Annotated in this window: 40 protein-coding genes; 32 read left to right on the top strand and 8 right to left on the bottom strand. The window is 71.8% G+C overall.

Going from position 1 to position 41,528, the window contains the following annotated elements:
- Positions 1–93: 93 nt before the first annotated feature.
- Positions 94–675 carry a DUF3515 domain-containing protein gene (locus M8C13_RS42650; RefSeq protein ID WP_252486544.1) on the bottom strand — a complete coding sequence of 194 codons (582 nt, stop codon included), beginning with the start codon at positions 673–675 and terminating at the stop codon, positions 94–96.
- Between the two features lie 81 nt (positions 676–756).
- Entirely contained in the window at positions 757–993 is a 237-nt protein-coding gene (locus tag M8C13_RS42645; RefSeq protein WP_185009185.1) for an Lrp/AsnC family transcriptional regulator, read from the bottom strand.
- Positions 994–1,089: 96 nt separating this feature from the next.
- Here M8C13_RS42645 and M8C13_RS42640 point away from each other — a divergent pair, with 96 nt between their 5' ends.
- From M8C13_RS42640 to M8C13_RS42620, 5 genes are all read left to right on the top strand, one after another.
- Positions 1,090–2,061: a thiamine-phosphate kinase gene (locus tag M8C13_RS42640; protein WP_252486547.1), complete on the top strand. Its 972-nt coding sequence runs from the start codon at positions 1,090–1,092 to the stop codon at positions 2,059–2,061.
- A gap of 19 nt (positions 2,062–2,080) precedes the next feature.
- The gene (locus M8C13_RS42635) at positions 2,081–2,578 is read left to right on the top strand and encodes a GNAT family N-acetyltransferase (RefSeq protein WP_252486543.1); all 498 of its coding nucleotides are present in this window, start codon (positions 2,081–2,083) and stop codon (positions 2,576–2,578) included.
- Positions 2,579–2,587: 9 nt separating this feature from the next.
- On the top strand, positions 2,588–3,109 hold the full coding sequence (locus M8C13_RS42630) for a gamma carbonic anhydrase family protein (RefSeq protein ID WP_252486542.1): 522 nt from the start codon (positions 2,588–2,590) through the stop codon (positions 3,107–3,109).
- A gap of 126 nt (positions 3,110–3,235) precedes the next feature.
- Positions 3,236–3,880 carry a hypothetical protein gene (locus M8C13_RS42625; protein ID WP_252486541.1) on the top strand — a complete coding sequence of 215 codons (645 nt, stop codon included), beginning with the start codon at positions 3,236–3,238 and terminating at the stop codon, positions 3,878–3,880.
- A 58-nt stretch (positions 3,881–3,938) separates the two neighbouring features.
- Positions 3,939–4,613, top strand: coding sequence for a uracil-DNA glycosylase (locus tag M8C13_RS42620; protein ID WP_252486540.1), 675 nt, complete (start codon positions 3,939–3,941; stop codon positions 4,611–4,613).
- A 73-nt stretch (positions 4,614–4,686) separates the two neighbouring features.
- Here the strand turns inward: M8C13_RS42620 and rpmB are convergent, their stop codons facing one another.
- Complete coding sequence (gene rpmB, locus M8C13_RS42615) at positions 4,687–4,878, bottom strand: 50S ribosomal protein L28 (RefSeq protein WP_185009173.1); 192 nt, start codon at positions 4,876–4,878, stop codon at positions 4,687–4,689.
- A gap of 194 nt (positions 4,879–5,072) precedes the next feature.
- Here rpmB and M8C13_RS42610 point away from each other — a divergent pair, with 194 nt between their 5' ends.
- Together M8C13_RS42610 and recG are read left to right on the top strand one after the other, a co-directional pair.
- Positions 5,073–6,671: a DAK2 domain-containing protein gene (locus tag M8C13_RS42610; protein WP_252486546.1), complete on the top strand. Its 1,599-nt coding sequence runs from the start codon at positions 5,073–5,075 to the stop codon at positions 6,669–6,671.
- 28 nt (positions 6,672–6,699) lie between these two features.
- Entirely contained in the window at positions 6,700–8,910 is a 2,211-nt protein-coding gene (recG, locus tag M8C13_RS42605; RefSeq protein ID WP_252486539.1) for an ATP-dependent DNA helicase RecG, read from the top strand.
- Here the strand turns inward: recG and M8C13_RS42600 are convergent.
- Positions 8,907–9,356 (bottom strand): hypothetical protein, encoded by a 450-nt coding sequence (locus M8C13_RS42600; protein WP_252486538.1) that lies wholly within the window; start codon positions 9,354–9,356, stop codon positions 8,907–8,909. The genes recG and M8C13_RS42600 overlap by 4 nt on opposite strands.
- 408 nt (positions 9,357–9,764) lie before the next feature.
- Here M8C13_RS42600 and M8C13_RS42595 point away from each other — a divergent pair, with 408 nt between their 5' ends.
- From M8C13_RS42595 to coaD, 4 genes are all read left to right on the top strand, one after another.
- A complete protein-coding gene (locus M8C13_RS42595) occupies positions 9,765–13,142 on the top strand; it encodes a pyruvate carboxylase (protein WP_252486537.1) in 3,378 nt (1,125 codons plus the stop codon).
- Between the two features lie 122 nt (positions 13,143–13,264).
- Positions 13,265–13,819, top strand: a complete 555-nt coding sequence (rsmD, locus tag M8C13_RS42590; RefSeq protein ID WP_252486536.1) for a 16S rRNA (guanine(966)-N(2))-methyltransferase RsmD — start codon at positions 13,265–13,267, stop codon at positions 13,817–13,819.
- 240 nt (positions 13,820–14,059) lie between these two features.
- Positions 14,060–15,430 (top strand): RNA polymerase sigma factor, encoded by a 1,371-nt coding sequence (locus M8C13_RS42585; RefSeq protein ID WP_252486535.1) that lies wholly within the window; start codon positions 14,060–14,062, stop codon positions 15,428–15,430.
- 120 nt (positions 15,431–15,550) lie between these two features.
- The gene (coaD, locus tag M8C13_RS42580) at positions 15,551–16,051 is read left to right on the top strand and encodes a pantetheine-phosphate adenylyltransferase (RefSeq protein ID WP_252486534.1); all 501 of its coding nucleotides are present in this window, start codon (positions 15,551–15,553) and stop codon (positions 16,049–16,051) included.
- A 129-nt stretch (positions 16,052–16,180) separates the two neighbouring features.
- Here coaD and M8C13_RS42575 read toward each other — a convergent pair whose 3' ends face one another.
- A complete protein-coding gene (locus M8C13_RS42575; RefSeq protein WP_252486533.1) occupies positions 16,181–16,639 on the bottom strand; it encodes a GNAT family N-acetyltransferase in 459 nt (152 codons plus the stop codon).
- 74 nt (positions 16,640–16,713) lie between these two features.
- Between M8C13_RS42575 and M8C13_RS42570 the strand changes: the two genes are divergently transcribed.
- The 6 genes from M8C13_RS42570 (at position 16,714) to mutM (ending at position 20,757) form a co-directional block, all read left to right on the top strand.
- Positions 16,714–17,133 carry a ribonuclease domain-containing protein gene (locus M8C13_RS42570; RefSeq protein WP_252486532.1) on the top strand — a complete coding sequence of 140 codons (420 nt, stop codon included), beginning with the start codon at positions 16,714–16,716 and terminating at the stop codon, positions 17,131–17,133.
- 96 nt (positions 17,134–17,229) lie between these two features.
- A complete protein-coding gene (locus M8C13_RS42565; RefSeq protein ID WP_252486531.1) occupies positions 17,230–17,985 on the top strand; it encodes a DivIVA domain-containing protein in 756 nt (251 codons plus the stop codon).
- Between the two features lie 83 nt (positions 17,986–18,068).
- The gene (locus M8C13_RS42560; RefSeq protein WP_252486530.1) at positions 18,069–18,647 is read left to right on the top strand and encodes a DUF177 domain-containing protein; all 579 of its coding nucleotides are present in this window, start codon (positions 18,069–18,071) and stop codon (positions 18,645–18,647) included.
- Between the two features lie 2 nt (positions 18,648–18,649).
- Positions 18,650–18,832 (top strand): 50S ribosomal protein L32, encoded by a 183-nt coding sequence (gene rpmF / locus M8C13_RS42555; RefSeq protein WP_185009150.1) that lies wholly within the window; start codon positions 18,650–18,652, stop codon positions 18,830–18,832.
- Between the two features lie 14 nt (positions 18,833–18,846).
- A complete protein-coding gene (rnc, locus tag M8C13_RS42550) occupies positions 18,847–19,650 on the top strand; it encodes a ribonuclease III (RefSeq protein ID WP_252486529.1) in 804 nt (267 codons plus the stop codon).
- 237 nt (positions 19,651–19,887) lie between these two features.
- A complete protein-coding gene (mutM, locus tag M8C13_RS42545) occupies positions 19,888–20,757 on the top strand; it encodes a bifunctional DNA-formamidopyrimidine glycosylase/DNA-(apurinic or apyrimidinic site) lyase (protein WP_252486528.1) in 870 nt (289 codons plus the stop codon).
- 156 nt (positions 20,758–20,913) lie between these two features.
- Here mutM and M8C13_RS45220 read toward each other — a convergent pair whose 3' ends face one another.
- Complete coding sequence (locus M8C13_RS45220; RefSeq protein WP_086787003.1) at positions 20,914–21,240, bottom strand: LysR family transcriptional regulator; 327 nt, start codon at positions 21,238–21,240, stop codon at positions 20,914–20,916.
- A 262-nt stretch (positions 21,241–21,502) separates the two neighbouring features.
- Positions 21,503–23,341, bottom strand: coding sequence for an asparagine synthase (glutamine-hydrolyzing) (gene asnB / locus M8C13_RS42535; RefSeq protein ID WP_252486527.1), 1,839 nt, complete (start codon positions 23,339–23,341; stop codon positions 21,503–21,505).
- A gap of 267 nt (positions 23,342–23,608) precedes the next feature.
- Between asnB and M8C13_RS44950 the strand changes: the two genes are divergently transcribed.
- The 7 genes from M8C13_RS44950 to M8C13_RS42505 are packed head-to-tail and all read left to right on the top strand — an operon-like array spanning position 23,609 to position 31,504.
- Positions 23,609–23,743: a hypothetical protein gene (locus tag M8C13_RS44950; RefSeq protein WP_256510665.1), complete on the top strand. Its 135-nt coding sequence runs from the start codon at positions 23,609–23,611 to the stop codon at positions 23,741–23,743.
- Positions 23,740–23,838 (top strand): K(+)-transporting ATPase subunit F, encoded by a 99-nt coding sequence (kdpF, locus tag M8C13_RS42530; RefSeq protein ID WP_252486526.1) that lies wholly within the window; start codon positions 23,740–23,742, stop codon positions 23,836–23,838. The genes M8C13_RS44950 and kdpF overlap by 4 nt, the downstream gene beginning before the upstream one ends.
- The gene (kdpA, locus tag M8C13_RS42525; RefSeq protein WP_252486525.1) at positions 23,838–25,496 is read left to right on the top strand and encodes a potassium-transporting ATPase subunit KdpA; all 1,659 of its coding nucleotides are present in this window, start codon (positions 23,838–23,840) and stop codon (positions 25,494–25,496) included. The genes kdpF and kdpA overlap by 1 nt, the downstream gene beginning before the upstream one ends.
- On the top strand, positions 25,493–27,634 hold the full coding sequence (kdpB, locus tag M8C13_RS42520) for a potassium-transporting ATPase subunit KdpB (protein ID WP_252486524.1): 2,142 nt from the start codon (positions 25,493–25,495) through the stop codon (positions 27,632–27,634). The genes kdpA and kdpB overlap by 4 nt, the downstream gene beginning before the upstream one ends.
- Before the next feature lie 11 nt (positions 27,635–27,645).
- Positions 27,646–28,236: a potassium-transporting ATPase subunit C gene (locus tag M8C13_RS42515; protein WP_252486545.1), complete on the top strand. Its 591-nt coding sequence runs from the start codon at positions 27,646–27,648 to the stop codon at positions 28,234–28,236.
- A gap of 38 nt (positions 28,237–28,274) precedes the next feature.
- Positions 28,275–30,827 (top strand): sensor histidine kinase KdpD, encoded by a 2,553-nt coding sequence (locus M8C13_RS42510; protein ID WP_252486523.1) that lies wholly within the window; start codon positions 28,275–28,277, stop codon positions 30,825–30,827.
- Positions 30,824–31,504 (top strand): response regulator, encoded by a 681-nt coding sequence (locus M8C13_RS42505; RefSeq protein ID WP_252486522.1) that lies wholly within the window; start codon positions 30,824–30,826, stop codon positions 31,502–31,504. The genes M8C13_RS42510 and M8C13_RS42505 overlap by 4 nt, the downstream gene beginning before the upstream one ends.
- A gap of 50 nt (positions 31,505–31,554) precedes the next feature.
- Here M8C13_RS42505 and M8C13_RS42500 read toward each other — a convergent pair whose 3' ends face one another.
- Positions 31,555–32,013, bottom strand: a complete 459-nt coding sequence (locus tag M8C13_RS42500; RefSeq protein WP_252486521.1) for a helix-turn-helix domain-containing protein — start codon at positions 32,011–32,013, stop codon at positions 31,555–31,557.
- Positions 32,014–32,489: 476 nt separating this feature from the next.
- Here M8C13_RS42500 and M8C13_RS42495 point away from each other — a divergent pair, with 476 nt between their 5' ends.
- The 8 genes from M8C13_RS42495 to M8C13_RS42460 all read left to right on the top strand — a co-directional run.
- Entirely contained in the window at positions 32,490–34,382 is a 1,893-nt protein-coding gene (locus tag M8C13_RS42495; RefSeq protein WP_252486520.1) for a phage tail sheath C-terminal domain-containing protein, read from the top strand.
- 2 nt (positions 34,383–34,384) lie between these two features.
- Complete coding sequence (locus M8C13_RS42490) at positions 34,385–34,909, top strand: phage tail protein (RefSeq protein ID WP_252486519.1); 525 nt, start codon at positions 34,385–34,387, stop codon at positions 34,907–34,909.
- A gap of 4 nt (positions 34,910–34,913) precedes the next feature.
- Complete coding sequence (locus M8C13_RS42485) at positions 34,914–35,633, top strand: hypothetical protein (protein WP_252486518.1); 720 nt, start codon at positions 34,914–34,916, stop codon at positions 35,631–35,633.
- Positions 35,626–36,309 (top strand): hypothetical protein, encoded by a 684-nt coding sequence (locus M8C13_RS42480; RefSeq protein ID WP_252486517.1) that lies wholly within the window; start codon positions 35,626–35,628, stop codon positions 36,307–36,309. The genes M8C13_RS42485 and M8C13_RS42480 overlap by 8 nt, the downstream gene beginning before the upstream one ends.
- Complete coding sequence (locus M8C13_RS42475) at positions 36,306–37,520, top strand: Pvc16 family protein (RefSeq protein ID WP_252486516.1); 1,215 nt, start codon at positions 36,306–36,308, stop codon at positions 37,518–37,520. The genes M8C13_RS42480 and M8C13_RS42475 overlap by 4 nt, the downstream gene beginning before the upstream one ends.
- A 17-nt stretch (positions 37,521–37,537) precedes the next feature.
- Positions 37,538–39,427, top strand: coding sequence for an ATP-binding protein (locus M8C13_RS42470; RefSeq protein WP_252486515.1), 1,890 nt, complete (start codon positions 37,538–37,540; stop codon positions 39,425–39,427).
- Entirely contained in the window at positions 39,418–39,666 is a 249-nt protein-coding gene (locus M8C13_RS42465; RefSeq protein WP_252486514.1) for a hypothetical protein, read from the top strand. The genes M8C13_RS42470 and M8C13_RS42465 overlap by 10 nt, the downstream gene beginning before the upstream one ends.
- Positions 39,663–41,528, top strand: a 1,866-nt coding sequence (locus M8C13_RS42460) for a DUF4157 domain-containing protein (protein ID WP_252486513.1), incomplete at its 3' end; no start/stop codon positions are given. The genes M8C13_RS42465 and M8C13_RS42460, both read left to right, overlap by 4 nt.

Below are 41,528 nucleotides of genomic sequence, written 5' to 3'. Positions count from 1 at the left end.
CGCCCGAATCCGCCCGGTTTGGGGGCGTCCCGGCCGCACCGCCAGCGGCCAAACCGATCACGACTCCCGCAGACGGGGCTGTGACGACACGGCCTAGCGCGGGGCGGTGCCGGTGTCGACCTTCTGCTCCGGCAGTGTGGCGCGGATCGACTCCGACACCCCCTGCAGCGGCCCGGTGCCCGACCCGCCGGGCACCGTGAGCACCACGTAGACCTCGCGGTCCACCGCCACCCAGCTGCTCGCGCCCTGGCCCGGCAGCTCCAGCCAGCGCACGCCGGAGATCTCGGAGAGGCGGCTGTCCGGCTTCAGCTCATCCGGCTTGCCCAGTCCGCAGCGCAGCACCACCGGGTCGCGTTTCTCGTTGCCCCACACCATGGTGCCCTCCGGCGCGGGCGCGACGATCTCCCGGCGGCCCAGCTGTTCGCCGTTGGAGGTCAGCTCCTTGGGCAGCGCCTGCACGAGCTTGCCGCAGGCGGGCGAGCCTGCCTGCTCGGCGGGGATGGGCGGCAGCGCGACCGGGCCGGTGCGGATCGGCGTGGGTGTGCTGCCGGCCGGCGCGGAGCCGGTGGAGCCGTAGAGCAGGCCGAGCGTGCCGACCCCGGCCACCAGCAGCAGCGGCAGCGCGATCAGCGCGATCAACAGCGGACGCGGGAGGGAGCGGTCGTTCGGTGCCACGCCCGCAACCCAACCACGACACACCACCGCGCCCGTCTCCCGGGGTCGGGTGACGGGCGCGGCGGCGGGCTGCGCAAGCGCTTACTTGATGTGCACCACGGGACAGGTCAGCGTCCTGGTGATGCCGTCGACGGCCTGCACCTGGGCGACCACCAGCTGGCCGAGGTCGTCCACGGTGTCCGCCTCCGCGCGCACGATCACGTCGTAGGGCCCGGTCACGTCCTCGGAAGTGATCACCCCGGGTATCCCGCCGATGCGTTCGGCCACGGCGGCGGCTTTGCCGACCTCGGTCTGGATGAGGATGTAAGCCTGGACCACGGCGTGCCCCTTCGTCTCGACCGCTGTGCTCGGGGTAGGAATCGTGGGCAGAACTTACCCCAGAGGGGGAAGCAAAGCGTGGATCTGGAGGTCCCTTTGTGCCCGGAGCCGCCGCAGAGTGCGGACACCGTCGCCGATCTGGGTGAGTTCGGGCTTATCCGCCGGGTGACTGATGGCCGTGTGCAACCACCCAGCACACTGCTCGGCCCGGGAGACGACGCGGCGGTGGTCGCCGCGCCCGACGGACGGGTGGTCGCCTCCACGGACGTGTTGGTGGAGGGCGTGCACTTCCGATTGGACTGGTCCACTCCGGAGCAGGTCGGACGCAAGTCGGTGGCGGTGAACCTGGCCGATGTGGTGGCCATGGGCGCGGTGCCGACCGCGGTGCTGGTCGGCCTGGCCTGCCCGCCAGGGACACCGGTCGCGGTGGCCGAGGGGCTGATGGCCGGGATGTGGGAGGAGGCCCGGCTGGCCGGGGCCGGGGTGGTGGGCGGGGACATGGTCACCGCGAAGGAGTTGGTGATCTCCATCACGGCGCTCGGGCACCTGGACGGACTGGACCCGGTGACCCGCTCCGGGGCCCGCCAGGGCGACCTGCTCGCGGTGTGCGGACGGCTCGGCTGGGCGGCCGCCGGACTGGCCGTGCTGGGCCGCGGCTTCCGCTCCCCGGTGGCGGTGGTCGGCGCCCAGCGGGTGCCGGAGCCGCCGTATGAGGCAGGCGCGCAGGCCGCCCGCGCCGGGGCCACCTCGATGATCGACATCTCGGACGGGCTGCTGGCCGACCTGGCGCACGTGGCGGCGGCCTCCGGGGTCGGCGTCGACGTGCGCACCAACGCGCTGGAGGTGCACCAGCGGCTGCTGGACGTGGCCTCCGCGCTGGGCGCCGACCCGCTGCACTGGATGCTCACCGGCGGCGAGGACCACGCGCTGGCGGCCACCTTCCCCAGCGCCGAGGCGGTGCCCGCGGACTGGACGGTGATCGGCTCGGTGACCGCCGGACCAGGGGTGACCGTGGACGGGCGGCCGTACGAAGGGCCTGCTGGCTGGGAGCACTGGCGCCGGGAGTGAGCTCACGTAAATTGCACGGGTGGAATTGCGGATCCTTGCCTACGACCACCCCGACGCCACCGCGCTGATCGCCGAGGTGCAGCAGGAGTACATCCTCCGCTACGGCGAGGAGGACATCACCCCGGTCGACCCGGCCGAGTTCGCCCCGCCGCGCGGGTTGTTCCTGGTCGGCTACCTCGACGGCGTGCCCGCGGTGTGCGGCGGCTGGCGCGCGCACGACTCGGACGAGCCGGGTTTCACCGACGGCGACGCCGAGCTGAAGCGGATGTACGTGGTCGCCGCCGCCCGCGGCCGTGGCCTGGCCCGGCAGCTGCTGGCCGAGCTGGAACGCCTCGCGCTGGCCGCCGGCCGCCGCCGGATGGTGCTGGAGACCGGCACCGAGCAGCCGGAGGCGATCGCGCTGTACACCTCCAGCGGCTACGCGCCGATCGCCAAGTTCGGGGTGTACGCCTGCCACGAGAGCAGCCGCTGCTTCGGCAAGGAGATCGCCGTTCCGGCGGTGCCGAGTGAACGTTAGAGTTCCGTTATGGCCGTCTACGCGCTTGGTGACCTGGAACCGGTAATCCACGAGACCGCCTACGTGCATCCCGACGCGGTCGTGATCGGGAACGTGACCCTCGGCCCGCAGGTCTCGGTCTGGCCCACCGCGGTGCTCCGCGGCGACTACGGCCGGATCGAGGTGGGTGAGCGGTCGAACGTGCAGGACGGCACGATCATCCACTGCACCCAGATCCACCCCACCCTGATCGGCGCCGGCTGCGTGGTCGGGCACAACGTACACATCGAGGGCGCCACCATCGGCGACGGCTGCCTGATCGGCTCCGGCTCGGTGGTGCTCAACGGCGCGGTGGTCGAAGACGGCGCGATCGTCGGCGCGGGCGCGGTGGTCTCGCACAACGGCCACGTGCCGGCCCGCAGGCTCGCCGTGGGCGTGCCCGCCAAGGTCAAGCCCGACTTCGAGGTGCCGGAGAACGCCGTGCAGCCCGGGGTGGACATGTACGTGGCCAACATCAAGGTCTACCGGGATGGTCTGCGCCGGTTGGACTGACAGCCGTACGGGTGACGCCCTTCCGGCTGCTCCCGGCCGCCCGCCCACGGGCGTAGGGTTGATCGTGGGCGGGCATTGGCCTGCTCGGCACTGTTCGATGTTTCTGGGGGCAGGAACATGTTGTCGATGTACGCGCGCATGGGCGCGCAACCGGGTAACACCGAGTCCAGACCGGCACTGGCCTTGCAGCGCTTCACCATGCGCGGTGACCAGGTGCTGGCCGATGTCGTGCTGGCCGATCCGGCCACCGCCGCGCCGCTGGTGGCACTGCCGATCGGCGCGGTCAACGAACACCTGCCGGTGCACCGGGCGGTCCCGGTGACCGTGCACGGCGTGCCCGCGGTCGGCGAGCGGCTCAGCGTCCGGCTGGGCAACGGGGACGGGCTGCCCGCCTGCGTGGCCACCCGGCCGAGGCGGATCCAGCCGAGGCTGGTCGAGCTGAACCCCGGCTATCCGCCGCGGCCACCGGCCGACGGCAGGCACTGGCAGGCCGCCTACGCGGTGCCGGTGATCGGCAGCCACGGCCGCTGCCTGGTGCTGGGCGATCCGGCCACCGGCGGCCCGGTCGCCGCGGCCGCGCTGCGCGATGTGGCCGCCAGGCAGCTGGTGGCCGCCGAGGCGGTGCTGGTGGGCTACGACCCGGCCGAGCACACCGGCCTGGCCGCCGCGGTGGCCGGGGACGCCGCCGCACTGCTGCTGCGGGCCTGGCCGGGGCCGTTGCCGTTGCGGCACCGGCAGCTCCGGCTGCGGCGAAGCACGGTGAGCGCCTGACCCACAGCGCCTGACCCACTGGGCCACGCCTGGCGGCTCGTCGCTAGGGTCACGTTCCGTGGTTGGACGTCCGCTGCACGAGATCATGGAAGCCGGTTGGGCCAAGGCGCTCGACCCGGTGGCCGACCGGATCGGCTCGATGGGGGAGTTCCTCCGGGAGGAGATCGCCGCAGGCCGGAAGTACCTACCGGCCGGGGAGAACGTGCTACGCGCGTTCAAGCAGCCCTTCGCCGACGTGCGGGTGCTCATCGTCGGGCAGGACCCCTACCCGACGCCGGGGCACGCCATCGGCCTGTCCTTCTCGGTGGCCGCCGACGTGCGCCCGCTGCCCAAGAGCCTGATCAACATCTACCGCGAGTACGGCGAGGACCTCGGCTTCCCGCCGCCGCCCAACGGGGACCTGTCCCCGTGGACCGAGCGCGGCGTGCTGCTGCTCAACCGGTCGCTGACGGTGGCGCCGGGCAGGCCGGCCTCGCACCGCGGCAAGGGCTGGGAGCAGGTCACCGAGGAGGCGATCAAGGCGCTGGCGGCCAGGGGCACCCCGCTGGTGGCCATCCTCTGGGGCCGGGACGCCCGCGAGCTGAAGCCGCTGCTGGACGGCGTGCCCTGCATCGAGTCGGCGCACCCGTCGCCGATGTCGGCCGACCGCGGCTTCTTCGGCTCGCGTCCCTTCAGCCGCGCCAACCAGCTCCTGACCGAGCAGGGCGCGGACCCCGTCGACTGGCAGCTCTGACCCCCTGACAACAGCATGAGGCCCGGATCACGAGCTGTGATCCGGGCCTCATGGCCAAGCTTGCGGCGGTGAGTCAGCCGCGGGCGACCTTGCCAGCCTTGAGGCAGGAGGTACACACATTCAGGCGCTTGCGCTGCGACAGGCCGATCTTCGCGCGCACGGTCTGAATGTTCGGGTTCCACCGGCGGTTGGTACGCCGGTGGGAGTGCGAGACCGACTTGCCGAAGCCCGGCCCCTTGCTACAGACGTCGCAAACGGCAGCCACGTCGACACTCCTTACACGTTGTTCTACAGAAGTCCGCGATGCCAGCTGGCACAGACGGCAGTGAGCCCAAGCCGAGCCGGGCAACCCCGACAGCGTATCTGGTCGGCATCCGCGCGACCAAACCGGGCTACCGACCGCACCGGAACCAGGCGCTAGTCTCGCTGCCAACATCCAGAGGGAGGCGGCCGCAGGTGTTGCAGGTGCTGGACGCGGTCGCTGTGCGTGGTTGGGCCGTTGCCTGTGTCGAGGCGCTGGCCGCCGACCGCGAGGCGATCGACCGGATCAACGTCTTCCCGGTGCCCGACGGCGACACCGGCAGCAACCTGCTGCACACGATGCGCGCCGCGCTGGACACGCTGACCGACTCGGCCGCGGCCGACGGCGGGGCGGCGCTGGCCGCGCTGGCCAAGGGCGCGCTGGCCGGGGCGCGCGGGAACTCCGGGGTGATCCTGTCCCAGGTGCTGCGCGGGCTGGCCGAGGCGCTGCGCCAGGACGGCACGCTCACCGGGCCCGCGCTCAAGGACGGGCTGCGGCTGGCCGACCGGCTGGCCACCGCCGCGGTCAGCGAACCGGCCCCGGGCACCGTGCTCAGCGTCATGCACGCCGCGGCCGAGGCCGCCACCGCCGCGGGCGAGAGCCTGGAGCAGGTCGCCTTCGCGGCCAGCACCGCCGCGGCCGAGGCGCTGGCCCGCACACCCAGCCAGCTGCCCGCGCTGGCCCGCGCCGGGGTGGTCGACGCCGGTGGCCGCGGCCTGCTGGTGCTGCTGGAGACGCTGACCGCGGTGGTCACCGGCCTGCCGCTGCCCCCGTCCACCCGGTTCGACGCGCTGGTCCGCCGGGGCAAGGACGAGCTGCAGGCCACCCGCGAGGCCGGGTCGGCCGAGTTCGACTACGAGGTCATGTACCTGCTCGACGGCACCGACGAGGCGCGCACCGCCGCGCTGCGCGCCCGGCTCAGTGAGCTGGGCGACTGCGTCTCGGTGGTCTCCGACGGCGCCGGGCTGTGGACGGTACACGTGCACTGCCAGGACGTCGGCGCCGCCATCGAGGCCGGGGTGGAGGCGGGCCGCCCGCACCGGATCACCGTGATCCGCTTCGCCGACCAGCTGCCCACCGAGCCCACCGGCCTGCTCCGCGACCGCGCGGTGGTGGTGCTGGCCGACGGCGAGGGGCTGGCCGAGCTTTTCCGCGGCGAGGGCGCGGTGGTCTGCCAGTGGACCGGGCAGCGGCCGACCGCGGCCGAGCTGCTGGCCACGCTCACCGGCGCGGGCGCCAAGCACATCGTGGTGCTGCCCAACGACGCCGAGCTGACCGTGATCGCCGAGGAGGCCGCCGAGCACGCCATGCCCTCCGGCTACGACGTGGTCGTGGTGCCCACCGCCTCCCCGGTGCAGGGCCTGGCCGCGCTGGCCGTGCACGACCCGCAGCGGCGGCACGGCGACGACGTGGTGGCCATGGCCGAGGCGGCCGCGGCCACCCGGCGCGGCGAGCTGGCGGTGGCCGAGGAGGACGCGATCACCTGGGCCGGTCGCTGCCGGCCGGGCGACCTGCTCGGCATGATCGACCGCGAGGTGGTGCTGATCGGCTCCCGGCCCGCCGAGGCGGTGTGCGAGCTGCTGGACCGGATGCTCTCGGCGGGCGGCGAGCTGGTCACCCTGCTGCTCGGCGAGTCCGCGCCGCCGGAGCTGCTCGACGAGGTCGAGGAGCACCTGCGCCGGGCGCACCCCGAGGTCGACCTGGCCTCGTACCCGGGTGGCTCGCGCGGCGCGATGGTGTTGCTGGGCATCGAATAGTCGGACCCACGCGGTTGAATGGACGGCGATGACCACCTTCGACGACCGGCTGGACCACGTGCTCGGCGCGAAGACCGCCGAGGCCCTGGACAAAGGCCTGAACCTGCGCACCGTCGGCGACCTGCTCCGGCACTACCCGCGCCGCTACGCCGAGCGCGGCGAGCTGACCAGCATCGCCGGGCTGGAGATCGGCGAGCACGCCACCGTGCTGGCCGAGGTCCGCTCGACCACGGTGCGCCGGATGAAGACCAAGTACGGCTCGATCGTGGAGTCCACGATCACCGACGGCCAGCGCGCGATGACCATCGCCTTCTTCAACCAGCCGCACCGGGCCAAGGACCTCGTGGCCGGCAAGCGCGGCCTGTTCGCGGGCAAGGTCACCTCCTTCAACGGCGCGTTGCAGCTGGCCCACCCTGACTACAAGCTGCTGGCCGAGAACGAGGACGACTCGGTGGCCGACGAGTTCGCCCGCGGCCTGATCCCGGTCTACCCGGCCAGCAAGGGCATCGAGTCCTGGGTGGTGGAGAAGTGCGTGCGCCAGGTCCTGGACCAGTGGGACGGCGCGGAGGACCCGCTGCCGGAGGCGGTGCGCGCCCGGCACGGCCTCGGCGACCTGTCCGCCTCGCTGCGCAAGGTGCACCGCCCTGCCGACTGGGGCGAGGTGACCAGCGCGCGCAACCGGCTCAAGTGGGACGAGGCGCTGGCGGTGCAGCTGGTGCTGGCCCAGCGCCGGATCGTCTCCGGCGCCCGCCCGGCCCCGCGCTGCCCGGCCAAGCCCGGCGGGGTGCTGGCCGAGTTCGACACCCGGCTGCCGTTCCAGCTCACCGCGGGCCAGCAGGAGGTCGGCGAGGCGGTGGCCCGCGACCTCTCCGGCGAGCACCCGATGAACCGGCTGCTGCAGGGCGAGGTCGGCTCCGGCAAGACCATCGTCGCGCTGCGGGCCATGCTCCAGGTGGTGGACGCGGGCAGGCAGGCCGCCATGCTCGCGCCGACCGAGGTGCTGGCCGCCCAGCACGCCCGCTCGCTGGCCGAGATGCTGGGCGAGCTCGCCCGCGCCGGTGAGCTGGGCGCGCCGGAGCACGCCACCAGGGTCACCCTGCTCACCGGCTCGATGAGCACCAAGGAGCGCAAGCAGGCGATGCTGGACATCGCCTCCGGCGCGGCCGGGATCGTGGTCGGCACGCACGCGCTGATCCAGGACAAGGTCTCCTTCGCCGACCTGGGCCTGGTCGTGGTGGACGAGCAGCACCGCTTCGGCGTGGAGCAGCGGGACGCGCTGCGCACCAGGGCGGGCGAGGGCGTCAGCCCGCACGTGCTGGTGATGACCGCCACCCCGATCCCGCGCACGGTGGCCATGACCGTCTACGGCGACCTGGAGGTCTCGGCGCTGCGCGAGCTGCCAAGGGGACGTTCGCCGATCAGCACCACGGTGGTGCCGGTGGCGGAGAAACCGGCCTGGCTGGACCGGGTGTGGCAGCGCATCACCGAGGAGGTCCGCGCCGGTCACCAGGCCTACGTGGTCTGCCCTCGGATCGGTGAGGCCGAGGCGGAGGAGGACCTCGACGGCGCGGACGACCCGACCCCGGAGCCGCCCAAGGAGGACAAGGGCGGCAAGAGCGACCGCCGCCCGCCGCTGGCGGTGCTGGACGTGGCCCCCGCACTGGCTGCCGGGCCGCTGGCCGGACTGAACGTCGGCATCCTGCACGGCCGCCTCGCGCCGGAGGACAAGGACGCGGTGATGCGCGGTTTCGCCGACGGCAAGGTGCAGGTGCTGGTGGCCACCACCGTGGTCGAGGTCGGCGTGAACGTGCCCAACGCCACCGTGATGGCGATCATGGACGCGGACCGCTTCGGCGTCAGCCAGCTGCACCAGCTGCGCGGCCGGGTCGGCCGGGGCAGCGCGCCCGGGCTGTGCCTGCTGGTCTCCGAGGCGCTGGGCGGCACCGCGACCAGGGAACGGCTGGACGCGGTCGCGGCCACCACCGACGGTTTCGAGCTGGCCCAGATGGACCTGGAGCTGCGCCGCGAGGGCGACATCCTGGGCGCGGCCCAGTCCGGGGCCAAGTCCACGCTGAAGATGCTCTCGCTGCTGCGCGACGAGGAGGTCATCGCGACCGCGCGCACCGAGGCGGTGCAGCTGCTGACCGAGGACCCCGAGCTCACCGGCTACCCGGGGCTGGCCTCGCTGCTCAAGTCGGTGGTGGACGCGGACAAAGCGGAGTACCTGGAAAAGGCCTAGCGCACCGGCCAGATCCGGATCACCCAGGACTCGATGCCGTGCGCGTAGGAGCCGGGCCCGAGCGCCCGCACCTCGGCCCGCCCGCGCGCGGTCGCGTCGATCCGGTAGCGGCCCGGCGCGGGCAGGGCCAGCCGCGCCGGTTCACTGACCGTGAGCACCGGCCCGAGCACCAGCTCCGCGCTGCCGGCCAGGATGTCCACCCGGCCCTGGGCGTCGAAGCCGTCCTCCGGGGTGCCGGGCTCGGCGTCCCAGAGCTCGGCCCGCACCGCCGCGTAGTGGCCGGACTCCGCGCTGCGGAACACCGCGTGCCCCAGGTCGGCGTGCACCAGCTGCTCGTCCACCGGCTCCGGTGGCGCCAGCGGCGCCGGGCCGCGGGCGTCGTGCAGGGTGAAGTACCGCTGCTCCACCAGCACGGACTGGGCGATGCTGGACACGACCTTCGCCATCTCGACCCTCTGCTCGTCCGGACTCGGCGTTACTCGGGTGGCCACTGTGCGCGACCGGCACTGGCGGGTCAACGTCACGGCGCCGTGACCGGAGGTTTTGCGCGCAGGAACGACCAAGGACCGGTTCGCGGTTGACCACCCGGCTCGTGGGAGCGCGTCCACGCCCGCATCCCTTGGCCCGGTGCTGTCACGGGCAGGTCCGGAGCGTGGTGTTTCGGGCAGGCCCCCAGCTGGGCAATATCGGCGAAACATGCTGTGAACAGCGCAAACGCTGGCGGTCGAGCCAGGCTTGAGCCGGTTTGCGCACATCGGGGGAGACGCCCGTCACCTGAGATGGTTCTCCCGACTGGCGGGAGTGCCGCGATACGGTGCTCCGGCTGGCCTGTCCGCCACCAGGAGGAGCTGGTTATGTTCCGGAAGGTCCTTGTCGCCAACCGCGGCGAGATCGCTATCCGCGCGTTCCGCGCGGCGTACGAGCTCGGCGCAGGCACCGTGGCCGTCTTCCCGCATGAGGACCGCAACTCCCTGCACCGGCTCAAGGCCGACGAGGCCTATGAGATCGGAGACCCAGGGCACCCGGTGCGGGCCTACCTGTCCGTGGACGAGGTGATCAAGGCAGCGCGCAAGGCAGGCGCGGACGCGATCTACCCCGGCTACGGCTTCCTCTCCGAGAACCCCGAGCTGGCCCAGGCCTGCCGGGAAGCGGGGATCACCTTCGTCGGGCCCACGCCCGAGGTGCTCCAGCTGACCGGCAACAAGGCCCGCGCCATCGCCGCCGCCCGCGAGGCCGGACTGCCCGTGCTGGGCTCCTCCGCGCCCTCCTCCGATGTGGACGAACTGCTGGCCGCCGCGGCGGAGGTCGGGTTCCCGGTCTTCGTCAAGGCCGTCGCCGGCGGCGGCGGGCGCGGTATGCGCAGGGTCGAGCAGCCGGAGGCGCTGCGCGAGGCCCTGGAGGCCGCGATGCGGGAGGCCGAGTCGGCCTTCGGCGACGCCACGGTGTTCCTGGAGCAGGCCGTGGTCGAGCCGCGGCACATCGAGGTGCAGATCCTCGCCGACGGCGCCGGCAACGTGATCCACCTGTTCGAGCGCGACTGCTCGGTGCAGCGACGGCACCAGAAGGTCATCGAGATCGCGCCGGCGCCCAACCTCGATCCCGCGCTGCGCGAGAGGATCTGCGCGGACGCGGTGGCCTTCGCCCGCCAGATCGGCTACGTCAACGCAGGCACCGTGGAGTTCCTGCTGGACCGGCAGGGCAAGCACGTCTTCATCGAGATGAACCCGCGCATCCAGGTCGAGCACACGGTGACCGAGGAGGTCACCGACGTCGACCTGGTGCAGGCGCAGCTCCGGATCGCCTCCGGGGAGACGCTGGCCGACCTGGGCCTGTCCCAGGAGAACGTGGTGCTGCACGGCGCCGCGCTGCAGTGCCGGATCACCACCGAGGACCCGGCCAACGGCTTCCGCCCGGACACCGGCCGGATCACCGCCTACCGCTCGCCGGGCGGCTCCGGGGTGCGGCTGGACGGCGGCACCACCTTCGCAGGCACCGCGATCTCGGCGCACTTCGACTCGATGCTGGTCAAGCTGAGCTGCCGGGGCCGCGACTTCGGCGTCGCGGTGGCCAAGGCACGCCGCGCGGTGGCCGAGTTCCGCATCCGCGGCGTGTCCACCAACATCCCGTTCCTGCAGGCGGTGCTGGACGACGTCGACTTCCAGGAAGGCCGGGTCACCACCTCCTTCATCGAGCAGCGCCCGCACCTGCTCACCGCGCGGCACTCCGCCGACCGCGGCACCCGGCTGCTCACCTACCTGGCCGACGTCACGGTCAACAAGCCCAACGGCCCACGTCCGTCCACAGTGGACCCGGCGCAGAAGCTGCCGTTCGCCGACCTCAACGCCACCCCGCCCGCGGGCACCCGGCAGAAGCTGCTGGAGCTGGGCCCGCGCGGCTTCGCGGACTGGCTGCGCGCCAGCTCCGCGGTCGGCGTCACCGACACCACCTTCCGCGACGCGCACCAGTCGCTGCTGGCCACCAGGGTGCGCTCCAAGGACCTGCTCGCGGTCGCCCCGCACGTGGCGCGGCTGACCCCCGAGCTGTTCTCCCTGGAGTGCTGGGGCGGCGCGACCTACGACGTGGCGCTGCGCTTCCTGGCCGAGGACCCGTGGGAGCGGCTGGCCGCGCTGCGCGAGACCGTGCCCAACATCTGCCTGCAGATGCTGCTGCGCGGCCGCAACACCGTCGGCTACACGCCCTACCCGGAGGCGGTCACCCAGGCCTTCGTGGAGGAGGCCACCGCCACCGGCATCGACATCTTCCGGATCTTCGACGCGCTCAACGACGTCGAGCAGATGATCCCGGCGATCCGCGCGGTGGCCGACACCGGCACCGCGGTGGCCGAGGTCGCGCTCTGCTACACCGCCGACCTGTCCGACCCGAACGAGAAGCTCTACACCCTGGACTACTACCTGCGGCTGGCCGAGCAGATGGTCACCGCGGGCGCGCACATCCTGTGCATCAAGGACATGGCCGGACTGCTCCGCCCGCCCGCCGCGACCACCCTGGTCTCCGCGCTGCGCAAGGAGTTCGACCTGCCGGTGCACCTGCACACCCACGACACCCCAGGCGGCCAGCTGGCCACCTACACCGCCGCGATCGCGGCCGGGGTGGACGCGGTGGACGGCGCGGCCGCGTCCATGGCGGGCACCACCTCCCAGCCCGCGCTGTCCGCGATCGTCGCGGCCACCGACCACACCGAGCGCGCGACCGGCCTGGACCTGCGCGCGGTGTGCGACCTGGAGCCGTACTGGGAGGCGGTCCGGCGGATCTACACCCCGTTCGAGTCCGGCCTGCCCTCGCCGACCGGCCGGGTGTACAGCCACGAGATCCCCGGCGGCCAGCTGTCCAACCTGCGCCAGCAGGCCATCGCGCTGGGCCTCGGCGAGAAGTTCGAGGCCATCGAGGCCACCTACGCCGCCGCGGACCGGATGCTGGGCCGCCTGGTCAAGGTGACCCCGTCCTCCAAGGTCGTCGGCGACCTGGCCCTGCACCTGGTGGGCGCCGGGGTCTCGCCGGAGGAGTTCGAGGAGGACCCCGGACGCTTCGACATCCCGGACTCGGTGATCGGCTTCCTCTCCGGCGAGCTGGGCGACCCGCCCGGCGGCTGGCCGGAACCCTTCCGCACCAAGGCGCTGGCCGGCCGCACCGCCCCGCGCCGGGTCGCCGAGCTCACCGACGACGACCGCCGCGGCCTGGAGTCCGACCGCCGCCAGACCCTGAACCGCCTGCTCTTCCCCGCCCCCGCCAGGGAGTTCGCCGCCCACCGGGAGGCCTACGGCGACACCAGCGTGCTGCGCAGCAAGGACTTCTTCTACGGCCTGCGCCCAGGCGAGGAGTACTCGGTCGACCTGGAACCTGGCGTCCGCCTGCTCATCGGCCTGGAGGCCATCGGCGAGGCCGACGACCGCGGCATGCGCACCGTGATGGCCACCCTCAACGGCCAGCTCCGCCCGATCGCGGTCCGCGACCGCTCGGTCGCCGCGGACGTGCCCGCCGCGGAGAAGGCCGACCGCGGCAACGCCGACCACGTGCCCGCCCCGTTCGCCGGGGTGGTCACGCTGACCGTGGCCGAGGGCGACCAGGTCGAGTCCGGCCAGACCGTGGCCACCATCGAGGCGATGAAGATGGAGGCCGCCATCACCTCCCCGAAGGCCGGCACGGTCAAGCGCCTGGCCATCGGCAAGGTCCAGCAGGTCGAAGGCGGCGACCTGCTGATCGAGCTCGGCTGATCCACTCACCTCTCCCCTGGTCCTGCCCCTCCGGGCGCGGGACCAGGGGAGAGCTCTGTCCCGCCCGCGTGCTCCGCAATGGCAGGGAACGGGCTGGGCGCCGGGTGGGCGATGATGGTGGCGTGACGCGGATTGTGGCTGGGGTGGCTGGTGGGCGGCGGTTGAGCGTGCCGCCGAAGGGAACGCGGCCGACCTCGGAGCGGGTGCGGGAGGCGTTGTTCAGCGCGCTGGAGGCGGCGGTGGACCTGGAGGGCGCGCGGGTGCTCGACCTCTACGCCGGGTCGGGGGCGCTGGGGCTGGAGGCGTTGTCGCGCGGGGCCGGGCACGCGCTGTTCGTGGAGTCCGACCGGCGGGCCGCGGAGGTGCTGCGCGGGAACGTCGCGGCGGTCGGCCTGCGCGGCGCCGAGGTGCGGGCGGCGGCGGTGGGCAGCGTGCTCGGGCTGGCCGCGCCCGCGCCCTACGACGTGGTCCTGGCCGATCCGCCCTACGCGGTGGACGCCGCGGCGCTGAGTGCCGCGCTGGCGGCGCTGGTGGCTAACGGATGGGTCACGAACGGGTCGCTGGTGCTGGTGGAGCGAGCGGCGCGGGACGGGGCCCCCGAGTGGCCGGAACCGCTGGTCGGACTGCGTAGCCGCAAGTACGGCGACACCGCCGTGCACTGGGCCCAGTGGCCCTGACGGAGGGTGGCCTGCGAACAATCATCCGCCATCTAGCAGGGATAACGCTGGCCAACCGGGGCCTGCTCGTGACGGCGCGCAACAACAGTGCTCCGGCGTCGCTACAATGGAACGCGTGCCCAGGGTCGAGGCCCGGGATTGAAGCCCCGAGCTTCTCCGGCCCCAGGCGCTCCCCCGAATCCTGACGGCCGTGGCTGCGCGCCTCCGCCGTCTGTGATCGACCGTTGCGAAAGGGCGTACGTGGCAGCCGCAGAAACCGCAACCCAACGCTCCAGCGTCGCCAAGGCGAGCAAGTCCGCTTCAGCCCAGGCTGCTGACGCTGAGGAGACTACCACGCCGGGCACGGCGCGGAAGAGCGCTGCGAAGCCGGCCGCGGCCAAGAAGCCAGCGGCCAAAACCACCAAGGCGGCCGGGGCCAAGGCTCCGGCGAAGAAGACCGCCGCGAAGGCCGGTCCCGCCGCCAAGGGCGCCAAGGGCGCGGCCGGCAAGCCCGCCGACGGCGAGGAGCCGGGCGACCTCGAGGAGATGCCGGGCGACGAGGAGCTGGTCGACGAAGCCGACCTGGTCGTCGTCGACGAGCCGGTCGAGGAGGAGCCCGCCGCGGAGGAGCCGCAGAAGTCGGGTGACTTCGTCTGGGACGAGGAGGAGTCCGAGGCGCTGCGGCAGGCCCGCAAGGACGCCGAGCTGACCGCTTCGGCCGACTCGGTTCGCGCCTACCTCAAGCAGATCGGCAAGGTCGCCCTCCTCAACGCCGAAGAGGAGGTCGAGCTCGCCAAGCGGATCGAGGCAGGCCTCTACGCGGTGGAGCGGCTGCGCAAGGCCGAGGAGGAAGAGGAGAAGCTTCCCTCCCAGCTGCGCCGCGACCTGCGCTGGATCGTGCGCGACGGGGAGAAGGCCAAGAACCACCTGCTCGGCGCGAACCTCCGGCTCGTGGTCTCGCTGGCCAAGCGCTACACCGGTCGTGGCATGGCGTTCCTGGACCTCATCCAGGAGGGCAACCTGGGCCTGATCCGCGCGGTGGAGAAGTTCGACTACACCAAGGGCTTCAAGTTCTCCACCTATGCCACGTGGTGGATCCGGCAGGCCATCACCCGTGCCATGGCCGACCAGGCCCGCACCATCCGCATCCCGGTGCACATGGTGGAAGTGATCAACAAGCTCGGTCGCATACAGCGTGAGCTGCTCCAGGACCTCGGCCGCGAGCCCACCCCCGAAGAGCTCGCCAAGGAAATGGACATCACGCCGGAGAAGGTCCTGGAGATCCAGCAGTACGCCCGCGAGCCCATCTCGCTGGATCAGACCATCGGCGATGAGGGCGACTCCCAGCTCGGGGACTTCATCGAGGACTCCGAAGCCGTCGTCGCGGTGGACGCGGTGTCGTTCACGCTGCTGCAGGACCAGCTCCAGTCGGTGCTGGCCACTCTCTCGGAGCGTGAGGCGGGTGTGGTGCGGTTGCGGTTCGGGCTCACCGACGGCCAGCCGCGGACGCTGGATGAGATCGGTCAGGTCTACGGCGTGACCCGGGAGCGGATCCGCCAGATCGAGTCCAAGACCATGTCCAAGCTCCGGCACCCCTCGCGGTCCCAGGTCCTGCGCGACTACCTGGACTGATCACCCGGAACAGCCGTCACAGGGCCTGCCTCCGAACGCCGGGGCGGGCCCTGTGGCATTTCCCACCAACGGGTCCGGGACCGGTGGCACACGGCGAGTGGGCTGCTACGGTCCGGCCCTATGAGGCGTGCCGTGTGCCCCGGCTCCTACGACCCGGCCACCAACGGACATCTGGACATCATCGAGCGGGCCGCTGGCCAGTTCGACGAGGTCACCGTCGCGGTCATGATCAATAAGAGCAAGCGTGGGCTGTTCACCGTCGAAGAGCGGATGGACATGCTCTCCGAGGCGACCGCGCACCTGACCAACGTGCGGATCGACATCTTCCACGGCCTGCTCGTCGACTACTGCAAGGCCCACGACATCCGGGCGATCGTCAAGGGCCTGCGCGCGGTCAGCGACTTCGACTACGAGCTGCAGATGGCGCAGATGAACCACCAGCTCTCCGGTGTGGACACCCTGTTCGTCTCCACCAACCCGCTCTACAGCTTCCTGTCCAGCTCCCTGGTCAAGGAGGTCGCCACCTACGGCGGCGACGTCTCCCACCTGCTCCCGCCGTTGGTCAACGAGCGACTCACCAAGCGCCTCGCCGAGCAGCGCGCCGAGAAGGACCAGAGCTAGGGCGTCAGCCCATCGACCGGCCTGCGTGGCGCCGCAGGCGACACGCGGGCCGACAACCAGCGGTGGGGTTGTGATTTCGCGACGAGGCGACTTCGGGGGCGAAATCACCGCGCGCGCCAGCGCGCCATGTCACAGAGCTAGTTTCATGCCTACGTGGCTGGCGACGAAGCCCAGCCGTTCGTAGAACCGGTGCGCGTGCTCGCGGCTGGCGTCGGTGGTCAGCTGCACCAGGCCGCAGCCGCGGGAGCGCGCCTCCGCGATGGCGAACTCCACCATCCGCTGACCGAGGCCGCCGCCGCGCTGGTGCTTGCTCACCCGCACCGCCTCGATCTGCGCCCGCCACATGCCCAGCCGGGACAGGCCGGGGATGAAGGTCAGCTGGAGGGTGCCGACGACCTCGCCGTCTGCCTCGGCCACCAGCAGCAGCTGGTTCGGGTCGGCGTCCAGGGCGGCGAAGGCCTCCTGGTAGGCCGGGTCGCCCGGTCGCTCCCGGCCCGCGCCCAGCTGGTCGTCGGCCAGCATGGCCACGATGGCCGTCACGTCGGCCGCGCGTGCTCGCCGGAACTCCGGCTCTACCCCAGAAGACATGGCCCCAAGCCTGCCATCGAAGGTTCAACTGGACGTATGTCCCTGATCATCGGCGCTGGTTAGTTTCGGGGCTCATGAGCCAGATCACATCTCGTGCAGTGAAAACCCTGCTCGCCGCCCTGATCATGCTGGCCTCCCTGCTCGTGCCCGTCGCGGGTTCCGCCACCGCCGGCACGCTGTCGGTGAGCGCGGCCTGCGGGGACACCTCCGGATTCCGGCGCACCAACCTCTCCGCCCTGCCCAGCCAGGCCCGCGACACGGTCAACCTGATCAAGAAGGGCGGGCCCTACCCCTACCCGCAGGACAACACCGTCTTCCAGAACCGGGAGCGCCTGCTGCCGCTGTGCTCGGCCGGCTACTACCGCGAGTACACCGTGAAGACCCCCGGCATCAGCCACCGCGGCGCCCGCCGGATCGTCAAGGGCAACGCCAGCGAGTTCTTCTACACCGCCGATCACTACCGCTCGTTCGTGCTGGTCAACATCAACGCCTAGGGAAACCTTGGCGGACACGCCCCCGGCTGCATCACCCACAAGGCCGGACACGGCACACTGAAGGGGTAACCGTGGTCCAGGGGCGAGGAGTGCGACGTGTACCGGGTGTTCGAGGCGCTCGACGAGCTGGTCACCATCGTCGAGGAGGCACGGGGAGTCCCGATGACCTCCGGTTGCGTGGTGCCGCGCGGTGACGTCCTTGAGCTGCTGGACGACGTCCGCGACGCCATCCCCGCTGAGCTGGACGACGCGCAGGACGTGCTGGACCACCGGGACGAGGTGCTGACCAAGGCCCGGACCGAGTCCGAGACGTCGGTGTCCGCGGCGCGGGCCGAGGCGGAGCAGACCGTGTCGCAGGCCCGGGCCGAGGCCGAGCACATGCTGGCCGAGGCCCGGGCCCGCGCGGAGCGGATGGTGTCGGAGGCCCAAGCCGAGGCCGAGCGCACGGTCACCGCGGGCCGCCGCGAGTACGAGGACCTGGTCGGCCGGTCCCAGGACGAGGCGGACCGGATGATCCAGGCCGGGCGCACCAGCTACGAGCGCGCCGTGGAAGAGGGCCGCGCCGAGCAGGCCAGGCTGGTCGAGCAGACCGAGGTGGTGCGCGCCGCGCACGCCGAGGCCAGCCGCCTGGTGGACGCCGCCAACGCCGAGTCCGAGCGGCTGCGCGGGGAGTGCGACGCCTACGTCGACAGCAAGCTCGCCGACTTCGAGGACCTGCTCGGGCGCACCCTGCGCACCGTGACCAAGGGCCGCCAGCAGCTGCGCGGGCCGATCGGCGGGCCCTCCGCGGTGCCCTTCGACTACCAGGACGGCTATCGTGAGGAGGAGGTCGGCGGCCGCCTGCGCCGCTGATTTCCCTCCGCGCGTGCTCGTCCCGTACCCTGTTCAGGTTGCACGAGCACGCGTAGCGCGACCCCCTTTTGAAGACTGTGAGCATGTCCAGACACCACTCCGCCGACATCCGGCGCACCCCGTCCGGGCCCTGGGTCATCGACACCAGGGACCTCGGCCGTCGTGCCGGGCTGAGCCGTAGGTACCACCGCACGGTGACCACCGACGGTGACTTCGGCCTGGACCTGATCAGGTTGGCTCCCGGCCAGGACGTCGATGTCGAGGTGCTGGCCGAGGCGGTCGTGGAAGGCGTGTTGATCTCCGGGAGCGTGAGCGGTCCGACGACCGCGGAGTGCTCCCGCTGTCTCGACCCGTTCACGGGTGAGGTGGAGATCAGGCTGACCGAGCTGTTCGCTTACCCGGACAGCGCCACGGACGCCAGCACGGACGAAGACGAGGTCAGCCGGATCGTGGATGATCTGGTCGATCTTGAACCGGTGGTGCGGGACAGCTTGCTGACCGCGTTGCCGTCCTCGCCGCTGTGCACCCCGGACTGCAAGGGATTGTGTCCGGAGTGCGGCGGCAAGTGGGCCGATCTCGGCCCGAACCACACGCATGAGACGATGGATCCTCGCTGGGCCGCGCTACAGAAGCGGTTCGGCGGGACCGAGGAGGAGAACTAGTCGTGGCCGCTCCGAAGCGCCGTATGTCGCGGTCCAACACGCGTTCGCGGCGGGCCCAGTGGAAGGCCACCGCGCCGACGCTGGTCGCCTGCGAGAACCGTGCGTGCCGCAAGCCGAAGCTCCCGCACACCGCATGCCCCACCTGTGGCCAGTACGACGGCCGCCAGGTCGCCCGGCCGGCCTGATCGGGCGGGCGGGCATGGGAAGCAAGGGATCCCGAGGCCAGCCAAGTGACCGCAGCCTGCTGCTGAAGGCGCTCGGCGTCGATCTCGACGCCGAGCTGCTCACCCTCTCGCTGACCCACCGCTCGTACGCGTACGAGAACGGTGGGTTGCCCCCCAACGAACGGCTTGAGTTCCTGGGGGACGCGGTGCTCGGACTGGTGATCACTGATCACCTGTACCGGACGCATCTGGATCTGCCGGAGGGCCAGCTCGCGAAGCTCCGGGCCAGCGTGGTGAACATGCACGCGCTGGCCGGGGTGGCTCGTGAGCTGGGCCCCGGCGGGCTGGGTGCGCACCTGCTGCTGGGCAAGGGCGAGGAACTCACCGGCGGCCGGGACAAGGCGAGCATCCTGGCCGACGGGCTGGAAGCCGTGATCGGCGCGGTCTACCTGCAACACGGGGTGGAGGCCGCGCGTGCCCTGGTGCACCGGTTGTTCGACCGGCCGCTGGCTGAGGCCCCGCTGCGGGGTGCGGGCCTGGACTGGAAGACCAGCCTCCAGGAGCTGACCGCCGCCGCCGCGCTCGGCGTGCCCGAGTACCGGGTGGACGAGTCAGGGCCGGACCACCGCAAGGAGTTCGAGGCGACGGTGCTGGTCGGCGGGCGACCGCTGGGCAACGGCGATGGCCGGACCAAGAAGGAAGCCGAGCAGAAGGCCGCCGAGGCGGCCTGGCGCACGCTGTCCGAGCAGGTCCGGGTGGCCGCCGAGGAGAAGGCGGCCGCGGCGGGCGGCGAGACCGGCAAGCCGGAGGGCAACGGCAACGGCAAGGCCGCGCACTAGTGGCCTGAGCCGGAGGCTCGCCAGCCCCGGCTGGCACTGGCTTTACTCAAAGACGCGTCAAGGTGACTTGACGCGTCTTTGCTGTTTTCCTGCGGTAGACCACACCGGCCAGGTAGCTTTCGTTCGGCTACGGGCCTCTCAGGGGCCAGTACGGGCGTTCCGGGACGGCGCGGGTGGGTTTCTCAACAGCGTTGTCAACGACTCGCCCGAGGGGCGGAGCGCGCGGAGGGAGTGGGAGTGCCTGAGCTGCCCGAGGTGGAGGTCGTCCGGCTGGGTCTGGACCGGCACGTGGTCGGCCGCACGGTGGCCGCGGTCGAGGTGCTGCACCCGAGGGCGATCCGGCGGCACGAGCCGGGGCCGCTGGACTTCGCGGGCCGGTTGGCCGGGCGCACGCTGCACGCCGCGGTGCGCCGGGGCAAGTACCTGTGGCTGGAATTGGACGGGCGGACCGAGGCGCTGCTGACCCACCTCGGCATGAGCGGGCAGATGCTGGTGCAGCCGGCGGGCACGGCGGATGAGAAGCACCTGCGGGTGCGGATCAGCTTCGCCGACGGCGGGCCGGAGCTGAGGTTCGTGGACCAGCGGACCTTCGGCGGCCTGGCGGTGGCCGAGCTGGCCGAGGTGGACGGGGCGCTGCTGCCGGACCCGGTGGCGCACATCGGCCGTGATCCGATGGACCCGGACTTCGACCTCGAACGGGCGGTGGCCGCGCTGCGGGCCAAGCGGACCGAGCTGAAGCGGGCGCTGCTGGACCAGACGCTGGTGTCCGGCATCGGCAACATCTACGCCGACGAGGCTCTCTGGAGAACTCGGCTGCACTGGGCCCGTCCCACCGCCACGCTGACCCGCCCGGCCGCGAGGGAGGTCCTGGGCGCCGCGACGGCGGTGATGGCCGAGGCATTGGGCGCGGGTGGGACGTCCTTCGATTCACTCTACGTAAACGTGAACGGACAGTCGGGATACTTCGACCGTTCGCTCGCCGTTTACGGAAAGGCTGGGCAGCCCTGCCCCCGCTGTGGCACTCTGATCGTGCGCGAGCCGTTTATGAACAGGTCTTCGTATTTCTGCCAGAGTTGTCAGCGACGGCCGGTGACGCGCCAACGTTAAATCTATCCCAAGTTTCCCTGGGAAAAATGTCAACTTACGCCGAAGTAGATTCCGTCACGTTGTTTCGCGGACTGAGCTGCTTAGTCTCTTGAACCAAAAAAGTGGGCGGGCCCGAGGTTCGGGCTCGCCCACTTGGTGGTGCTAGCTGATCTTGGCTCAGCCGGACTTGAGCTGGCTCCTGAGCTGGCTGGTGGCCCACTCGAAGCTGGTCGCGGGGCTGGGTTCACCAGGGCGAACCGACAGCTCCTTGATGCTGTCGATCAGCATCAGCACTGCCCGGACCGAAGGTAGGATCATCTGACCTTCTCGGGTGAGCCGGGCACCAGCGGGATCGCGGGTGAACAGCTTGGTCCCGAGGGACTGCTCTAGAGACTTGATCTGGTAACTGATTGCGGGCTGTGAATACCCGAGGGACTTCGCCGCCAGGTCCATACGGCCGAGGTCCGCAATCGAGACGAAAGCCCGGAACTCCCGCTCGTGCATTGTTTCTCCCCAGTGTCGCGCTGCGCTAAGGGCCCCAACGTGTCCGGCAGAAGTGCCCCGGATCACGCCATAATGAGGACATTACCAACGGCTCATGTGGAAGTCCACCGTTTGGGTACCCGTACCTCCGAGCGGAGTACAAAGTTACTCCCGGTTCACTACGGAGCGCCGTTGGGCACCGCAAAGTAGTGAGCGGATCGGGCAAAGCGCCGGGACAACCGGCTGGCAGGAACGCCGAACGCTCGTTCGCTGACTTACCTCATCACAGTCGCATCTCGGGGCGGTATATGTCCAGCCACATCGTTATGTCGAGCAGCCGCTCCACGAACTGCCGGGTGGCCCGGTCGATGAGCGCGGGCGCCGCGGTGGCCACCGCGCGCACCCAGTCCCGCTCGATCAGGTCGAAGACCGGGGTGTCCCGCCTGGCCAGCAGCTCGTGCAGCTGGTCCTGCACCGCGAGCAGGTACTTCACGTCCTGGGTCGACGGGTAGGGGCTCTTGCGCCGCTCCAGCACGGCCCTGGGCAGCAGCCCGTCGGCGGCCCCGCGCAGCAGGCTCTTCTCCTTGCCGTCAAAGGTCTTCAGCGCCCACGGCGTGTTGTAGACGTACTCGACCAGGCGGTGGTCGCAGAAGGGCACCCGCACCTCCAGCCCGGTGGCCATGCTCATCCGGTCCTTGCGGTCGAGCATGTTGGTCAGGAACTGGCTCAGGTGCACGTGGCAGATCCGGCGCAGCCGCTGCTCGCGCTCGTCGTCGGAGTCCAGCACCGGCGCCTGGGCCAGCGCGTCGGCGTAGCCCTGGCGCAGGTGGCCGGGCACGTCCAGCCGCGCGGCCAGCCCGGCGTTGACCAGCGGCCTGCTCTGGCTCTGCGCGCCGCCGATGCCGTGGATCCACGGGTAGATCGGGGCCTGCTGGGCGCCCTCGTCGTGGAACCACCAGTAGCCGGCGAACACCTCGTCCGCGGACTCCCCGGACAGCGCCACCGTGGCGCGGGCGCGGGCGGCCCGGAACAGCAGCAGCAGGGAGACGTCCATCTCGCCCATGCCGGTGGGCAGGTCGCGGGCACGCACCGCGGCCGCCCGGTTGGCCGGGTCGGCCAGCTCGGTGTGGTCGAGCACCAGGTCGGCGTGCTCGGTGCCGACGTAGCGGGCGACCTGTTTGACGAAGGGCGCGTCCAGGCTGTCCTGCAGCACGTGCGGCACGAAGCCGTCCTGCTCGCCTGCGAAGGAGACCGCGAAGGTGCGCGGGATCTCGCCGTGCTCGTGCAGCACCTCGGCGGCCAGCGCGGTGAGCACGCTGGAGTCCAGGCCGCCGGAGAGCAGCACGCACTGCGGCACGTCGGCGACCAGCTGGCGGCGGGCGATGTCGTGCAGCAGCTCGCGCACCCGGGCCACCGTCTCCGGCACGCCGTCGGGGTGCGGGGCCGCGGTCAGCCGCCAGTAGGTCCGCTCGCGCAGGCCGCGGCGGTCCAGCACGGCCAGCGTGCCGGGCTTGAGCTCGCGCATGCCGGACCACACCGCGGAGCCGGGCACCTTGACGAAGCCGAAGATCTCCCGCAGCCCGTCCTCATCGAGCACCTTGCGCGCCAACGGGTTGGCCAGGATCGCCTTGGGCTCGGAGCCGAAGAGCAGGCCGTCCGGGGTGGGGTAGAGGAACATCGGCTTGACGCCGAACCGGTCGCGGGCCAGCAGTAGCCGCTCTTGCCGGTCGTCCCAGATCGCGAAGGCGAACATGCCGTTGAGGCGCTCCACCAGGTCCTCGCCCCACTCCAGGTAGGCGGCGAGCACCACCTCGGTGTCGCTGACCGTGCGGAAGCGGTGGCCGCGGCCGCGCAGCTCGGCGCGCAGCTCGCGGTAGTTGTAGACCTCGCCGCTGTAGGAGAGCACCACCGCGCCGCCGGGGGTCTCGGCGATCATCGGCTGGGTCCCGCCCGGCAGGTCGAGCACGGCCAGCCTGCGGTGGCCGAGCCCGGCGTGCCTGCCGGTCCACAGGCCCTCACCATCTGGACCGCGGGCGGCCAGGGTGGCCGTCATGGCACGCAGGGTGACGGTCTCGTTGGTCAGGTCCCGGTCATAGGACACCCAGCCGGTCACACCGCACATGGAGCGCCTCCTCGCGCTTGGTCCCACGCCTTGGACAGGGAAGTTACCTACTTCCGAGTCGGGTTGGTTCCGCCGAGCAGACCTGTTCTCAGACGAGTGAGCCGACCGGGCAGATGCATGCGCAACGTAACCGCATCCGACCATCGGACCCCCTCGATGGGTGGAAAACGGGCGAGAGGTGGCTCACCGGGCGCGTAAAGATCACGTCAATGCCACGGTCGGTGCCGTCAAGGAGTCATCAGGCCCGGTCAGCGGCCCGGAACCGGGATGCACGCTGACGCCCGATGTGAACGACCTAGTCGAAAGGGGAGCGCGCAGATGGCCGACCTGGCCTACGCCGTGCTGCTGATCGGTGGCTTCCTCGTCCTGGCGCTGACGCTGCGCGGACTGGAGCGGCTGTGAGCACCGCCGCTGTGTTCAACCTGGTGGGCGGGGTAGTCGCGCTCTTCCTGCTGGTCTACCTGTTCGTCGCGCTGATCCGACCGGAGAAGTTCTGATGACCTCCCTCTGGACCGGCCTGATCCAGGTCGGCCTGCTGCTCGTCGCGCTCGCGGCGGCCTACCGCCCGCTTGGCGACTACATGGCCAGGGTGTACGAGGACAAGCGGCACTGGCGGCTGGAGCGTGGCGTCTACGCGATCGTTCGGGTGAACCCGGAGACCGAGCAGCGCTGGACCACCTACGCCGCCGGCGTGCTCGGCTTCTCCTTCGTCTCGGTGGTGCTGCTCTACCTGTTGCAGCGCCTGCAGAACTGGCTGCCGTTCGGCTTCGACCGGGAGGTCAACCCGGCCACCGCGTTCAACACCGCGGTCAGCTTCGTGACCAACACCAACTGGCAGTCCTACGTGCCGGAGCAGACCCTCGGGCACTCGGCGCAGATGGCCGGGCTGACCGTGCAGAACTTCGTCTCCGCCGCGGTGGGCATGGCGGTCGCGGTCGCGGTGGTGCGCGGGTTCGTCCGGGCCAAGACCGACCGGCTGGGCAACTTCTGGGTGGACCTGGTGCGCGGCTGCGTGCGGATCCTGCTGCCGCTGTCGGTGCTGGCCGCGATCGTGCTGCTGGCCTTCGGCGCGGTGATGAGCCTGTCCTCGGGCGTCACGGTGACCACCCTGGACGGGCAGCAGCACGTGCTCTCGCTGGCCCCGGTGGCCAGCCAGGAGGCGATCAAGGAACTGGGCACCAACGGTGGCGGCATCCTCAACGCCAACTCCGCGCACCCGTTCGAGAACCCGAACTCCTGGACCAACCTGTTCCAGATCTTCCTGATCCTGCTCATCCCGGTCGCGCTCACCCGCACCTTCGGCAAGCTGGTCAACGACGTCAAGCAGGGCTACGTGCTGATCGGCGTGATGGGCCTGCTGTTCTCGATCATGACCACGGTGGCCTGGTGGGCGGAGAGCAACCCGAACGGGCTGGCCGCGCTGGCCGCCGGGGGCGCGATGGAGGGCAAGGAGGTCCGCTTCGGCATCCCGGGCTCCTCGTTGTTCGCGGTGGCCACCACCGGCACCTCCACCGGCGCGGTGAACTCGCTGCACGACAGCATGACCGGGCTCGGCGGCGGGGTGGCCCTGCTGAACATGCTGCTCGGCGAGGTCGCGCCGGGCGGGGTCGGGGCCGGCCTGTACGGCATCCTGGTGCTCGCGGTGATCGCGGTGTTCCTGGCCGGGCTGATGGTCGGCCGCACCCCGGAGTACCTGGGCAAGAAGCTGGGGCGCAAGGAGATCACCGCCGCGGCCATCGCCATGCTGGCCATGCCGACCGTGGTGCTGATCGGGGCCGGCCTCGCGCTGGCGCTGCCGGACACCCAGGGCGCGCTGGGCAACCCCGGCGCGCACGGGCTCTCCGAGGTGCTCTACGCCTTCGCCTCGGCGGGCAACAACAACGGCAGTGCCTTCGGCGGGCTCACCGTCACCAGCGACTTCTTCCAGGTGGCGCTGGGACTGGCCATGCTCTTCGGCCGGTTCGTGCCCATCCTGGCCGTGCTCACCCTGGCCGGAGCCCTTGCCCAGCAACGTAAGGTGCCGCCCTCGGCGGGCACCCTGCCCACCTCGGGCCCGCTGTTCGCCGGGATGCTCACCGGCACCGTCGTCCTCGTCGCCGCGCTGACCTTCCTGCCCGCGCTGGCCCTCGGTCCCATCGCGGAGGCCCTGTCATGACCGCACCCACCACCGAACAGCCCCAGCGCACCCCGGCGCAGGCACAGCACGTGCACGCCGAGCGCACCGGCCGGGTCTCGGCCGGGGTGTTCAACCCGCGCCAGCTGCTGGTCTCGCTGCCGGACGCGCTGCGCAAGCTCGACCCCCGGCACCAGCTGCGCAACCCGGTGATGTTCGTGGTCTGGGCCGGATCCGTGCTCAGCACCATCTTCGCCATCGTGCAGCCGGACGTGTTCAGCGTGGCCACCGCGGCCTGGCTGTGGTTCACCGTGGTCTTCGCCAACCTGGCCGAGGCGGTGGCCGAGGGCAGGGGCAAGGCGCAGGCGGAGTCGCTGCGCAAGATGAAGACCGACACCGTCGCCTACCGGCTGCTGCCGGGGCTCAAGGTGGCGGGCGCGGCCAAGGCGACCAGCCTGACCGTGGAGGAGCTGGCCGCCAACCGGCTGGCGCCGGGTGACCTGGTGCTGGTGGAGGCCGGTCAGGTCATCCCTGGCGACGGCGACATCGTGGACGGCATCGCCACCGTGGACGAGTCGGCCATCACCGGTGAGTCCGCGCCGGTGATCAGGGAGTCCGGCGGCGACCGGTCCGCGGTCACCGGCGGCACCACCGTGCTCTCCGACCGGATCATCGTCAAGATCACCTCCAAGCCGGGGGAGACCTTCGTCGACCGGATGATCGCGCTGGTGGAGGGCGCGCAGCGGCAGAAGACGCCGAACGAGGTGGCGCTGACCATCCTGCTGTCCGTGCTGACCATCATCTTCCTGCTGGTGGTCGTGGCGCTCCAGCCGATGGCGGCCTACTCCGGCTCGCAGCAGTCGGTGATCGTGCTGGTCGCGCTGCTGGTCTGCCTGATCCCGACCACCATCGGCGCGCTGCTGTCCGCGATCGGCATCGCGGGCATGGACCGGCTGGTGCAGCGCAACGTGCTGGCCAAGTCCGGGCGTGCGGTGGAGGCGGCAGGCGACATCGACGTGCTGCTACTGGACAAGACCGGCACCATCACCTTCGGCAACCGGCGGGCCACCGAGCTGCTGCCGGTGGCCGGGTCCACTGTGGACGAGCTGGCCGCGGCCGCGCGGCTGGCCAGCCTGGCCGACCAGACGCCGGAGGGGCGCAGCATCGTCGAGCTGTGCGTCCAGGAGTTCGGGCTCAACCCCGAGGCCAGTGCGATGGAGGCGGCGGCCGAGTCGGTGCCGTTCACCGCGCAGACCCGGATGAGCGGTATCGACATCGGGAACCGGTTGGTGCGCAAGGGCGCGGGCAGCGCGGTGCGGGCCTGGGTGAGCGAGCACGGCGGCGAGGTCCCGGATGACGTCCAGGAGATCGTGGACCGGATCTCGGCCGAGGGCGGCACGCCGCTGGTGGTGGCCGAGGCCGTCGGCGGGAACGCGTTGGTGCGCGGGGTGATCCGCCTGTCCGACGTGGTCAAGCCGGGCATGAGCGAGCGGTTCGCCGAACTGCGCGCGATGGGCATCCGCACGGTCATGGTCACCGGGGACAACCCGTTGACCGCCAAGGCGATCGCGGCCGAGGCCGGGGTGGACGACTTCCTCGCCGAGGCCAAGCCCGAGGACAAGATGGCGCTGATCCGCAAGGAGCAGGAGGGCGGGCGGCTGGTCGCGATGACCGGCGACGGCACCAACGACGCGCCCGCGCTGGCCCAGGCCGACGTCGGCGTGGCGATGAACACCGGGACGGCCGCGGCCAAGGAGGCCGGGAACATGGTCGACCTGGACTCCGACCCGACCAAGCTGATCGAGATCGTGGAGATCGGCAAGCAGATGCTGATCACCCGGGGCGCGCTGACCACCTTCAGCATCGCCAACGACCTGGCCAAGTACTTCGCCATCCTGCCTGCCATGTTCATGGCCATCTACCCGCAGCTGGACTCGATCAACATCATGCGGCTGGCCACCCCGCAGTCGGCCATCATGTCCGCGGTCATCTTCAACGCGTTGATCATCATCGCGCTGATCCCGCTGGCCCTGCGCGGCGTCCGCTACACCCCGTCCAGCGCCTCCGCGCTGCTGCGGCGCAACCTGCTGATCTACGGCCTCGGCGGCATCGTCACGCCGTTCCTCGGCATCAAGCTGATCGACCTGCTGGTCGCTCTCATCCCGGGATTCGGGGGCTGAACGTGCACACCATCGGAACCCTCTGGAAGCAGACCATGGCCGGTCTGCGCGTCCTGCTCGTGCTCACCGTACTGCTGGGCGTGCTGTACCCGCTGGTCATCTGGGGTGTCGGCAGGCTGCCCGGTTTGTCGGCCAACGCGGAAGGCTCGCTGATCTACCAGGACGGCAAGCCGGTCGGCTCGGAGCTGATCGGCATCGACCTGGTCGATGAACGAGCCAAGGACGACCCGGCCAAGGACCGCTGGTTCCACAACCGGCCCTCCGCCGCCGCGGACAGCGCCACCTCCGGCGGCTCCAACAAGGCAGGCGACAACCTGGACCTGCGCAAGGCGGTCGAGGAGCGCAAGGCGCTGATCGTGCTGCGCGAGCAGGTCGACCCGGAGCGGGTGCCCGCGGACGCGGTGACCGCCTCGGCCTCCGGGCTGGACCCGCACATCAGCCCCGCCTACGCCGAGCTCCAGGCGGCCAGGGTGGCCAGGGAGAACGGGGTTGACCTGGCCTTGGTGCGGCGGCTGGTCGAGGAGAACACCAGCAGAGGAGTCGGTGATCCCGGTGTCAACGTGCTCAAGCTCAACCTCGCCGTGCAGGCCGCGCGGCGTTGATGCCCAGGATCCGGCTGGTCCAGGTGCAGACTGAACCGGTGAGCCAGGAGTACGGCAGGCGGCGGCGCCGGGGTGAGCTGCGCATCTACCTCGGCGCCGCGCCGGGCGTCGGCAAGACCTACGACATGCTGTGCGAGGCGCACCGGCGGCTGGAGCGCGGCACCGACGTGGTGGTCGGTTACCTTGAGACGCACGGCAGGGAGAAGACCGCGGCGCTGGTGCGCGGGCTGGAAGTGTTGCCGCGCAAGGAGATGAGCCACCGCGGGGTGGAGCTGACCGAGCTGGACATCGACGGGCTGCTGGCCCGCGCGCCCGAGGTCGCGGTGGTCGACGAGCTGGCGCACACCAACGCGCCCGGCTCGCGCAACACCAAGCGCTGGCAGGACATCGAGGAGCTCCTCGAGGCCGGGATCGACGTGCTGTCCACGGTGAACGTGCAGCACCTGGAGTCGCTCAACGACGTGGTGCAGCGGATCACCGGGGTGCCGCAGCGGGAGACCGTGCCGGATGAGGTGGTGCGCCGGGCCGAGCAGGTCGAGCTGGTCGACGTCACCCCGGAGGCGCTGCGGCGGCGGATGGCGCACGGCAACATCTACCCCGCGCACAAGATCGACGCCGCGCTGGGCAACTACTTCCGGCCAGGCAACCTGACCGCGCTGCGCGAGCTGGCGCTGCTGTGGGTGGCCGACCAGGTCGACGTGGCGTTGCAGCGCTACCGGGCCGAGCACGAGATCACCGACACCTGGGAGACCAGGGAGCGGGTGGTGGTCGCGGTGACCGGCGGGCCGGAGAGCGAGACGCTGATCCGCCGGGCCAGCCGGATCGCCAACCGGGCAGGCGCGGAACTCCTGGCGCTGCACATCCTGCGCGGCGACGGGCTGGCCGGGGTGCCCGCGCAGGCGGTGACGCGCTGCCGGAAGCTGGCCGACGACGTGGGCGCCACCTTCCACACCGTGGTCGGCGACGACGTGCCCACCGCGCTGCTGGACTTCGCCAGGGGGGTCAACGCGACCCAGCTGGTGCTGGGCACCTCGCGGCGCAGCCGGGCGGCCCGCGCCTTCGACGAGGGCGTCGGGTCCAGGGTGGTGCAGCAGTCGGGGCCGATCGACGTGCACATGGTCACCCACGACGAGGCAGGCGGCGTGCTGCGGCGGCACGGCACCGTGCCGCGCAGCGTGATCACGCCGTGGCGCAAGGCCCTCGGCTGGGTCGCCGCGCTGCTGCTGCCCGCGCTGGTCACCATGATCGGGGTGGTGGCGCAGGAGACGCTGAGCATCTCCACCGACGTGGTCGGCTACTTCCTGGCCGTGGTGGTGGTGGCGCTGATCGGCGGGGTCGGCCCAGCGGTGCTGACCGCGGTGCTCAGCGGGTTGCAGCTGAACTTCTTCTTCAGCCCGCCGCTGTACACCCTGGACATCGCCAACGAGGAGAACGTGATCACCATCATCGCGATGGTGGTGGTCGCGGTGCTGGTCGCGCTGGTGGTGGACCGGGCAGGGCGGCGGGCCGAGCAGGCGGCCAAGGCGCGCACCGAGGCCGCGCTGCTGGCCTCCTACGCGCGCACCGTGCTCACCCATCCCGAGCCGCTGCAACGGCTGCTGGAGAAGATCATCGAGAACTTCGGGCTGACCTCGGCGGCGATGCTGGAGGAGCGCGCGGACGACGAGTGGTACGTGGTCGCCGCGGCGGGCCCCGACCCGGCCACTGACCCGGACCAGGCCGACGTGGACGTGCTGATCAGCAGCGAGGTGCACCTGGCGCTCAAGGGCCGCGCGCTGCCCGCGGCCGACCGGGGCCTGCTGGAGGCGGTGGCCGGGCAGGCGCTGCTGGCGTTGCGGCAGCAGCGGCTCACCGTGAAGACCGCGGCCGCCGAGCGCAAGGCGGCCACCACCGAACTGCGCACCGCGCTGCTGTCCGCGGTGGGCCACGACCTGCGCACCCCGCTCACCTCGATCAAGGCCGCGATCAGCAGCCTGCGCGACCCCGAGCTCAGACTGTCCGAAGTGGACACCGCTGACCTGCTGGCCACGGTGGAGGAGTCGGCGGACCGGCTGGTCGGACTGGTGGACAACCTGCTCGACTCCTCCCGGCTGGCCACCGGCGCGGTGACCCCGCAGCTGCGCGCGGTCGGCTACTACGAGGTGGTGGCGCGGGCGCTGCGCGGCGTGGACGACCCGGCCAAGGTCGAGGTCGAGGTGGACGAGAGCCTGGCCCCGGTGTGCGCCGACGTCGGCCTGCTGGAACGGGTGATCGCGAACGTGGTGGACAACGCGCTGCGGCACGGCAGGCGGGCCGGGCGGGACGGCCCCGTGGTGGCGGTGCGGGCCAGCGCGCACGCCGACCGGGTCGAGCTGCGCGTGGTCGACCAGGGCGCGGGTCTGCCCAAGGGCGCCGCGGCCACCGTGTTCCAGCCGTTCCAGCGCTTGAACGACCGCGACACCCGGGGCGTCGGCCTGGGGTTGAGCGTGGCGAAGGGATTCACCGAGGCGATGGGTGGCAGCATCCATGCCGAGGACACCCCGGGCGGTGGGCTCACCGTGGTGATCTCGCTGCCCGCCTACCGGATGGCCGAAGAGGAGACAGCCGGATGACCAAGGTCCTGGTCGTCGACGACGAACCGCAGATCGTGCGGGCGTTGCGGATCAACCTGACCGCCCGCGGCTACCAGGTGCTGACCGCGCACGACGGCGCCACCGCGCTCAAGGCCGCCGCCGAGGGCAAACCCGACGTGGTGGTGCTGGACCTGGGCCTGCCCGACATCGACGGCACCGAGGTCATCTCCGGCCTCCGCGGCTGGACCAGGGTCCCCATCCTGGTCCTCTCCGCCCGCACCGACTCCACCGACAAGGTCGAGGCCCTGGACGCCGGCGCGGACGACTACGTCACCAAACCCTTCGGCATGGACGAGCTGCTGGCCCGCCTGCGCGCCGCGGTCCGCCGCGCCAGCAACACCGGCGAGGAGGAGGAACCCGTGGTGCAGACGGCTTCCTTCTCGGTGGACCTGGCGGCGAAGAAGGTGCTCAAGGATGGGGCGGAGGTGCACCTGACGCCCACCGAGTGGGGGGTGCTGGAGGTGCTGGTGCGCGGGCGCGGGCGGCTGGTCGCGCAGCGGCAGCTGTTGCAGGAGGTGTGGGGGCCGAACTACGCGACGGAGACGCATTATCTGCGCGTGTACCTGGCGCAGCTGCGCCGCAAGCTCGAGCCGGAGCCCGCGCACCCGCGGCACCTGCTCACCGAACCCGGCATGGGGTACCGCTTCGAGCCGTGAGAGGTGCCGGGGTACCGCACACACGCGTCGTAGACCACAACGAACGACACTCAGGTCAGACCCATCTCCTGGGTCAACGCGGTCAGCTCGTCGGCTGCCTCGCGTCGACGTTGGTCATCGCGGCGCAGGTAGGCCAGCAGTGAGGTGACCCGGATCCGGCGGTGCTTGCCCACCTTGCGGTAGTCGATCTCGCCGGCGTCGAGCAGGCCGATCAGGTACGGGCGGGACACGTTCAGCAGGTCGGCGGCCTGCTGGGTGGTGAGCTCGGCGTTGGTGGGCACCACGGAAACGCCCTGGCCGGCGGCCATGTGCGCCAGGATGCGGGCGAACAGCTCGACCGCGCCGCGGGGCACGACGAGCTCCTCGCCGTCCTCGGCCACCCGCAGGCGGACCTCCCTCGGGCCGTCCGGGTGCCGGGTCAGGTAGTCGGTGACCCGGGCCAGGGCGACGTCGGCGGTGCGGACGTCGTCCTCACCGGGCTGGACCTGGTCGTTCAGCAGTGTTGTCATGGGCACCTCCGCTAAACGAATTATCCGCAACAGGCGAAGCAAGCGCAACTGGGTCGTCGGTGGGCGGTGCCTGGGTCAGGATCGGTGTGGCCGGTCGGCGGTGCGCTCTTCGGTCCGGCGTGGACCTCCGGGAATTCCCCGTATTCACCCCAAGATCGGTTACCTGGACTTACTTGATTAAGTTACCGGGAATGGGCCAAATGGCCGCGGTTGGGCCGTTCGAGTCATCCTCGGGTCTTCCGGGCAGCATAAGCACAGAACCGGTTGACACCCGTCCGCGGGCGGCACAAAACTGGGCCACGGTCCTTGTGTGGCCGTTGTGTGAGGGGAAAAGGGGTGGGGATCCCGACGCGTTCCACGTGCTGAGGCGATCAATCGCGATGTGCTGTTGATCGTTTTCGCCGTGGTTTCTGGGGGCCTTGTTTCGGCATGTGCTCTTTTCCTTGAACGCCGCTGTTTCGAGGAATGGAGGTGGCATGCCCGTCACGCCGACCTATCCAGGCGTCTACATCGAGGAGCTGCCCAGCCGCGTCCGCACGGTCACCGCGGTGTCGACCTCGGTGACCGCCTTCGTCGGCTACACCAGCCGCGGCCCGGTCAACGAGGCCGTCACGATCACCAGCTTCGCCGGCTTCGAGCGCCGGTTCGGCGGCCTGGCCGGCGCCAGCGCGGTCAGCTACGCGGTGCAGCAGTTCTTCCTCAACGGTGGCAGCACCGCCGTGGTCGTCCGGGTCGCCAAGGGCGCCGAGCACGCCACCGCCGGGATCTACAACCGCGGCGAGGGCGGCAAGAAGCACGTGCTGACCTTGCGCGCCCGCGAGCCCGGGACCTGGGGAAACGGGCTCCGCGTCGCTGTTGACCACGGCACCCCGACGCCGGATGCCACCTTCAACCTGCACCTGTCCCACCCCAGCGGGCAGCGGGAGTCCTTCACCGACCTGTCCATGGACGCCGAGCACGAGCGGCACGTGGCCGAGGTGGTCAACGGCAGCTCGCGGCTGGTCACGGTCACCGTCGAGGGCAGCCCGGCGGCCGGTCAGCGGCCGGACCAGGTCGGCACCTCCTCGGCGAAGTTCCCCGACGGGCCGCCCGACCCCTCCGGCGAGCTGGAGGTCTCGGTGCTCGGCGGGTCGACGGTGCACAAGCTGACCCTGGTTAAACAGGGCGATCCCAAGCCCGCCAACCTGATCGAGCTGGCGCTGCTGCTGGAGAACCGGCTGCGCACGCTGCCGGACGCGCCTGGTGAGCGGACCTTCGGCGCGGCCACGGTCACCGTGCGCGGGCAGCGCCTGCAGGTCGTCTCCGGCGCGGCTGACGCGGGTGTGGTGCTCAAGCTGGAAGGCGCGGTGGGCAACAACCTCGGCTTCGGCGGCGGGCGCAACGTCACCGCCTACGCCTTCGGTGGCGCGGAGAACGAGAGCCAGGCGCCCGGCACCCCCGGCGGCGACGGCGACCTGCCCGGACACACCGAGCTGATCGGCAACGAGGGCGCCAAGACCGGGCTATACGCGCTGCGCGACATCGAGGACGTGGGTCTGCTCGCGCTGCCCGAGGCGGCCGCGCTGCCCGGCGACACCGGCCTGACCCGGATGGTCGACGTGCTCGGCCACGCCAGCAGGCTGTGCCGGACCAAACGGATGTTCCTGCTGGTGGACAGCCCGGCGGCGTGGCGGAGTGTGGACGACGTGCGGGCGAACCTGCACCGCCTCGGCTCGATCCGCAGCGACCACGCCGCGCTCTACTTCCCCCGCCTCCAGCTGCTCGACCCGCTCAGCGGCAGGCTGCGCGCGTTCCCGCCCTCCGGCGCGGTCGCCGGGGTGATGGCCCGCACCGACGCCGAACGCGGCGTGTGGAAGGCGCCCGCGGGCACCGAGACCAGGCTCAGCGCGGTGCAGGGCCTGACCGTGCCGATGACCGATCCGGAGAACGGCCTGCTCAACCCGCTCGCGGTGAACTGCGTGCGGTCCTTCCCGGTGATCGGCCCGGTGGTCTGGGGCGCGCGCACCCTGGACGGGGCGGACGCGATCGCCTCGCAGTGGAAGTACGTGCCGGTCCGGCGCACCGCGCTGATGATCGAGGAAAGTCTCTACCGCGGCACGAAGTGGGTCGTTTTCGAACCCAACGACGAACGCTTGTGGGCGCAAATTCGGCTGAATGTCGGCGCATTCATGCACTCGCTGTTCGAGCGCAGCGCATTCCAGGGCACCTCGGCCCGGGATGCCTACTTCGTGAAATGCGACAAGGACACCACGACGCAGAACGACATCAACAGCGGCGTGGTGAATGTCCTGGTCGGCTTCGCCCCGTTGAAACCGGCGGAGTTCGTGATCATCAAGATCGAACAGCTCGCCGGACAGATCGAGGTGTAGGGATGGCCGAGTTCACCGTCAACCCACAGCGGTTCGACCCGTACAAGAACTTCAAGTTCCTGGTGGTCTGCGACGGCCGCGTGGTGGCAGGCGTGTCCAAGATCAGCCCGCTCAAGCGCACCACCGAGGTGGTCAAGCACCGCAGCGGCGGCGACGCCAGCTCACCGCGCAAGTCCGCGGGCCGCACCGAGTTCGAGGCGATCACCCTGGAGCGCGGGGTCACCCACGACCCGGACTTCGACCGCTGGGCGAACAAGGTCTGGCTGGTCGGCCAGGGCAGGGGCGCGGAGGTCTCACTGCGCGACTTCCGCAAGGACATCGTCATCCAGGTGCTCAACGAGGCAGGTCAGGTGGCCTTGGCGTACAAGGTCTACCGGGCGTGGCCGAGTGAGTACCAGGTGCTGGGCGAGCTGGACGCGAACGCCAACGCGGTGGCCATCCAGAGCCTGAAGCTGGAGTGCGAGGGCTGGGAACGGGACTACGAGGTCGCCGAGCCCGAGGAACCCTCGCTCAGCAACCCGGCCTGATCCGATGACCTCGGCGAGCGAGCTGCTGGCGGCCTGGGAGCACGGACTGCCGTCCGGGCACACCCAGCGGGCGCTGCTGCTGCACCGGATGGCCCGCCCGGCTGCCGGTGCGGAGGAGCTGCTCGGCGTGCCGGTCGGGCAGCGGGACCGGGAGCTGTTCGGCCTGCGCCGCGAGCTCTTCGGCGACCGGCTCAACGGACGGCTGTGCTGCCCGGGCTGCGCCGAGGAGCTGGAGTTCGACTTCACCGCGGGCGCGGTGCTGGCCATCGACCCGGCCGCTGAACCGGTCTGGGTGGAACACGGCGGTTACCGGGTGCGGGTGCGGCCACCCACGCCCGCCGACGTGCTGGCCGCGGGGCAGGCGGGCCGGGACGTGCGCGGGGAGCTGCTGCGCCGGATCGTGCTGATCGCCACCCACAACGGGAAACCGGTTGGCGCGGACGAGCTGCCGCCGCCGGCGCGGGCCGCGGTGGCCTCGGCCGCCGCCGAGCTGGACCCGGCCGCCGAGGTGCTGCTGGACGTGCCGTGTGTGGCCTGCGGCAGCCGGGCCAGGGCGCTGCTGGACATCGCCGGCTACCTGTGGGCCGAGCTGGACTCCTGGGCCCGCGGCCTGCTCCTGGAGGTGCACGCGCTGGCCTGCGCCTACGGCTGGACCGAGCCGGAGGTGCTCGCGCTGAGCCCGGCCCGCCGCCGCCACTACCTGGAGCTGGTGGGCCATGAGTGAGCCCGACTTCCTCGACCGCCTGCTCGCCCGCTGCCTGCCCGGCGCGGGCCTGCCCACCGACGCCACGCCGGTGCGACCCCGGCTGGCCCAGCTGTTCGAACGCGGTGAACCCGCGGCGGCGGAACCCGGCTCCGCCGAGCCGCCGCGGGCCACCACCCCGGGCGTCGTAGGCCCGGGGAGCCCGGCGGCAGCGCCGAGCGCCGTCCCACCACCGGCCGCCGCACCCTCGGCGGAACCGGTTCCGGCGCACTCGCCGACGGCAGGCCCGTCGGCGACCGCGTCCGCCGGGGCCGGGCCGGTGCCGACGCCGGCGCTGCCGCCGGTGCGCACCGTGGTTGAACCGGTGCGCCACGAGATCCGTTCTGTGCACGAGAAGACCATCACGGAGCGGCGGATCCCGGTTACCGCCGCTCCTGTCCACGGGCCGGCCGATGTGGAATCCCCAGCCGCGTCGGCCGGCCCCGCAGCCCCACCGCGGCCCGGACCCCGGCTCCGGGCCGCGGTGACCTCCCGCCGGGGGCGCGCGCCGGAACCGGCCGCGCCGTCGGTGACGGTCACCATCGGCCGGGTCGAGGTCACCGCCGCGCTGCCGGAAACCCCGGCGCGGCAACGGGAGCAGCCCCGGCGGGCGGAACCGGCGGTCGGCCTGGCCGAGTACCTCGGCGGTGACCGATGAGCAACACCCTCGCCGTCGCGCACGTCACGCACGCGCTGTGCGCCTACCTGGCCCGCTCGCTGGACATCGACGTCGCGGTCAACGTGCATCCGCGGAAGCCGCCCACCGAGCCGCCGTCGGACCCGCTGATCTCGGTCTTCCTGTACCAGGTCACGCCGAACGGCTCGCTGCGCAACGCGGACGCGCCCACCAGGGACCCGGACGGCGCGGTGTTGCGCAGGCCACAGGCCGCGCTCGACCTGCACTACCTGGTCAGCTTCCACGGCGAGGAGGCCAGTTCGCTGCCGCAGCGGTTGCTGGGCAGCGTGGTGCGCGCGCTGCACGAGGGGCCGATCCTGTCCCGCAAGGACATCGAGGACGCCGCGCTGTTCCACCCGCACCTGGCGGGCAGCGACCTGGCCGCCGCGCCGCACAAGGTGCGCTTCACCCCGGCCCAGCTGGACCTGGACGATCAGTCGAAGTTGTGGTCGATGTTGTTCCAGACCCCGTACGCGCTCTCGCTGTACTACCTGGCCTCGGTGGTGCTGGTGGACGGGCGCAGCGTTCCGCAGACCGGGAAACCGGTGCTGCGCAGGCACATCCAGGTCGAGCCGTTCGTGCGGCCGGTGATCGAGCAGGTGCTCTCGCTGCCGGCCGGGGCCGCGCCGGGCGCCCAGCCGGACACCGCGCCGATCACCGGCGACCGGGACCTGGTGCTGACCGGCCTCAACCTGGGCCGTCCCGACCCGGTGGCGCTGGTCGGCGGGCTGCCCGCGCCGGTGCGCCGGATCGCCGAGGCCCAGGTGGTGCTGGGCCAGCCGGCGAACCTGCCGCCTGGCGTGCACACCGTGCAGCTGCGCTACCCGGTCCAGCTCGATCCGGCAGGCGAGCCGAGGCCGCTGCTGGAGTCCAACGCCGCGCCGTACGTGCGCAGGCCCAAGGTGGTGCGCGCGGAACAGCAACCGGGTGAGGTGCGGGTCCGGGTGGACCTGCCGGTGCGGCCGGAGCAGCGCGCGGTGCTGCTGCTGGACGGCAGCGACGCGGGCGGCTACCAGTTCACCGCGCCGTTCCCGCTGTTCAGCGGCAGTGCGCCGGGGCACGAGTTCACCGTGCCGATCAACGAGGTGGCGCCGGGCCGCTACCTGGTGCGGGTGCAGGTGGACGGCGCGCAGAGCCCGCTGGAGTTCGCCGACGGCGCGTTCACCGGACCGAGCGTGGAGATCACCGGCTGAGGAGAGGGGGTCGGCGGGTGCATCAGGACGCGGTGGTCACGGCGGTGCGCCGGGTGCTCGCGCGCCTGGACGCGCACGCCGCCGGTCTCGGCCCAGCGGTCGAACCCGTTGCCGCGTCAGGGGAACTGACCACGCTGGATGCCCTGTGCGTGTGCTTCGGCCTGTCCGGCTTCGAGCGGGACGTGCTGCTGCTGTGCGCGGCGATGGAGCTGGACCCCAGCACCGCGGCCCGCTGCGCCGCCGCGGCCGGTGATCCGGAACGCGGCTACCCGACCTTCTCCCTGGCCCTGGCCGCGCTGGCCGAACCGCACTGGAGCGCGCTGCCGCCGGTCGCGCCGTTACGCCGCTGGCTGCTCCTGGAGCTGGACCCGGGCTCGCTGACCACGGCGCGGTTGCGGATCAGCGAGCGGGTGCTGCACTTCCTGGTCGGACTGCCCTATGTGGACAGTCGGCTGCACGGCCTGCTGCGCCGGGTCGGCGCGGAGGCGGAGCTGCCGGACTCGCAGTGGCAGGCGGCGCGGGAGCTGCTCGCGCACTGGCACGAGCCCGGCGGCCGGCCACCGGCGGAGCTGGTCGGCGCGGACGAACGCACTCGCTGGGAGGTCGCCGCGGCCGCCGCCGAACAGGGCGGGCTGTCCCTGCACGTGCTGCGCGCGGAGGACCTGCCGGGCGACCCCGCCGAGCGGGAGCTGCTGGGGCGGCTGTGGGAGCGGGAAGCGTTGCTGCTGCCGGGCGCACTGCTGCTGGAGGTCGCCGAGCCGAGTCCGAACCGGCGGGCGGCGGTGGCGCGGTTCACCGCTGGCCTCGGCGCGCCGGTGGTGGTCTCCAGCACCGACCCGGTCTCCGGCGACCACATCGGGGTCCGGATCACGGTGCCCGCGCCCACCGAGGAGGAGCAGCGGGAGCTGTGGGCCGGTGCGCTCAACGGCTCCGGCGCGGCCATGTCCGGCACTGATCTGCGCCGGCTGACCGCCCAGTTCTCCTTGCCCGGCCACGTGATCAGGGCCGCCGGTGAGTCGGTGCGCCGGGGCGCGGGCGAGGGCGGGGATCCGGCGGCGCTGGCCTGGCAGGCCGGTCTGGACCAGGCCAGGGTTGCGCTGGAGGAGCTGGGGCGGCGGGTGGCGCCGCGCGCGGAGTGGGCGGACCTGGTGCTGCCACAGGCACAGCGCACCATCCTCACCGAGATCATCGCGCACGTCCGGCAGCGCGCGGTGGTGCACCAGGACTGGGGCTTCGAGCGGGTGCTGCGCCGGGGGCTGGGCGTCACCGCGCTCTTCGCCGGGGGCAGTGGCACCGGGAAGACGCTGGCCGCCGAGGTGCTGGCCGGTCAGCTGGGCCTGGACCTGTTCGTGGTGGACCTGTCCCAGGTGGTCAGCAAGTACATCGGCGAGACCGAGAAGAACCTGCGCCGGGTCTTCGACGCGGCCGAGCGCGGCGGCGCGCTGCTGCTCTTCGACGAGGCGGACGCCCTGTTCGGCAAGCGCAGCGAGATCAAGGACAGCCACGACCGCTACGCCAACATCGAGGTCAGCTACCTGCTGATGCGGATGGAGTCCTACCGCGGCCTGGCCATCCTGACCACCAACATGAAGAAGGCCCTGGACTCGGCCTTCCTGCGGCGCATCCGGTTCGTGGTCGACTTCCCGTTCCCCGGCCCGGCCGAACGCGCCGAGATCTGGCGCCGCGTGATCCCGGCCGCCACTCCGACCGATGGCCTGGACGTGGCCCGGCTGGCCCAGCTGACGGTGGCGGGCGGCAGCATCCGCAACGTCGCGCTGTCCGCGGCCTTCCTGGCCGCCGAGGAGGGCGCCGCGCTGGGCATGCGGCACCTGCTGGCCGCCGCGCGCACCGAGTACCTGAAGCTGGAGCGCGCGCTCACCCCGCCGGAGGTGGCCGGATGGGTGTGAACATCGAGATCGGCGAGCTGTCCTTCACCGGCTTCGGCCGGGTGGACACCGAGCGGGTCGCCGAGTCCTTCCAGCGCGAGCTGACCAGGCTGCTCACCGAACATCCCGTCCGGTTCACCGGCCGGGAGATCGACCTGGTGGGCGGGGTGCCGCCGCTGCCGCCCACCAGGTCCGCCCGCGGGCTGGGCCAGGCGCTGGCCAGAGCAGTCCACAGTGGACTAATCGAGGCGGCCCCATGACCAGGTCGCTGGACCGCGGGCCCAAGCCCTCGGAGCGGAAGAAACCGGACGCCACCGCCACTCGTGTGCCCCGCGAGCTACGCGAGGTGCTCGCCGCACCCGGCCACCCGGTCGACCCGGCCCTGCGCCGAGAGCTGGAGTCCCGCCTGGGCCACGACCTCAGCCGCGTCCGGGTGCACACCGACACCGACGCCGCCACGGTCGCCGAGCTGGTCGGGGCCGAGGCGGTGACCGTCGGCCAGGACATCTTCTTCGCCAAAGGCCGCTACCGCCCGGAAACCGTCGAGGGCAGGCACCTGCTCACCCACGAGCTCCTGCACACCATCCAGACCCCGCACCCCCTCGGCGACCTGGCCGCGGGCCGCGATCCCGGCGCCGTCAGCACCCCGGACCAACCGGCCGAACGCGAGGCCGAGTCCCTGGCGGAAGCTCCCGGTGAGGTCAGGGAGAAGTCCAGGGCGGCGGGCTGGATGCGGTATGCCACGGTCACCGCCGACCAGCTGCGCACCGAGCAGCTGGACCCGGCGACGCTGGTGGACCGCTTGGTGGCGGCGGTGCTGCGGAGCCTGCGCGGGGACCCGACGGACGCGGCGGGGCGGGTGCGCGCGCAGCTGGGCCGGTTCACGCCGGAGCTGCGGGAGACGGTGCTGGCGCGGCTGGAGAACCGGTTGCCGTCCCCGGAGTACCGGCGGGTGCTGGCGCTGCTGGCGGAGGTCGACCAGTCGGCGGCGGCTCCGGAGGTGGAGACCGGTGCCGTCCCCGAGCCGGTGGTGGAAACCCCGGAGCCGCAACCGGAACCGGAGCCTGAGCCGGAAGTGGAGCCGGAACCGGAACCGGAACCCGAGCCGGAGCCGCGTCCCGAGGAGCCCAAGCCCGAGGAGCCGGAGAAGGAGCCTGAAGAGGAGAAGAAGGAGGACGCCGAGCAGGAAGACGTCGCGAAGCAGGAGACGCCCCCAGCCGAACAACCCGCCCCGGCGCAGGAAGCCGTCCCCCAGCCCGCGGCCCAGCTTCCGGCCGCCTCCGCGCCCCCGGCAGGCGCCACCCCGGCCCCCATCGCGCCCCGAGCCGAACCCCAGCAACCCCCGGCCGAGCCGGAACGCGTCGAAGCCGCTGTGACCGGCCCCGACAGCCCCCTGGCCCGCCACGGCCTGCTCGACCGCGAAGAGCCCCCGGAACAGGAAAAACCCCTCGGCCTCGAACCGGACGCCGAGTCCGAAGTGGACACCCCGGACCCCGAGCCGCCCCCGGAACCGGTCGAGCCCGAGCTGAAGCCGGAGGACCACCTTCCAGCGGCTGACCTGGATGTCTCCCGGGTGCCGACGGCGGATCAGGTGACGCTGTCCGCGAGCGGGACGCCGCCGGTTCCGAGCTTCCCCGCACCGCCGCCGACCAAGGCGGAGCAGACTCCCGAACCGTCCGAAGTGGACGATCCAGAGCCCGAGCAGCCGACCGTCGATCCGGCGACGCCCATGGCGGAACAGGAGCCCGCGGCGGCAGAACCCGCGATCCCGGGAACGCCCGCCGCGGCACCATCCGTCGCCGAGCCCCTCGTTGCCGAGACCCGCTCGCCGGTCGCCGCAGCCCCGGCGACCTCCGCTCCGGAGCCCGCCGGTCCGCTGTCCGCGGCCGCCGAGCCCGCCGCCTCAGCCCCGGAAACCGCCGTCCCAGCCCCGGAAACCACCGACCTAGCCCCGGAAATCGCTACGCCTGCCCCCGCCGCCACACTTGCCCCCGCCGCCACGCCTGGCCCCGCCGCCGCCGGGCCTGGCCTTGCTCCAGCCGGGCCTGCCCCTGCGCCCGCTGGCCCCGCCTCCACCGCCCCCGCCCCCGCTTCCCCCGCCTCCGCCTTTGCGCCCGCGGGT

Origin of the sequence: Crossiella sp. SN42, from assembly GCF_023897065.1 — a bacterium.
GTDB lineage: Bacteria > Actinomycetota > Actinomycetes > Mycobacteriales > Pseudonocardiaceae > Crossiella.
The sequence above is the reverse complement of the archived record's forward strand: the minus strand, read 5'-3'. Positions and strand labels throughout refer to the sequence as shown.

Excerpts from the sequence above, each read along its gene's own strand:
- asnB (WP_252486527.1), bottom strand. The coding sequence starts at position 23,341 with ATGTGCGGTGTGACCGGCTGGGTGTCCTATGACCGGGACCTGACCAAC.
- M8C13_RS42475 (WP_252486516.1), top strand. The coding sequence starts at position 36,306 with ATGAGCAACACCCTCGCCGTCGCGCACGTCACGCACGCGCTGTGCGCC.
- recG (WP_252486539.1), top strand. The coding sequence starts at position 6,700 with ATGACCACCTTCGACGACCGGCTGGACCACGTGCTCGGCGCGAAGACC.
- M8C13_RS42560 (WP_252486530.1), top strand. The coding sequence starts at position 18,069 with ATGTCCAGACACCACTCCGCCGACATCCGGCGCACCCCGTCCGGGCCC.
- rnc (WP_252486529.1), top strand. The coding sequence starts at position 18,847 with ATGGGAAGCAAGGGATCCCGAGGCCAGCCAAGTGACCGCAGCCTGCTG.
- M8C13_RS42600 (WP_252486538.1), bottom strand. The coding sequence starts at position 9,356 with ATGGCGAAGGTCGTGTCCAGCATCGCCCAGTCCGTGCTGGTGGAGCAG.
- M8C13_RS42595 (WP_252486537.1), top strand. The coding sequence starts at position 9,765 with ATGTTCCGGAAGGTCCTTGTCGCCAACCGCGGCGAGATCGCTATCCGC.
- M8C13_RS42625 (WP_252486541.1), top strand. The coding sequence starts at position 3,236 with ATGTACGCGCGCATGGGCGCGCAACCGGGTAACACCGAGTCCAGACCG.
- M8C13_RS42485 (WP_252486518.1), top strand. The coding sequence starts at position 34,914 with ATGACCTCGGCGAGCGAGCTGCTGGCGGCCTGGGAGCACGGACTGCCG.
- M8C13_RS45220 (WP_086787003.1), bottom strand. The coding sequence starts at position 21,240 with ATGCACGAGCGGGAGTTCCGGGCTTTCGTCTCGATTGCGGACCTCGGC.
- kdpB (WP_252486524.1), top strand. The coding sequence starts at position 25,493 with ATGACCGCACCCACCACCGAACAGCCCCAGCGCACCCCGGCGCAGGCA.
- M8C13_RS42480 (WP_252486517.1), top strand. The coding sequence starts at position 35,626 with ATGAGTGAGCCCGACTTCCTCGACCGCCTGCTCGCCCGCTGCCTGCCC.
- M8C13_RS42500 (WP_252486521.1), bottom strand. The coding sequence starts at position 32,013 with ATGACAACACTGCTGAACGACCAGGTCCAGCCCGGTGAGGACGACGTC.
- M8C13_RS44950 (WP_256510665.1), top strand. The coding sequence starts at position 23,609 with ATGCACGCTGACGCCCGATGTGAACGACCTAGTCGAAAGGGGAGCGCG.
- M8C13_RS42575 (WP_252486533.1), bottom strand. The coding sequence starts at position 16,639 with ATGTCTTCTGGGGTAGAGCCGGAGTTCCGGCGAGCACGCGCGGCCGAC.
- M8C13_RS42505 (WP_252486522.1), top strand. The coding sequence starts at position 30,824 with ATGACCAAGGTCCTGGTCGTCGACGACGAACCGCAGATCGTGCGGGCG.
- M8C13_RS42630 (WP_252486542.1), top strand. The coding sequence starts at position 2,588 with ATGGCCGTCTACGCGCTTGGTGACCTGGAACCGGTAATCCACGAGACC.
- M8C13_RS42490 (WP_252486519.1), top strand. The coding sequence starts at position 34,385 with ATGGCCGAGTTCACCGTCAACCCACAGCGGTTCGACCCGTACAAGAAC.
- M8C13_RS42570 (WP_252486532.1), top strand. The coding sequence starts at position 16,714 with ATGAGCCAGATCACATCTCGTGCAGTGAAAACCCTGCTCGCCGCCCTG.
- kdpA (WP_252486525.1), top strand. The coding sequence starts at position 23,838 with ATGACCTCCCTCTGGACCGGCCTGATCCAGGTCGGCCTGCTGCTCGTC.
- coaD (WP_252486534.1), top strand. The coding sequence starts at position 15,551 with ATGAGGCGTGCCGTGTGCCCCGGCTCCTACGACCCGGCCACCAACGGA.
- M8C13_RS42495 (WP_252486520.1), top strand. The coding sequence starts at position 32,490 with ATGCCCGTCACGCCGACCTATCCAGGCGTCTACATCGAGGAGCTGCCC.
- M8C13_RS42465 (WP_252486514.1), top strand. The coding sequence starts at position 39,418 with ATGGGTGTGAACATCGAGATCGGCGAGCTGTCCTTCACCGGCTTCGGC.